This is a genomic window from Streptomyces sp. NPDC056161 (genome assembly GCF_042268025.1).
In the GTDB taxonomy this organism is placed as follows: domain Bacteria; phylum Actinomycetota; class Actinomycetes; order Streptomycetales; family Streptomycetaceae; genus Streptomyces.
In genome coordinates, this window is sequence record NZ_JBHJUV010000011.1 from 1 (window position 1) to 57671 (window position 57671).

Genomic DNA, 57671 nt, shown 5'->3' on the forward strand with positions numbered 1-57671 from the left:
AGGGTGGAATCCCTCCGGGGCCGCCGGCGCCGGTGCGCTTTGCCGGTCAGCGGATGGACATGCCGAACGCCTTGCCGGTGAGGGGCAGGCCGTTCAGGCCGGGCTGATAGGTGGTCACCGTCGCGCCGGTGCCGCCCATGGCGTTGGACCAGGGCAGGCCGTGGACGGCGCCACGATCGGCGGGGCCGTGCGGCATGCCGATCCACAGGTGGGTGGCGGTGGCGTTCAGGTACTTGCCGACGAGCTGGGAGGCGCCGGGGGTGCCGGGCAGGCCGCGTTCGTTGCCCGCCTCGATCCAGTGGTCGGAGTCGCCCGGGAGGCCCAGCAGGGAGAAGGTCTGCACGATGCCCGCGTCCGTGGCGGTACCGATGTCCTTGCCGGGTACGCCGACAGCGAGCAGCATGGTCGAAGCGGTACCGACCTGGTCGGGTGCGGTGTTGGCGGCGGCCACCTGGGTGCCGAATCCGTCACCGGCGGCGGAGGCGCCGTTCACACCGTCCACGCCCTGGTGGATGGTGGCCAGTTCACTGACGGCGCCGGCCGCGGTCACCCGCAGCGTGGTCACCTGACCGGCCTGCGGGAACGAGGTCGTGCCGACCCAGAGGGTCTCGCCCGGCGTGCCGACCGCGAGGACGGAGTCGGTCGCCGCGGTGGCGCCGGCGGGACGGTAGGGGACCAGCGCGAGGGACGCGCCGAACAGGTCGCCCGGCTCCGTCGCGTCGCTGATCCCGTCGGTGTCCTGGTTGACACTGGCCACCGGGGTGGGGATGCCGTCCGTGTTCACCGTGTGCTTGAAGATCGCCACCATGCCGGCGTCGGCGCTGGTGCCGACGGTCTCGCCCGGGGAGCCGATCGCCAGGTGCTGGGGGTCGCCCGCGACGGACGCGCCGAACTCGTCGCCCTCGCTGATGACGCCCACCACACCCGGCGAGTCCTGGTGGATGGAGACGCTGACGGAGCCGCGCAGGTAGTAGACCAGGCCCGCGTCCACGGAACCCTTCAGGTTCTTGCCGGGCGCGCCGATCACCAGGTACGGCTCACCGGCCGCGGTCTGTCCGGCGGCCAGCGCGGCACCCAGCCGGTCGTCCGCCTCGGAGGTCCGATCCTTCAGGGCGCCGGTGCCGGTGCCCTGCTGGAGGGCCAGCGCGGCCTTGCCGTGCCCCAGCCCGTCCGGGGATCCGTAGAGGACGGTCACCGTACCGGCGTCCGCGGCCGTGCCGACGTCCTCGTAGGGCGTGCCGACCACCAGGTCGGAGCAGCCGTCCTCGTCATGGTCGACCACGGCCAGGGCGGTGCCGAACTGGTCGCCCGCCTCCGCGTCGTCCGGGACGTTGTCGAGGCCCTGGTGGATCGTCTCGCTGCCCTTGCCGCCGCCGTAGACGGCCTTGACCAGGCCGGCCTCCGACAGCCCGCTCACGGACGCCTTGGGGTCGCCGACCGCCACGTCCTCGACGGCGTCGCAGTTGAAGTCGGTCACCCGGGGCGCGGTGGTCTTCGTGGCCACCCAGTCGGCGAGGTCGTCGACCCGGGTGGCCACGCCCCCGGTGCGCGTCTCGGTGGCGTCGGCGCCGAAGCAACCACCCTGCCACGAACGGCTGTTGACGGCGGCGAGGGTGGCCTTGCCGCTCACGGTACGCACCAGCGGGCCGCCCGCGTCGCCCGCGCAGACCGCGGCGCCGTTCCGGCCCGTGACCGTGGTGGTGAAGGTGTCGGCGGCGTCCACCGCGAACGCGCCGCTGTGCAGCTTCAGCGGGGCCCACTCGTCCTTGGTGCGGCCGTATCCGGCGGCGGTCAGCGTTTCGCCTGCGGTGGGCGCGGTGGTCGCCAGGGCCACGGGGGTGGCGGTGGTGATGGGCCGGGAGAGACGGGCGAGGACCAGGTCGCGGTCGGTGCGCGGGGCCAGTTCGACCACGTTGACGACCTGGCCGGCGGTGGTACTGAGGTCGGTGCGGCCGATCGTCGCGGTCGTCTTCAGCTTCGGGGCGCCGGCGGGCACGCCGAGCCCGGCGGCCGGGTCGTCGACGAAGCAACTGGCCGCCGTGAGCAGCCATTCGGCCTGCACGAGGGTGCCGGAACAGGCACGCGTGCCGTCGCCGATGTCCAGGCGTGCGGTGTAGCCGTAGGTGGTGTCCGACGCGGCGGTGCCGGAGACGGCGTGCGCGGGTACGGCGGTCAGGACGACAGGAGCCGTGAGCAGGGCCGCGGCCAGCGCGAGCCGGACCGGTCTGGAGTGTTGGATGTTCATGACCTTCCTGGGACGAGAACGAGAACGAGAACGAGGACGAGGACTAGAACGAGGTTGAGGTCGAGGACGTGGCGGGACGGGAGGGCACTTCCGCACCCCGGTGCGGCTTGGAGATCCGCGCGGTCCGGAGTTTTGGGGGAAAAGCGTCCGCGATGCCGTGCGGTGCCGGCTGAAAGCGCCAAGAAATCCCGTCGGCCGCCGATTCCCAGCAAAAAACTCAGGCGCGAAATTCTCGGTCTGCCGTACTAACCGGTGACACGGATCTCGACGAGGACGGACCGGGCGCCGCCCACGGTGCCCTCACCCACACTCTCGAAGCCGCCCTCGGCCACCGCGACGGTGGTGGTCTCGCCGTTCGCGGTCAGGTCGGCGCTGATGGGGTGTGCACCGGTCTCCAACGCGAAGACACGCGGCAGTTCGAGTGTCAGGAAGCCGCTCGATGCGGTGGCCCGGAAGCAGTAGTTGCCCTTCCGGCCGACCGTGTCGTCCTTGACCGTGTAGACCTTGATCTGGTCGGTCGTGGAGTCGCAGTCCACCAGCAGGACGTGCCCGTCGCCCCTTTTCAGCTGAATGCCGTCCGTCTGGAGGATGCGGTCGGCTCCGGGATAGTTGTAGTCCTCGACCGCGTAGGGCGGGGTCTCGGCAGCGGCGGAAACGTCGGGGGCGGAGTCCTGGGCGACAGCGAGGGGAATCCCGACGAGTGCCGCAACGGAACCTATGGCGCAGGAGACCAGGAGACTGCGCATGCGGAATGCCACCGCACACTCCTCTCAGGCGGCCGTCCGCGGAACGCGATAACGCCGCCAGAATTGACCAGCAGGGAAATGACGGCAATGGGGCAGGCCGCTGAAACGAGTCACACCGTAACTACAGATTCGATCATCGTCAACACATTGCTTTCGCTTCTCCGTTACGGCGGAAAAGGAGAAAGAATGGACATGGGAGATGGCCTCCCGGTGGTCCGGAAGTCCTGTTCGCCCGTGCGAATCCAGAGGTCGGGCCGACCCCTCCGCTGTCGCCGCGCGTCACATATGGTCGTCGTTCAACCGGGATGGGAAACCGGTGAAGAGGGAATATTGGGAGCCATATGGCGCTGTTTCTCCGCTAATCGCCGAGTCGGCGGTGCCGGCCGTGCCGGGCCGCTCGGCAGGAGGGGCGGCGCGGCGTGCACCGTACGCCGTGCCCCCCGCGGGCCTCTCCGCCTTCGATGCACTCCCCGATCCCCCTCCGCGTCGTACCTGTCGCAAGTACTCCGTTCCGGTGGCACTGTCCGGAATTGCCCGGCGCTCGGGAACGCGCCCCCCCACGAACAGCGAACCTTGATCGTGAACTTAATGCAAGAGTGAAGCGCGAGTAAAGGACCAGTTGTTGCGTACGGACCGAGCGGGCCGTGCGGCCCGTTCGGTGTTTCGTGGCAGGGCCGGACGCGTTCACCGTTTATTTACCTGACGATCATCGTCGGGCGTGGGCGGGTGAATTCACACTCCTGCCGTCGCGGCCCGTGTCCGTCTCCCGCCGCCGTGCTCAACGCCTCGTCGGCGCGCCGCTTGACCTTGTGCAGTGCGGACGGGTCATCGAAGTGCGTTCTCCTTCCTCCGGCACCGGGGCCGGGGCCGCTGTCCGAACGGGCCGGAGAACCCTCTGCGACGCCAACGCACCAGCTCCCGCGCATGGTTCAACGAGAGGTTGATTCTCTGCCGCCTCGTTGAACCTTTCCGGGGTGCCCGTGCGTGGACCCCCGGACAGCGACCCGGGACGGCCGGGTCAGGCGAGCGACCAGGAGGCGCGGTGCCCGACTTCTCCATCGACCGCACAGCGCTGCACACGGTGCGGCCAAGGCGCGTGAACTGGCCGACTCCGGGGCGCCGCACGCGGACCAGGACATCGCCGACAAAGCCAACAGCAGTGGCCAATAGCCCCCGCGGCTCAGCGTAGCCCCTACCAGCAGTCAGGAGACAACCACCGTGGCCCCCATACCCGACGTCCTGGTCGACTACGACGAGATCGCCCGCGTCGCCACCGCCATGGGCAGCAAACTCGTCGACATCTCAACGGAGTTGAGAAACCTGGAGACCACCGTCAGCGGACTCCTGCACGACGGCCTCGTCTTCGAGGGGGCCGGCCCCGCCCTCCGGGACGCGTACACCGACTTCAGCAGCCAGATCAAAACCTCGGCCGAGAACATCCAGGAGTACGCGAACACGTTCAACGACATCGCGCAGTCGCTGTCGGAATCGGACCAGGCGATCACCACCGACGTCACCGACGCGGCCAACCGGAACGGCTGACCGCCACGGCCCGCCGTGCCCCGCCACCCGCACCGGGCGACGGGGCACGGGCCGGTTCGGCCACCCGCCGGCACCGTCAGCGGGACCTGCGCCGTGATCGACGTACCGGCCGGCGGCATCGGCGGCACCCCTTCACGCGGCCCGGAACTCGCGGCGCAGGGCCTGAAGGGCGTAGTGATTGCGCGACTTGACCGTGCCGGGCGGCACACCGAGCACCCGGGCGGCCTCGGCGCGGGTGCGGTCGTCGAGATGGACGTGGAAGAGCACTTCACGGTGCTCGGGCGACAGCCGCGCCATGGCTCCGCGCACCAGGTGCCGTTCCACCACCAGGTCGGCGATGTCGACGGCGGTGTGCGGGACGTGCGTCGGGCGCGGCAGGTCGTCCGGGCTGACGCCCACGGGGATCGCACGGTCCCGGCGGTGGGCGTCGATCGCGAGGTTGCGCGCGACCCGGAACAGCCATGCCTGCAACCGCTGGTCGCCGTGCTGGTCCAGATCGTCGGTGGTGAGCCACGCGCGCAGCATGGTCTCCTGCACGATGTCCTCGGCGCGGTGCCGGTCGCCCGAGGCGTACCGCGTCACGTACCGCAGCAGAAGTGCCCGATGACGCTCGGCGACGGGGGCGGCTGGGCCGGTATCCGGTGGAACATGGGACATGCTCTGCTCCAAAACGGAATCGGGTGGGCAATGGGGGACTGACACAGTGCTGGGGGAAACTGTATTCACGTCATATCACTTTCGTCTGGGACCCCTTCTTCGGAAAGGTGGCAAATTGGGCAGGGAAACCTCAGGAAAAGCTCTGAATTCTTGCCGGTGGGTGGACGGGGCCCTCACCGGCCCGGCGTCCCTCGGGTGCGCAATTCCTCTGCGTGGTACGACGGCTGCCCGTTTCCCGCTTCCTGCTGCCCGTTTGGTTGGCCGCCCGTGCCCGTTTGCCCGGTTCCCCTTCCGTCCGGAAACGGTTGGCGATTGCAGAGCGGGAAATCGGCGCGATCACCGGCATCCGGTACGGGGGTGCCGAACGGACGGCGAATTGGAAGGGGCGGGCCCCGTCGGGAGCGGGCGGGCCGGCAGCCCGGACCCGGCCGGGTGAGTCGCCGACGTGCCCGGAGAATCGTCGTACCCTCCACCGCGCAGGCGCACTCGGCCCGCCGGCGCCGTCAGGAACGACCTCGACCGCATTGCCGTACCGGCCGACCCCCACGACCCGACCAGCAGACCGGCCGCGGCTCCCGACGGGCCGCGGCAGGGCGGAAGGACGAACGATGACCGACCGAAGCCAGGACAGCGGGCCGACGACACCCACCGCGGGCGGCCCGTTCACCGCGGAACGCTCCGCCGAGATCGTCGCCGCGAGCCTCGCCGGCACCACCGACGACCGCCTCCGCCGGATCCTCACCTCCCTCGTGCGGCACGCCCACGCCTTCGTCAAGGACGTCGGACTCACCTCCGACGAGTGGGCGGCCGGCATCCGCTTCCTCACCGAGACCGGCCAGAAGTGCGACGCCACCCGGCAGGAGTTCATCCTGCTCTCCGACGTGCTCGGCGTGTCCATGCTGGTCGAGACCTTGGACAACCCGGCCGAAGGACGGCTCACCGAGTCGACCGTGGAGGGCCCCTTCCACCTCGTCGACTCACCGCCGCGTGCGCTCGGCGACAGCCTCGACGAGGCCGCGCAGGGCGGCGAACCGTGCCTGGTCACCGGGCAGGTCACGGACGAGGGCGGCACACCGGTCGCGGGCGCGCGCGTCGACGTCTGGCAGGCCGACGCGACGGGCCACTACGACGTGCAGCGCCCCGGAGAGGTTCCGGACCGCAATCTGCGCGGCCTGTTCACCGCCGACGCCGACGGCCGGTTCTGGTTCCGCACCGTCGTACCGAGCAGCTATCCCGTCCCCGTGGACGGACCCGTCGGCAGACTGCTCGACGCCACCGGACGCCATCCCCACCGCGCCGCGCACCTCCACGTCCAGGTGTCCGCGCCCGGCGTCCGCACCCTGACCACCCACCTGTTCGTCGAGGGCACGCCCTACCTGGACTCCGACGTGGTGTTCGGCGTCAAGGAGAGCCTGGTCCGGACGTTCGCCCGGGTCGACGACCCGGCGGTGGCCGCCGAGCACGGGCTGCCCAGCCCCTACCGCCATGCCGACTTCCCCGTCACCGTCCGGCGTGAGGCGACCGGTGACTGATTCCGACCGGCTCGAATCGCTCTGTTTTCGTTCGACTTCACGTTCTTCGCAGGCTTATCGGGCTGTCGTACGACGCCTCATACCAGAGCGGGACTGTGGGCGGGAGACTTTGTCGACTGCCCACCACACGTGACACACAGGCGACTACTGTCAGTGCCCGTCGGCAGGACAGGGCCGGATGCCCCGCGTCATCGGCCCCCTCGACCGGCACCGCGATGGCGCATGCCCACGTCGTGCACCCCGCGCGAGGAAACAGGCCCGACGGACCCGTACGAGGACACCGATGTCTCACCTCCGTGCACCGGTCTCCCGTGCCGACCGCCGAGAGGGCGGCCGCCACGGCAGACCGGTGACCCATCCCGTTCCCGCACTGCCGGATGCGCACATACGGCCCCAACTCCTGCGCCTCGCCGTACTGCCGCCCCTCGCCGTCGCCCTCAGCGCGAGCGCGGCCGTCCTGTTCACCGTCCGTGCCACCGGCGCGCGGCCCGGCCTCGTCCTGTGGAGCGTGCTCGCCGGAGCGGTCTCGGTGACCGTCGCGGGGATCGCGGTCGCCGCCGTCGCCGCGGACCGTGCCGCCCGCGCGGTGAGCGAGCGCGTCGGCGCGCTGCGGCGCAGCACCGAGCGCGGCGAGGCCGACCTGCGGGCCCTCGTGGCGGCGCTGCGACGCGGTGAAGGGGCCCCGCAGCGCAAGCCGCGCGGCGGACCGCCCGCGGACGCCGACGACTTCGAACTGCTCGCCGCCGACCTGTCGCGCGCCCACGACGGCGCCATGCACGCCGTGGTCCAGGCCGCCCAGCTCTCCAGCCAGGCCGGCAGCGAACAGAAGCTCGAAGTCTTCGTCAACCTCGCCCGGCGGCTCCAGTCCCTCGTGCACCGGGAGATCTCCATCCTCGACGAGCTGGAGAACGAGATCGAGGACCCCGACCTGCTCAAGGGCCTCTTCCACGTCGACCACCTCGCCACCCGCATCCGGCGCCACGCCGAGAACCTCGCCGTCCTCGGCGGTGCAGTCTCCCGCCGCCAGTGGAGCAACCCGGTGTCCATGACCGAGGTACTGCGCTCCGCCATCGCCGAGGTCGAGCAGTACTCCCGGGTCAAACTCGTACCGCCGATCGACGGTGAACTGCGCGGCCATGCCGTCGCCGACGTGATCCATCTGCTCGCCGAACTCATCGAGAACGCCACCGTGTTCTCGGATCCGCAGACCCAGGTGCTGCTGCGCGCCGACCTCGTCACCTCCGGGCTCGCCGTCGAGGTGGAGGACCGCGGCCTCGGCCTGCCGGTGGGCGAGCAGCGGAAGATGAACGCCCTGCTCACCGACCCTGACCAGGTCAACGTCGCCCGGCTGCTCGCCGACGGCCGCATCGGCCTCTTCGTGGTCTCCCAGCTCGCCCGGCGCCACGGCATCGACGTGCGCCTGCAGACCAACATCTACGGTGGCGTCCAGGCCGTACTCGTCATCCCGCAGGCCCTGTTGGGCCCCACGTCACGGGCGTCGGCCGCCGCCCGGAGGGTGGTGCCCGCCGGACCGGGGACCGGGGCACCGACGGCAGCGGCAGCCCGGCCGACGGCAGCGGCAACGGCGGCGCAGGACCGGACGGACGTCAGCAGGTCCGTCGACGGCAGGTCGGTCGACGGCAGCGGTGACCGGGCCGTCGGCGGCCGTGACGGCCGGCCGACGGGCGGCGCCGGTGGCCCGTCCGCCGGCAGCGGTGGCAAAGGAGGGCGGACCGGCGGCGACCGGGCCGGAACGGGTGGCACCGGCGCTCGGCGCGGGGCGGCGGACGCGGTCCGCGCCCGCTCCGAGGGACCCCCGGACCGGGCCGCGCCGGGCCACCCGGCCGAGCGGTCGGACACTCCCGCCGCGCCCTCGGCCGAACGGCGCCGGCACGCGCAGCGCGACGCCACCGGAGCAACGGCCGCCACCCCCGCGCCGCTTCCGGTGCGCGGTGCCCGCGAGGAGCGGCCCAACCCCGCGGAGGCCGTACCCGGCATCCGGGCCGCCGACCGATGGGCCGTCGAACAGCAGGCCGGCCTTGCGCCGACCCCGCGCGCCGGCATCGTGCGCGGCACCATGGAACGGCCCCGACTGCCGCGCCGCCGCGCCCAGGAACACCTCGTACCCCAACTGCGGGGCGGCCCCACGGCACGTCCCGAGCCGGTGACCTTCGCCGGGCACGACCCCGGCCTGATGGCGGCCTTCCAGCGTGGCATCGGTCTCGCCGAGACGCAGCAGCGCATGGAGTCGACACAGACATACAGGGAGCCACCGCCCACGGACGCGCCCACCACGGACGCGCCCACCACAGACATGGCGCCCCCGGACCCGGCCCGCACGGACACCGCCGCCACGGCCGAGCCGTCTGCCCACGCGGTCGTCCCCGACCCGAGCGACCGGCGTGACAGGAGCGCACCCACCGGATGACCGCACCCACCCCCACCCCCACGACGATCCCCACCCCCACCCCCGCTCTCACCCCCAGCGCGACCCCAAGGAGTCGATCCACCATGGCGAGCGATGCGCCGACCGCCCAGGTATCCGACCTCGACTGGCTGATGAGCGGCCTCGTGCAACGCGTACCGCACACCACCAGCGCGGTACTGCTGTCCTGCGACGGCCTGGTGAAGTCCGTCCACGGCCTCGACCCCGACAGCGCCGACCACATGGCCGCGCTCGCCTCCGGCCTGTACTCCCTCGGCCGCAGCGCGGGCGTCCGGTTCGGCGACGGCGGCGACGTCCGGCAGGTGGTCGTCGAACTCGACTCGACCCTGCTGTTCGTCACCACCGCGGGCTCCGGCACCTGTCTCGCGGTGCTGGCCGGCCGCGAGGCCGACGCCGCGGTCCTCGGCTACGAGATGGCCATGCTGGTCAAGAGCGTCCGCCCCTACCTGGTCACCGCACCCCGGCAGCACGCCGTCGGATCCCCGGCGATGAGGTCTTGAGGGCGACAGCGGCCGGCGAGGGGCCGTGGCTCGACGACGCGGCCGGACGGCTCGTACGCCCGTTCACCGTCAGCAACGGCCGGACCCGGCCCACCATCGCGTTCGACCTGATGTCACAGGTGATGGCCACCGGCGTCGGCGACATCGCCCACCTCGGCCCCGAACACGCCCAGGCGCTCGACCTGTGCCGGGCGCCCGTGTCGGTGGCCGAGATCGCCGCGCACCTCAGGCTGCCGGCCGTGGTCACCAAGGTGCTGCTCGCGGACCTCGTCGACTGCGGGGCGCTGACCGCGAAGCCCCCCGCCTTCTACCACAACCCCACTGACCGGTCCCTGCTGGAGGCAGTGCTCGATGGACTACGACGACAGCTCTGACCCGTTCCCCACCGCGCTCAAGATCCTGGTGGCGGGCGGGTTCGGCGTGGGCAAGACGACCTTCGTCGGCGCGGTGAGCGAGATCGCGCCGCTCAGTACGGAGGAACTGCTCACCACGGTCAGCGCCGCGACCGACGACCTCGACGGCATCGAGAACAAGGTCGAGACGACGGTGGCGATGGACTTCGGCCGGATCACGCTCGGCCCGGAACACGTGCTGTACCTGTTCGGCACGCCCGGACAGGAACGGTTCTGGTTCATGTGGGACGAACTGTCCGCGGGCGCGCTCGGCGCGGTGATCCTCGCCGACACCCGCCGCCTGGAGGACTGCTTCGCCGCCGTCGACTTCTTCGAGGAGCGCGGCCTCGACTTCGTCGTCGCCGTCAACGAGTTCGACGGCGCCCACCGCTACGGGCCCGAGGAGGTGCGCGCCGCCATCGACCTCGATCCGGAGATCCCCGTCGTCCGCTGCGACGCGCGCATCTCCAGCTCCGGCGTCCAGACCCTGCTCACCCTCGTACGCCACCTGATCGCGCACGCCCCGGCGGCCGCGCCGAGCCGCGGCGCCCACAGGTGACTCCCGCACACCGTCCATGGAGCCCGCACATGAGGTACGCCCACCGGTCCGGAGCCCGGCCATGAGCTACGAGCCGTCACGGCCGACCAGGGGACTGCTGGTCACCCCCGAGGACCGTCAGGCCCCCGCCCGCGCCCGGCGACTGCGCCTGCTCGGCCTGGGGGAGCGGCCCGAGCCCGCGCTGGACGCCTTCGCGCACCGGTTCGCCGAGCTGACCGGCGCACCGTACGCCATGGTGAACTTCATCGATGAGGAGCGGCAGTTCTTCGCCGGCCTGAGCACCCCGGCCACCCGGCCGGCCACACTGACCGGCCCGACCGGACACAGCGGTCCCGAACTGGGCCGCCGACTGCCCCGTGAATACGGTTTCTGCCCCCATGTGGTGGTCCGGCGCAAGGCGCTCGTCCTGGAGGACGTCCGCGACTACCCGCGCTTCGCGGGCAATCCGGTGGTCGACGAGTACGGCATCCACGCCTATCTGGGCGCCCCGCTCATCGACAGCACGGGGACGGCCCTGGGCACGGTGAGCGCCGCCGACCTCGTGCCCCGGCACTGGGGACGGTCCGGCCTCGACACCATCAAGGCGACGGCCGCGGACCTCGCCGCCCGACTGGAGCGACGCGAGGCCGACGGCCTCCTGCTGTGACCACGACGCCCTGCTGTGGGCACGGCCTCCTGCTGTGACCACGACGCCCGGCTGTGGGCACGACGTCCTGCTGTGGGCACGGCCCGCCTCACGACGTAGACGATCACGGCCTCGGCCGCAAGCCGAATCGCCCGTTCGGCGGCGTGTGAAGCAAAGCTGAGGCGGCGCTTTAGAAATCCTCGATGGACCGGGCCCGACGTATGGGGAACATTGCTACGTGAATCCACCCTCGTCCCCGGTACCGGCTTTCGGCATGTCCGCGACCGGGACTCACCCACAGGAGCCGTAGCGTTGAAAGCGCTGGTCAAGGAGAAAGCGGAGCCCGGGCTCTGGCTCGTGGACGTCCCGGAGCCCGCCGTCGGGCCGGGTGACGTGCTGATCAAGGTCCAGCGGACCGGGATCTGCGGCACCGACCTGCACATCCGGTCCTGGGACGGCTGGGCGCGGCAGACGATCCGCACGCCGCTCGTCGTCGGCCACGAGTTCGTCGGCGAGGTCGTGGCGCTCGGCCGGGACGTCACCGACATCGCCGTCGGCGACCGGGTGAGCGGCGAGGGCCATCTGGTCTGCGGCAAGTGCCGCAACTGCCTGGCCGGGCGCCGCCACCTGTGCCGGGCCACGGTCGGCCTGGGCGTCGGCCGCGACGGCGCGTTCGCCGAGTACGTGGCCCTGCCCGCCACCAACGTCTGGGTGCACCGGGTCCCCGTCGACCTCGACGTCGCCGCGATCTTCGACCCGTTCGGCAACGCCGTGCACACCGCCCTGTCCTTCCCGCTGGTCGGCGAGGACGTGCTGATCACCGGTGCCGGGCCGATCGGGCTGATGGCCGCCGCGGTGGCCCGGCACGCCGGTGCCCGCAACGTAGTCGTCACCGACGTCAGCGAGGAGCGACTGGCCCTGGCCCGCAAGATCGGCGTGAGCCTCGCGCTGAACGTCTCCGGCGCGACGATCGCCGACGGGCAGCGGGAGCTGGGACTGCGGGAGGGCTTCGACGTCGGCCTGGAGATGTCCGGCCGCCCCGAGGCCATGCGGGACATGATCGCCAACATGACGCACGGCGGCCGGATCGCCGTCCTCGGCCTGCCGTCCGAGGAGTTCGCGGTCGACTGGTCCCGCGTCGTCACCTCCATGATCACCATCAAGGGGATCTACGGCCGGGAGATGTTCGAGACCTGGTACGCGATGTCGGTCCTGCTGGAGGGCGGCCTCGACCTCACACCGGTGATCACCGGCCGGTACGGCCACCGCGACTTCGAGGCGGCGTTCGCGGACGCGGCCGCGGGCAAGGGCGGCAAGGTCATCCTCGACTGGACTGTTTGACTTCCCGACCGGTTCGCCCCCGCACCCGATGGAGCCCCTCATGTTCACCTCTGTACGCGACGACCTGCGCACCACCCTCGACGAGATCCGCGCCGCCGGCCTGCACAAGCCCGAACGGGTCATCGGCACCCCGCAGTCCGCGACCGTCGGCGTCACCGCCGGCGGCCGTCCCGGCGAGGTCCTCAACTTCTGCGCGAACAACTACCTCGGCCTCGCCGACCACCCCGAGGTCGTCGCCGCCGCCCACGCCGCCCTGGACCGCTGGGGCTACGGCATGGCGTCCGTGCGTTTCATCTGCGGCACGCAGGAGGTCCACAAGGAACTGGAGGCGCGGCTGTCCGCGTTCCTCGGCCAGGAGGACACGATCCTCTACTCCTCCTGCTTCGACGCCAACGGAGGTGTCTTCGAGACCCTGCTCGGCGAGGAGGACGCGGTCATCTCCGACGCCCTCAACCACGCCTCCATCATCGACGGCATCCGCCTGTCCAAGGCCCGCCGCCTCCGCTACGCCAACCGCGACCTCGCCGATCTGGAGGCCAGGCTCAAGGAGGCCCAGGACGCGCGCCGGCGCCTGATCGTCACCGACGGCGTCTTCTCCATGGACGGCTATCTCGCCCCGCTCCGCGAGATCTGCGACCTCGCCGACCGCTACGACGCCATGGTCATGGTCGACGACTCGCACGCCGTGGGCTTCGTCGGCCCGACCGGGCGCGGCACGCCCGAACTGCACGGCGTCATGGACCGCGTCGACATCGTCACCGGCACCCTCGGCAAGGCCCTCGGCGGAGCCTCCGGCGGCTACGTGGCCGCCCGCGCCGAGATCGTCGCCCTGCTGCGCCAGCGCTCCCGCCCGTACCTGTTCTCGAACACCCTCGCCCCGGTGATCGCCGCGGCCTCGCTCAGGGTGCTCGACCTGCTGGAGTCGGCGGACGACCTGCGGGTCCGGCTCGCCGAGAACACGGCGCTGTTCCGCCGCCGGATGACCGAGGAGGGGTTCGACATCCTGCCCGGCGAGCACGCCATCGCCCCGGTGATGATCGGCGACGCGGCGCAGGCCGGCCGCATGGCCGAACTCCTGCTGGAACGGGGCGTGTACGTGATCGGCTTCTCCTACCCGGTGGTTCCGCAGGGCCAGGCCCGCATCCGGGTCCAGCTTTCCGCCGCGCACTCCACGGACGACGTGAACCGCGCGGTCGACGCGTTCGTCGCGGCACGGGCCGAGCTGGTGGCGTGAACGGCCCGGACATATTGCAATAATCTCTCGCATGATCGAAGCACGGCGGCTCCACATCCTCCGTGCGGTGGCCGACCACCGCACGGTGACGGCGGCGGCCGCCGCGCTGTACCTCACCCCCTCCGCGGTGTCCCAGCAGCTCGCGGCCCTGGAGCAGGAGACGGGCCACCGCCTGGTCGAGCGGAGCGCGAAGGGGGTCCGGCTCACCCCGGCCGGTGAGATCCTGCTCGACCACACCAACGCGGTCCTCGCCCAGCTGGAGCGGGCCGAGGCGGAACTCGCCGCCTACGGCTCCGGTGAGGCCGGCACGGTCACCGTCGCCGCCTTCGCGACCGGGATCGCCCAGGTCGTGGCGCCCGCGGTGGCCCGCCTCGCCCGGTCCGCGCCCGGCATCCGCATCCGCGTCCGGGACGCCGAGGGCGACGCCAGCCTGCCCATGGTCCTGGACCGGCAGGTGGATGTCGCGGTGGCGGTCGAGTACCGCGGCGCGCCGCCCGCCGACGACCCGCGCCTGACCCACGTCCCGCTGTACGCCGAGCCCTTCGACGCGGTCGTCCCGCTCGACCACCGGCTGGCCGGTGCCGCGGTCGTCCCGCTCGCCGAGCTGGCCAAGGACCCGTGGATCGGCCCGTACCCCGGCAACCCCTGCCACGACGTGGTCGTCCTGGCCTGCGAGAGCGCCGGGTTCCAGCCGCACCTCGAACACTCCTCGGACGACTTCCGCGCGGTCGTGGCGCTCGCCTCGGCGGATGCCGGCGTGGCGCTCGTCCCCCGCTCGGCGCTGCGCGGCACGGACCTGTCGGGCGTGGTCGTCCGTCCCGTCGACGGGGTGGCCCCGACCCGCCGGGTCTTCGCGGCGGTGCGGCGCGGCGCCGAAGGACACCCGTTGATCCGCCCGGTGCTGGACGCGCTGGGCGAGGCCGCCCGGGTGTGAGCGGCCCGCCCCCGGGAGCCCGACAGCAGGGCCGCTCGCACCCGGACGGGTCGGCCCGAGCCCCGGACTCCGTCCGACCGGGGGAGTGTCAGTGGGAGCGGTTACGGTGCCTTTCATGCCCGACGCCGAAGACGTACGCCGTATCGCCCTGTCCCTGCCGGACACCACCGAGAAGGTCGCCTGGAGCATGCCCACGTTCCGGGTGGCCGGGAAGATGTTCGCCACGCTGCCCGAGGACGAGACCTCCATCGCCGTGCGCTGTCCCAAGGAGGAGCGGGACGAACTGGTGCTGGCCGAGCCGGGGAAGTTCTGGATCGCCGGCCACGAGGCCCAGTTCGCCTGGGTCCGCGCCCGGCTCGCCGCGCTCGACGACGAGGCCGAACTTCGTGACATCCTCTCCGATTCCTGGCGCCAGGCGGCCCCGCCCCGGCTGCTGGACGGCCATCCTGAGGTGGGGCTGACGGACGGCCGCTGACCGGGCTGGGCGGCCGCGGCGCGCCGTGGCATGATCCGACGGCGGCAGCGGACGTCGTGACGGAGGACGCGGTGACAGAGGACGTCGTGGCGCCGATGGCGGACGGCGACGGGGGAGCGGGCAGGGGATGACGACCGGGAAGTCGACACGGCGGGACATCGCGGTCGAAGCCGGACCCGATGGCGCGGGCGGCGAGCGCGACCGTCCGGTCTGGTCACGGGACTTCGCGCTGTTCTTCGTGGCTCGCGCCGTCGCGCGGCTGGGCGACACCATGCTGCCGGTGGCCCTCGCCGCGGGACTGCTGGAGCACGGTTACGGCGCGGGCGCGGTCGGCCTCGCGATGGCCTCGACGGCCGCCGCGTTCGCCGGGCTCGTCGTCTTCGGCGGAGTCATCGCCGACCGTTTCAGCACCCGCCGGCTGATGATCGGCGCCGACCTGGTCCGGCTCGGCACCCAGTCGCTGGCCGCCGCGCTGTTCTTCGCCGGGCACGTGGTCCTCTGGCAGGTCTGCGTGATCGGCTTCGTCAACGGCGTGGCGGGCGCGGTCTTCCAGCCCGGCGTGGCGAGCACCATCCCCCGGCTCGCCACCGACATCCAGGGCGCGAACGGCGCCATCCGGATCGCCGAGTCCGCGGCCCAGCTGGCGGGCCCGGCCGTGGCCGGCCTGCTGGTCGGCTTCGCCTCGCCCGGCGGCGTGTTCGCGGCCCACGCCACCACCTACGCGGTGAGCGCCCTGTGCCTGCTGCTGCTCCGCCTGCCCCCGCTCCCCGAGGCGATGCGCGGCACGACGACGGGCGGTATGCGCGCCTTCAAGGCCGATCTGGTCGACGGCTGGCGGGAGTTCAGGTCGAGAACCTGGCTCTGGGGCGTGATCGCCATCTGGTGCGTCTACATGATCGCCGTATCGGGGCCGACCGTTCCGCTGGTCGCGACGGAGGTGGTGCGGCAGCACGGCCCACGCGCCTACGGCCTGATCAACTCGGCCCTCGGCGCGGGTACGGTGGCCGGCGGGCTGCTCGCCCTGCGGCTGCGCCCCCGCCGCATGCTGCGGGCCGGCGCCGTCGCCCTGTTCGCGTACGCCTGCTTCCCCGCGGCCGTCGGCGCCGGTCTCGGTGTGCCGGCCATGGCGGCCGGGGCGGCCGTCGCCGGGGCCGGGATGTCCTTCTGGGGCGTGATGTGGGCGACCAGCGTGCAGACCCAGGTCCCTCCCGACGCCCTGAACCGCATCCACGCGTACGACGTCGCCGGCTCGCTGGCGATGATGCCGGTCGGCCAGGCCCTCGCCGGTCCGGCGGCCGGCGTCGTCGGCGCCGGTCAGGTGCTGCTGGTCGCCGGGGTGATGAGCCTGGTCGTCGCCGTGGCCCTGCTCTCGGTCCCCCCGATACGCAACCTGATCCGCGTCGACGCGACGGCACCGTCGGCGCACTGATCCGACGGCGCCGTCGTCGACCCGCTGATCACCGCGACGACCGGCGCGCGGAGCGCCGTACGCCCCTCAACCCCGGGCGGGCACGGCGACGAACGCCGAGATCCGTTCCCGCAGACTCGCCGCGTCGAGCCCGTGCGCGGCGGTGTGCTCCTCCACGGTCCCGTACCGCCGCAGCTCGCGCCGCCCGACCCCGAGGCCGAGCACCCGGTGCGGCAGCTCGGCCAGTGCCTCGTTCACCGCCGCCGTCGAGGTCCCGGCCAGACAGGGCTCGACGAGGACCACGTCCGTGCCCGCCGTCCCTGTGGCGCGGCGCAGCGCCACCGCGTCGAAGGGCCGTACGGTCGTCGCGTACAGGACGGTGACGTCGAGGCCCTCGGCGGCGGCGAGTACCGCGTCCAGCGCCGGACCGACGGCCACGACCACGCCGGCGCGGCCCTCCCGGACCGTTGTGAACCGCTGCCCGTCGACCTCGTGCGCCTGCCGGTTGGCGAGCGCGGAGAGCCGCACGTACACCTTGTCGTCACCGGCCGCGACCGCGCGCCGCAGCAGGGCCTCGGCCTCGTCCGGGTGGCCCGGCACGTGCACGGTCCAGCCGTCCAGGGTGTCGAGCAGCGCCACGTCGCCGGGCGCCATGTGGGTCTGGCCGTCGGTCGGCCGGTCGAACGAGGCGCCGGCGCTGACCAGCACCGCGCCCACGTCCTGGTGCCCGAGGTCGAGCTTGAGCTGCTCGAACGGCCGCTCCACCAGGAAGGGGGCGAAGCTGTGCACCACCGGACGCAGTCCGGTCAGCGCCAGCCCGGCCGCGGCCCCGACGAGCAGTTGCTCGCGGATGCCGACATTGATCACCCGGTCGGGATGCCGGTGCTGTGCCTCGGTGAAGGCGTCCTTGCCGATCTCGGCGAGGACGACCGCGACCCGTGGATCCTCGTCGAGCAACTGCGTCAGCACGGGGGCGAATCGGTCACGCATGGTCTCCATGGGGATGCTCCTGGGGCGAGTACCGGCGTTTCAGGCGGACTTGGGCTCGACCCGGGCCACCACGACATGCGGGCGGCCCGGGTGCGCGGCGGTGAAGGCGGCGTACAACGCCTCGTGGTCCCGGCCGGGAACGGTGACGGTGGACCAACCCGCCGCCTCGAAGCGCGCCGCGATCCCGCCGGGCCGGGCGTGACTGGCGGAGGCGTTGTCGACGACGACGGCATGCAGCCGCTCCAGCCCGGCGGGTCCGGCGAAGGCGATGGCCTCGTGGTTGCTGCCCTCGTCCAGTTCGGCGTCCCCGACCAGTACCCACACCCGTGCCCCTCTCCGCCCCTGGGCCCTGAGCCCGAGCGCCGTGCCCACGGCGATGGGCAGCCCGTGCCCGAGTGATCCGCTGCCGATCTCGGCGCCCGGCACCAGCACCCGGTCCGGATGGTGCCCGAGGGGCGAGTCGTAGGATCCGAAGCCGGGCAGCCACTCCACCGGGACGAAGCCCTTCGCGGCCAGCACCGCGTAGTAGGCCATCGGCCCGTGTCCCTTGCTCAGCAGGAACCGGTCCCGGTCCGGATCCGCCGTCCGCTCCGGCCCGGCCCGCAGCACCCGGTCATAGAGCACCCACAGCACGTCCAGCGTGGAGGTCGCCGCCGGTCCGTGCTTCTCGTCGCCGGTCATCAACCCCATCAGCCGGGGCAGATCCTCGTAGGCGTACCCGCGTCCGCGGTTCTCGGTGAGCGTCACACGACGACCATGCGACCTCAACCGCGGTTCAGGTCAAGCACCGGCCTGAGGGCGTGGCCCGCGCCGAACGAGCGCGCGACCACCGACCCGAGTGCGGTATGGTTCCTCTACGCGTTTACCTGGGGAAACCCCAGGCCGAACGGGACCGGGACGTGGCGCAGCTTGGTAGCGCACTTGACTGGGGGTCAAGGGGTCGCAGGTTCAAATCCTGTCGTCCCGACGGTTAGCACATCGATGGTGAAGGGTCGTTCTCGAACGGCCCTTCACCTCTTTCCGGCCGAAATCCCCGGCGGGCGGCCCGGGGAGTCCTGTCCTGACGGGGCGTCCGGTCAGGCCGGACCCGACGGACCGCCGTCGGCGTCACGCACGGGAATCAACAGGCAGAACCCGGCGACGATGAACAGCCTCAGGCCGGCGCTTCTCCTGACACCTCACCCCCGACCGCTTCCAGACACCGGCGACACCCGTCCACGGGCCGGTGCGACACGGCCACGGGAGGGGCATCGGCTCCGCCGCCCGCATGGCGCATTGGGTACGGTCCGGCAGAAAACGCTTGGACTTCGCCGCCGCACCCGCGGGACACTGCCGGTCCTCCTGGTCCGCTCCTTACGCACCCGGCCGCCGTGGCGCGCCGCGTGGGGGTGCGGGCTTTCCTACGACATCACAGGGTTGGGATGGGACCGCCTGATTCAGAGGTGACACAACCGCGCAGGGGCTCGGTGCTCCTCGCGCTCCGGTACTACGGGCGGGAGCTGGCGCGGCTGCGACGGCTCACGGTGCCCGCGATGCTGCTGCCGGCGCTCGGCAACATCGGCATCGCCTACGTCGGGCCGCTGATCGTCGCCAAACTAGTCGCCGACATCGCCGAAAACGGCCACCTCGGCATCCGCGCGGCGCTGCCGTACGTCCTCGGCTTCGCCGGCATCCTGCTGTTCGCTGAGGCGCTGTGGCGGATCGGACTGCACTGCCTGAACCGCATCGACGCCCTCGGCATCGAGCACCTGTACGTGATCGGCATGGACGAGCTGTTCGCCCAGGACGCCGCGTTCTTCCACGACAACTTCGCCGGGTCGCTGACCAAACGGGTGCTGAGCTTCGCCACCCGCTTCGAGGAGTTCGTCGACACGCTGACGTTCAACGTGGCGGGCAGCTTCGTGCCGCTGATCTTCGGCTCGGTCGTGCTGTGGCGGTACGAACCGCTGCTCGTGGTCGGCCTGTTGACGATGATCGTGGTGACCGCGGTGTGCGTGGTGCCGCTGATCCGCCGCCGCCAGGCCCTGGTCAGCCGGCGCGAGGAGGCGATCGCCCGGGTGTCCGGCCATGTCGCCGACAGCCTGATGAACATGGACACGGTCCGGGCGTTCGCCGCCGAGGAACGCGAGGCCGCCGAGCACCGCTCCCGCGTCGCGGCGTCGCGCCGGCTCACCCTGCGGTCCTGGGACTACGGCAATCTGCGCATCGACACCCTCGTCGCGCCCATGTCCGTGCTGACCAACGTGCTCGGTCTGCTGATCGCGGTCGCGTTCGCCGGGCGCGGGCACGGTGTGGAGGCCGTCGTGGTCGCCTTCACCTACTACACCAACGCGACACGGATCATGTTCGAGTTCAACCAGATCTACCGCCGGCTGGAGAGCTCGATGACGGAGGCCGCGCAGTTCACCGAACTCCTGCACGGTACGCCGACCGTCCTCGACCCGGCGGCGCCCGAGCCACTGGCGTCCCGTCCCGCCGAGGTCCGGTTCGAGCGGGTGACCTTCGCCCACGGGGGCGCCGCGCCGCTGTTCGAGGGCCTGGACCTGGCCGTGCCCAGCGGGGCGAGACTCGGGCTCGTCGGCCGGTCCGGCGGTGGCAAGACCACGCTCACCCGGCTGCTGCTGCGGATGACGGACATCGACTCCGGCCGGATCCTGATCGGCGGTCAGGAGATCAACCGGCTGCGCCAGGCCGACCTGCGTAGCCTGATCGCCTATGTGCCCCAGGACCCGGCGATGTTCCACCGCACGCTGCGGGACAACATCGCCTTCGCGCGGCCCGACGCCACCGACGCGGAGATCCGCCGCGCGGCCGAGGCGGCGCACGTCACGGAGTTCGCGGACGCACTGCCGGACGGCTTCGGGACCATGGTGGGCGAGCGCGGCGTGAAACTGTCCGGCGGACAGCGCCAGCGGGTCGCCCTCGCGCGGGCGATCCTGCGGGACGCGCCGATCCTGCTGCTCGACGAGGCGACCAGCGCCCTCGACTCGGAGAGCGAGACCCTGGTCCAGAAGGCGCTGTGGCGGCTCATGGAAGGACGGACGGCACTGGTGGTGGCGCACCGGCTGAGCACGGTGGCCGCCATGGACCGGCTCGTCGTGCTCGACCGCGGGCGGATCGTCGAGCAGGGCACCCACCACGAACTGCTCGCGGCTCAGGGCGCCTACGCGAAACTGTGGCAGCACCAGTCGGGTGGCTTCCTCGACGGCACCCCGCCGCGGGCCGACCTGCACTGAACGACCCGGCGTACGTCGGTCAGGACACCTGGCCGACGTACGCGAGGGCCTGCTTGAGCAGCACCCCGTGCCCGCCCGGCATCTCGCTGTGCACCGCCTCCGACGCGGCCTCCTGCGGGGTGAACCACACGAGGTCCAGCGCGTCCTGGCGGGGGCGGCAGTCCCCGGTCACCGGGACGACATAGGCGAGGGACACCGCGTGCTGGCGCGGATCGTGGTACGGAGTGATCCCCACGGTCGGGAAGTACTCGGCGACCGTGAACGGCTGGAGCGAGGCCGGGACCCGTGGCAGCGCCACCGGACCCAGGTCCTTCTCCAGGTGCCGCAACAGGGCGTCGCGGACCCGTTCGTGGTGCAGGACCCGGCCGGAGACCAGGGTCCGGCTGACCGTGCCGTCCGGCCCTATGCGCAGCAGCAGACCGATGCTGGTGACCTCGCCGCTGTCGTCCACGCGCACCGGTACGGCCTCGACGTACAGGATCGGCATGCGGGCGCGCGCCATCTCCAGTTCGTCGGAGGTCAGCCAACCGGGTGTGGTTTCGGTCATGTCAGACATTGCTCGATCATACTTTCCGGGTGTGGTGGGCGCTCAGTCGCGGGCGGGATCGGATGCGGGCAGTCCGTACAGGCGGCGGGCGTTGTCCCGGCCGGCCCAGGCGGCGATCCGCAGGGCGTCGGGCAGGCTCAGCTCGTCCGCGTCCACCCGGTCCTGCAGCAGCGCGGCGAGCCCTTGCCTGAAGCACAGTGCGCCGAGGTGGTGGAACTCGGCCACACCGTACGCGTCGGAGCTGTACAGCAGTTTGCGGAACGGGGTGATCTCCAGTGCCTCCGCCAGGATCGGCCCGGCCCGGACCGGTCCCGCGTGGTGCAGGGCCAGCCCGACGTCGAGGTACACCTGCTCGAACACCGAGGCCAGATAGGCGGCGTTGCGCTGGTACGGCCAGCAGTGCAGCAGCAGGACCGGCACGGTGCCCCGGATCAGGTGCAGCCAGTCCGTCAGCAGGGCGGGGTCGGCACGGTGCAGCCGGATGTCGTCGTCACCGAACCCGGTGTGCAACTGGAGCGGCAGCCCCAGGTCGACGGCGGTCCACAGCAGATGCCGCACCAGCACCGGGTCGGCCAGCCGGCCGCCGGCCGCGAGCCAGCGCCGGGCCGCGCCGGTCACCTCGTGGTCCGCGGGCCGCACCGGGTCCAGGGCGAAACCGGTGCGGTAGGCGGCCACCGACTTCACCGCGACCACGCCCGGGCGGCGTACGGCTTTTTCGGCGGCGGTCCGGAACACGCGCGCGTACTCGCCCGCCTCGACGCCCCGGCCGGCCACCGACTCGGCGATCCCCTCCAGCCGTACCACCTCGTACGCCGTCGCGCCCGCCGTCCTGGCCAGTTCGGCGGGGGAGGTGAGGGGGAGCGGGGTGTACCCGGTGTCGACGCAGAACGCCTCGGCCGCCGCGGCCGACAGGAGGCGCCGGTTGACCTCCGCCCAGCCCAGGGCGGTGCGCCGGGCCAGGTAGTCGGCGGCGGGCGCGTGCCGGGGCAGGTCGAGCAGGGGCGCGCAGTGCCGGCGCACGGCCACCCCGACGGGCGTGTCGAAGGCCGAGATGCCGCTGCCGGGCCAGGTCTCGCCCTCGGTGAGCAGGGACTCGAACGCGGCCGGCGCGAGGTCGGCGGTGACGGCGCCGTGGCAGTGGTGGTCCACCAACGGCAGCGCGTCGAGCGCCTCCCGGACCGCGCCCACGTCAGTACTTCCAGCGGTAGGCCGCCGCCACCCGGGCGTCGTCGAAGCCGTCGACGGCCGCGGCCTCCCCGAGGCGTACCGCGGTGACCGCGTCGGCCAGGACCGGCCCCAGCGCGGCGCGCAGCACCTTGTCCGCGCGGAACGCCTCCACCGCAGCCGTGAGCGTGGCCGGCAGTCGGCGCACGCCCCGGGCCGCGGCCTCGTCGGCGCCGAACCGGGCCGGGTCCCCGGTGGTCTCCTCCGGCAGCGGGGCCCCGCCGGCGATGCCGTCGAGGCCGGCGGCGATGACGCAGCCGAGCGCGAGATACGGGTTGGCGGCCAGGTCGACGGGTTTGACCTCCAGGTTGGCGTCCCGTTCCCGGCGTCCGGTGGTGCCGGTGACGACCCGCAGCGCCGTCTCGCGGGTCTCCCGGCCCCAGGCGGTGAACACGCCCGCCCACTGCGAGGGCCGCAGCCGCAGATAGCTGGCGGGGCTCGGCGCGGTCACCGCGGTCAGCGCGGGCAGCCGGGCGAGCACCCCGGCCGTGAACGACTCCGCGTCGGCCGTCATGCCGTACCGGCCCTCGCCCCCGGAGTGCAGGTTCGCCCCGCCGCGCCAGCAGGAGAGGTGCAGATGGCCGCCGTTGCCGACGCCCGAGGCGAGCACGGCCGGGGCGAAGGACACGCGCAGGCCGTGCCGTTGCGCGACCGCCCGGACGGTCTGCCGTACCAGGACGCTCCGGTCGGCCGCCGCCACCGGGTCCAGCGCGCCCACCGACACCTCGAACTGCCCGGCCGCGTACTCGGGGTGGATCTGGTCGACGTCGACGCCCTGCGCGGCGAGGGCGGTGAGCAGTTCGGCGGTGCAGTCGCTCAGCTCGACCTGCCGGGCGGCACCGTAGGCCGGGCCGGACACCGCGGGCACGAAGGTCCCGTCGGGCGCGGTGTCACGGCCGACGGACCATTCGATCTCGACCGCCGCCCGGAAGGTGATCCCGAGCCGTGCCTCGGCGTCCGCGACGACCCGGCGCAGGAAGGTCCGGCTGCACCCGGGGTGCGGCTCGCCCTCCTGCGTGATCCGGTCGACCGGGGCCCAGGCCCAGCCCGGCTGACCGGCGAGTTCCACCAGCCGGTCCAGGTCCGGGTAGAGCCGCAGGTCGCCGTCGGGCGAGCCCAGGACGTCCGTGGTGACGATCGAGTCGTCGGCCAGGAACGTGTCGAAGACCGGCGACATGCCGACACCCCAGGCCGCGGCGTCGGCGAGCCGCGTGGTCGGGACCGTCTTCACCCGGCTGACGCCCGCCGTGTCGACGTAGGCCAGGACGATCCCGCACACGCCCCGTCCGGTCAGTTCGGCGGCGCGCTCCACGGCCCGCTCCACATCGCCGGGACGCCCTCCGGGCACGGGGTCGGCCAGAGTGGTCATACGTCCTCCACAACGGGGCTCGGCTGCTCGGTCCGGGGGTCAGGGTTTCACGGCCACCACACCGAACTGCGGGACCGCCGCGGGGGAATCGGGTCCCGCGCGCCACTGCGAGCACGGCACCAGACCCGGTTCGAGCAGGTCCAGGCCGTCGAGGAAGCCGGCCACCTCGTCCTTGCCGCGGGCGGTGATCGGCGGCGTGGCGTTCTCGTTCCAGAACTCCATGGCGGCCACGTTGCCCGCACCGCCGAACTCGGGGTCGTGGGTGGGGTGCGTGAGCACGAGGTGGCTGCCGGAGGGCACCGCCGCCATGACCCGGCGCACGATGTCCCGCGCCTTGTCCGTGTCGAGCACGAAGTTGAGGATGCCCAGCATCATCACCGCGACCGGCCGCGACAGGTCGAGGGTCTCGGCGGCCCGTCGCACGATCGCGTCCGGGTCGTGCACATCGGCGTCGATGTAGTCGGTGACTCCCTCGGAACTACTGGTGAGCAGCGTACGGGCGTGCGCCAGCACGATCGGGTCGTTGTCGACGTACACGATCCGTGACTCGGGTGCGATCCGCTGCGCTATCTCATGGGTGTTGTTCACCGTCGGCAGTCCGGTGCCGATGTCGAGGTACTGCCGCACCCCGCGCTCGGCGGCCAGGCACCGCACCGCCCGCCCCAGGAACTCGCGGTCCGCGCGCGCGACCGCCCTGATCACCGGGAACAGCCCGGCGACATGCTCGCCGACCTGCTGGTCGACCTCGTAGTTGTCCTTGCCGCCGATCCAGTAGTTCCAGACCCGCGCGTTGTGCGCCACGGAGGTGTTCAGCTTCACCGGCCCGTCCGCAGGGGGGTGCCCCTCGCTCACGTCTTAGCCCTTCTCATCCGCGGTTGTCCGCCGACATTCTGCCGTCCGGTGATCGCGGCTGTCCCGGGAATCGGACACCGGGTGGCCCGGACCGGTCGGGCGGCGCCGCCGGACGCACGGTGCGGGGAGATCTTCCCAGTGGTTCGCCGGACGGTCTATAGTCATAAAACTAGCATCGCTAATTAAGCTGGCCCCTCGCGCCGCAGTCAGGAGCCCCGCCATGCGCCCCGTCCACTTCGCGGCCGCCCGCCGCACCCCCATCGGCAAGCTGCGCGGAGCGCTGTCCGCCGTGCGCCCCGACGACCTCGCGGCGGCCGTGATCCGCCGCCTGGTGGCCGACGCGCCCACGCTCGACCCGGCCAGGATCGACGACGTGTACTGGGGCGCCGCCAACCAGGCCGGCGAGGACAACCGCAACGTCGCCCGGATGGCCGCGCTCCTCGCGGGCCTGCCCGAGACCGTGCCCGGCGCCACCGTCAACCGGCTCTGCGCCTCCGGCCTGGAGGCCGTCACCACCGCCGCCCGGACCGTCGCCGCGGGCGAGGCGGACATCGTCGTCGCGGGCGGCTCCGAGTCCATGAGTCGCGCCCCCTTCGTGCTGCCCCGCCCCGACGAGGCGCTGCCGCACCGGATCGAGACCGCCGACACCCGCCTCGGCTGGCGCCTGGTCAACCCCGCGATGAAGGACCTCCACGGGCTGCTGTCCATGGGGGAGACCGCCGAGGAGGTCGCCGACCGCTACGGCGTGCCGCGCGAGCGCCAGGACGAGTTCGCGCTGCGCAGCCACCGCCTCGCCGCCGCGGCCCGCCGGGACGGCCACTTCGACGACGAGATCCTGCCCGTGCGGCGTCCGGACGGCGTCGTCGTCGACAGCGACGAGTGCATCCGCGAGGACACCTCGCTGGAGAAGCTGGCCGGGCTGCGGCCGGTGTTCCGCCAGGGCGGCACCGTCACCGCGGGCAACGCCTCACCGATGAACGACGGCGCGGCCGGACTGCTGCTGGTCGGCGAGGAGGCCCTGGAGGAACTGGGGCTGGAGTCGCTCGGCCGGTACGTGGCCGGCGCCTCGGCCGGTGTCCACCCCGATGTGATGGGCATCGGACCCGTGTCCGCCACCCGCAAGGCGCTGGCCAGGGTCGGCTGGAAGACCGGCGACGTCCAGGAGGCCGAGCTCAACGAGGCGTTCGCCGCGCAGGCCCTGGCCTGCGTCGATCAGCTCGGCATCGACCCCGACCTGGTCAACCCGAGCGGCGGGGCCATCGCCCTCGGCCATCCGCTGGGCTGCTCGGGCGCCCGCATCCTCACCACCTTGTTGCACCGCATGCGCCGCACCGGGGCCCGGCGGGGGCTTGCGACCATGTGTGTGGGAGTGGGGCAGGGAAGTGCGGTGTTGGTGGAGCGGTAGCGCTCCACCGGGCGCCCCGCGGCGGGGCGTCGCCCGCCGGTTCTCGGCCTCGCTCGAACAGGGTGCCCTCCGGGCGGCGGCGTCGTGGCTGGTCGTGCGGATTCCCGTGGCCGCTTCCCGCGACGCCCCCCGGCACCGCCGTCCCGGTGCCCGCCCGGCACGGGTGCCACGGCCGACAGATGAGACGTCCTTACGCAGGCCAGATGCGTGGGCATAGCATCGGTCACCGCATGAACACGATGACGCTCTGGCACATTTCAGGATGGGAGTACGCCGCGCTCGCCTTCGCGGCGCTCCTCGTCGGCTTCTCCAAGACCGCGGTGAGCGGCGCCAACACGGTCAGCCTCGCCGTTTTCGCGGCGGTCCTGCCCGCCCGCGCCTCCACCGGTGTGCTGCTCCCGGTCCTGATCGCGGGCGATCTGCTCGCCGTCGCCACCTACCGGCGGCACGCCCACTGGCCCACCCTGTGGCGGCTGTTCCCCGCCGTCGCGGTCGGCGTGGTGACCGGCACGCTGTTCCTGCTGTGGGCCGACGACGGGATCGTACGGATCTCGATCGGTGCGATCCTGCTGCTGATGGCCGCGGTCACGCTCTGGCGGCGCCGCCGCGCCGGCACCGAGGAGGCACCGGACTCGATCGCCACCCGGGCGGGCCGCGTCAAGGCCCGCTCGTACGGCGTCCTCGGCGGCTTCACCACCATGGTCGCCAACGCCGGCGGACCGGTGATGTCGATGTACCTGCTGTCGGCGGGCTTCCGGAAGCTGGGCTTCCTGGGCACGTCGGCGTTCTTCTTCCTGATCGTGAACGTGTCCAAGGTGCCCTTCAGCGTCGGTCTCGGCCTGATCGACGGACGTTCGCTGCTCCTCGACGCCACACTCGTCGTGTGCGTCGTGCCGGGCGCCGTCATCGGCAGATGGGCCGTGGACCGGATCAACCAGCGGCTGTTCGAACAACTGGTGATCGCGGCGACGGTGGTGGGCGGCGTCCAGCTGCTGCTGCGCTGACGGCCCACGGCCGCCGCCCGGGGCCGCGGACAGGCCCGCGAACGAGTCCCGTGCGTGACGAGGGGCCGCTCGCCTCCGCCGTTCGTCTCCGCCGTTCGTCTCCGCTGTTCGTCTCCGCTGTTCCTCCGGCCTCTCGCCCCTCCGTCGCTCGGCTCCACCGCGCACCCGGACGGCACCGGCCACCGGCTCCCCGTACCCTCACTCCCATGCCCACGCACGTCCTGATCCTCGGCGGCACCACCGAGGCCCGGCTGCTGGCAGCCGAACTGGCGGCCCGCCCCGGGGTCCTGGTGACCACCTCGCTGGCCGGGCGGGTGACCCGGCCGGCGGCGGTCGCGGGGGAGGCGCGCACCGGCGGGTTCGGCGGGGCCGAGGGGCTCGCCGCCTGGCTCGCCGAGCGGCGGGTGGACGCCCTCGTGGACGCCACGCACCCTTTCGCCGCCCGGATCACCGCCCACGCGGCGCGGGCCGCGGCGACGGCCGCAGTGCCGCTGGTGGTGGTGCGCCGGCCGGGCTGGCGGCCCGTCGAAGGCGACCGCTGGCACCCGGTGCCGTCCCTGGCCGCCGCCGCGGGCGCGCTGCCCGGGCTCGGCCGCCGGGCCTTCCTGACCACCGGCCGCCTCGGCCTCGCCGCCTTCGCCCACCTGAGGGGAGTGCACTTCGTCGTACGGTCCGTGGAGCCGCCCGAGCCGCCGCTGCCGCCGCACACCGAAGTGCTGCTGGCGCGCGGCCCGTTCACGGTGCCCGACGAGTCGGCCCTGCTGCGCCGGCACCGGATCGACGTCCTCGTCACCAAGGACAGCGGGGGAGCGGCCACGGCCGCCAAACTGACGGCCGCCCGCGCACTGGGGCTGCCCGTGGTCGTCGTGCGCAGGCCCCCGTTGCCCGCCGGGGTGACGGCGGTGCCCGACGTACCGGCCGCGCTGGCGCGGCTCGGCCTCACCCCGCCGCCGGCGACGGCCTGAGCCGGTCGTCCGCGGTGCCTCGTCCCGGGGCTCGGCCCGGCGCCGTCAGCGGTCCCGCGGGTTCCGGCGCAGCAGATACGTGTCCATGATCCAGCCCTTGCGCTCCCGGGCCCTGGCACGCAGCCGCTCGATGCGCGGTCCGGCCTCCGCGACCGGACCGGAGTCCAGGATCTCGTCCGGGGTGCCCAGATAGGCGCCCCAGTAGATGTCGACGTCGTCGTCCGCGTACCGCTTGAACGCCTGTTGGGAGTCGAGCATCACGACCACGTCGTCCACGTCCTCGGGGAAGCCCTCGGCCAGGCGCCGCCCGGTGGTGATCTGCACGGGCCGGCCCACCCGGTTCAGACCCGTGCGGTGCCGGGCGGCGAGCGCCGAGACACTGCTGATGCCCGGCACCACCTCGTACGTGAAGCGCACCGCACCCCGGGCCAGCACCTCCTCCAGGATCCCGAGCGTGCTGTCGTACAGCGCGGGATCCCCCCACACCAGGAACGCGCCGGTCTCCTCCTCGCCCAGTTCCCCGGCGATCAGCCGCTCGTAGATGCCGGCGCGCGCACCGCGCCACTCCCCGACGGCCGGCGCGTACGCCGTGCCGCCCGCGCCCCGGTCCCGTTCCGGGTCGCGGGCCTCCACCAGCCGGTACGTCCCGGCCGGCAGGTGCGCGTCCAGCAGTTCCCGGCGCAGCCGGCTCAGGTCGCTTTTCACCTCGCCCTTGTCGAGCAGGAAGAACACGTCCGTCCCGCGCAGCGCCCGGAGCGCCTGGAGGGTGAGCTGCTCGGGGTCGCCCGCGCCGATGCCGATGACATGAATGCGTCGCACACCCCGAGTCTGCCCCATGCCCGCGACCGTCCGTGCACGGCCGTCCGATCCGGCGCTACGCCGACCGCCGCCCGCGCAGCCGAGGAGCGAGCGCGGCGGCCTCGACGGCCTCCCGGTCCCGCTCCACCACGCCGGCCAGCTCCCGCGCCCAGGCCGCGAGCCCGGCGACGTCGATCCCGTAGGGCCGGACCCGCCCGCCGCGGGCGGCATACTCCTCGACCGCCGCCGCCCCGCGCCCGAGCAGCCGCGCCCCGCCGGTGGCGTTGCCCCGGGCCGCGTGCGTGAGCCCGACGGCCAGCTGGGCCAGCCCCCGCCACAAGGCGCGCTCGTCGTCGGGCCCGGACTTCCAGGCGTCCTCGAACACCTCGTGCGCATGGAACGGTCTGCCCGCGTCCAGCAGCGCCTGTGCCTCCGCGACGGTCTGCCACGGCGTGCGCACGATGCCCTCGGGCTGGCGTGCCACGCCGTCCGCGCCGTACGGCAGGGGTCGTCCCAGCCCGTCCCGGGGCCGTGCGTTGCGCGCCCGGCCCGCGTCGTCCCGGTCCCGGGCGCCGGCCGGCCGCCCCGGGGTCGCGCCCGTGGTTCCCATACGGCGATTGTGCCCCGGTCGCGCCCCGTTCCCCACCGGTGCGGGCGGCCCCGGCGCCGTTTTCGGCGCGCCCCGGCAGGTGGGGTAAAGTGCTCCGTGCGCGATCACGCGGATCACCGCGGGACGGCGCATCGGGACGTGGCGCAGCTTGGTAGCGCACTTGACTGGGGGTCAAGGGGTCGCAGGTTCAAATCCTGTCGTCCCGACTTTGTGAGGGAACAGGTCAAAGGCCGTATCGGTTCGCCGGTACGGCCTTCGGTCGTTCTTCCGGGTGCGTCAGGGGCCGATGGTCCGGGCGTTGCCGAGGGGCCAGCGGGTGGACCAGGAGGCGATGTCCTCGTCCGGGACCCCGGCCGTCCAGAGGACCGCCTGCCGCACCAACTGGCGGAACCAGGGGTTGCCCCAGGCCCGCGGGTCGTGTCCGAGGGCGGTGTAGCAGACCCGGCCCGCCCCGTGCGCGCGGGCGTAGGCGACGGGTTCGGGGCCGCGGGGGGTGTCCCGCTCGGCCAGCACGTCGAGGCCGGGCGCGCAGTCGACCAGGTAGTACTCGTCGTCGATGGCGAAGTCGTCGAGGTACCGGGTGACCGGGTGGCCGGGGCGGACCCGGACGTCGAAGCGGCCCTCGGACCCGGCGTCGCCGTGCGAGAGGTACCGGGAGCCGATCAGGTCGATCGCGGCCCGGTCGGCCTCGATGCCGCCGGGGCCGAAGCCGAAGAGGTTGCTGGCGTGTACCGCGACCACGCCCTTGCCGCCCGCCACCAGATCGGACAGCGCGCGCTGCTCTGCCGCGTCGAACCGGGGGCCCGAGAGGTACAGGACGTACACGTCGGCCTCGGCGGTGGCCGGCGGGGGATCGTTGAACCGGCTCATGCCCACGCCCCGCGCCGCCGGGAGGCCGGCCTCGACGGCGATCTCCTGGAGCGCCAGTGCTGCACCGATGAGGTCGTGGTGCACGTCCGTGCCGTCCACCAGGACCAGCACGGACGGGACGGCTCGTAGCTTCAACGCCCACCTCCGATGTCGCCGGACGCCTCGGGTGCCCGGCGGTGCGGATCTACAGACAGTGACACTACCAGGAGATACCAATCAATACATTCGGCAATACCACTTGTACCAGAGGTGGGCGGCGAGTAGCGTCCCGCCCATCCGCGCTACCCCTGGAGAGCAACTGTGCCGACCGTCCTCACCAGCCACCTCGGATACAACACGGCAGCGTCGAAGAAGGCGGTGGTCCGCAGCCACGAGCCCGTCGACGTACGCTCGGCGGCCCTCGTCGAGGCAGCCACCGGCACCCGCACCGAGCTGGCCCCAGGCCCCGAAGTGACGGTCGACCGCTGGTCGCTCGGCACCTTCCGGCGCATCGACTTCAGCCACGTGCGCACCGCGGGCGAGTACGTCGTCGAGATCACCACCCCGGAGGGCACCCACCGCTCCGAGCCGTTCCCGATCCGCGACGGCCGTCTCCAGGCCGCGACCCTCTCCGACTGCCTCAACTACTTCAAGGCCGTGCGCTCCAGCGGCGAGATCGACCGCAAGGACCGCGCCGCCCGCTTCTACGGCGACGATTCCGGCCGCACCGTGGACGCCCGCGGCGGCTGGCTCGACGCGTCCGGCGACTTCAGCAAGTTCCTCAGCCACCTCAACTACACGCGGATGATGAGCCCCCAGCAGACGCCCCTGTGCGCCTGGGCCTTCCTCGCCGCCCGCGACGAACTGCGCACCGCCCACCCCCGGCTGGCGGAGGCCCTGGGCGCCCGGCTGCGCGACGAGGCCCTCCACGGCGCCGACTTCCTGGTGCGATTCCAGTCCCCCGAGGGCTACTTCTACACCGGGATCTTCGACGCCCTCACCAAGGACCTGGACGAGCGTGTCATCAACGCCCCCCTCCAGGACAGCGTGCGCACCCAGCGCTGGCAGGCCGCCTACCGGATGGGCGGCGGCCTCGCCGTCGCCGCGCTGGCCCGCGCCTCGACGGCCGAGGACCACGGCGACTTCACCGCGCAGGAGTACCTGGCCGCCGCGCGCCGCGGCTTCGCGCACCTGGAGGAGCACAACACCGACTACCTGTACGACGGCACGGAGACCGTCCTCGACGACTACTGCGCGCTGCTCGCGGCGGCCGAACTGACCGCCGCCGTGCCCGAGGAGGAGCGCGCGCCCTTCCTCGCCGCGGCCGAGCGGCGCGCCGCGTCGCTCGCCGACCGGTACACCGACTCGGGCCGTGGCTTCGGCTACCTGCGCGGCGACGCCGAGGGCCGCCCGTTCTTCCACGCTGCGGAGCCGGGCCTTCCGGCGGTGGCGCTGCTGCGGTTCGCCGAGGTGTGCCCCGGCTCGCCGCTCGCCGACCGCGCCGTGGAGACGGCGCTCACGCTCGCGAAGGACGCCGTGTTCCTCGCCGACGAGGTCGCCAACCCCTTCGGTTACGCCAGGCAGTTCATGCAGCCGAAGGGCGAGGAACCGCGCACCGGGTTCTTCTTCCCGCACGAGAACGAGACCGGCTACTGGTGGCAGGGCGAGAACGCCGGCATCTGCTCCACCGCCTACGCGGCCCTGCGCGCCGCCGCCCTGCCCGCCTGCGACGAGCGGCTGCGCGCCCGGCTGCGGGTGCTCGCCGAGGACCAGCTCCAGTGGGTGGTCGGGCTCAACCCGTACGACAGCTCGATGATGCAGGGCCGGGGGCGCAACCAGGCCGAGTACTCGGCGGTGTACCAGAACGTACCGGGCGGCATCCTCAACGGGATCACCGGCGGGGTGGAGGACGAGCACGACATCGCTTTCATGCCCGAGGAGCAGGTGGCCGCGGGGGTCACCTGGCGGTGGGCCGAGCAGTGGATTCCGCATTCGGCGTGGTTTTTGCTGGCCGCCTCCGCGGGGCGCTGAGCGCTTGGCTTTGGCGGGTTGGGTTTGTTGGGCTGGGGTTTGTTGGGTGGGTGCGGGTGGGGTGTGGTTTTTTGCGCAGTTCCCCGCGCCCCTGTGGGGTGGTTGGGGGTGTGGGGGTTGTCTGCGGGTGGGGTGTGGTTTTTTGCGCAGTTCCCCGCGCCCCTGTGGGGTGGTTTGGGGGTGAGGTTCGTCTGCGGGTGGGGTGTGGCTGGTCGCGCAGTTCCTCGCGCCCCTTGGGGGTGGGGGTGGGGGTGTGGTTGGTCGCGCAGTTCCCCGCGCCCCTTGGGGGTGGGTGTGTGGTTCCCCGTGTCTCTAGGGGGTGAGGTTGAGTTTGTGGTGGGCGAGGGTTATTGCGCCGGTCACGGGGGGTGCGTCCAGGAGACGTAGGGTGAGGTCGGGGTGTGTGGTGGCCAGCCGTGCCCTCAGGCGGTTCGTCAGCCTTGGCTGGCGTACCAGGACGGTGCCCGCCGCCACCACCGTCCCGCCCACCGCGCCGCGCCGGGTCAGGCGGTCGACCAGGGTCTGGAGGTGGGCCGCGGCCTCGTCCACCACCCGGGCCGCCAGCGCGGAACCGGCGTCCGCGGCAAGGAACACGGCCGGTGCGCCGGGGCCCCAGTGACCGGGCTCCGGACGGTCGTTGACGATCCGGGCCAGCGCCGGCGGGTCCGCGGCGCCGAAGTGCCCGAGCAGCGCGGCCAGGAGGCCGTCGTCCGGCAGACCGGCGTCGTGGGCCGCGAGGACGGCCCGGGTCGCCTCCCGCACGATCGCCGGTGCGCTCGCCTCGTCGCCGAGCACCCAGCCCCAGCCGCCCGCGAACAGCACGTTCCCGGCGGCGTCCGCGCCCACCCCGATGGAGCCGGTGCCCGCGATGAGGCCGATGCCCCGGTCGAGCCCGGCGGCGGGCACCAGCAGGGCGGCGTCGTTGACGACCGCCGCGGGCACCCCGGCGACCGCCGTCACGGCCTCGGCCAGCCGCGCACAGTGCTCCTGGGTGTCGCAGCCCTGCGCGCCGACGCCGACGGCGGCGAGTTCGTCGCCGTCGGGCACCGTGGCGGTCAGCTCCCGCAGCAGGCGGTCGGCCGCGGCATCCACCGGGGACGCGTCCCAGCCGTCGGAGGCGCACCGGCGCTCCGCGCGCAGGGTGCCGTCCAGCGCCACCACCCGGATGTCGATCTTCGTGCCGCCCACGTCGGCACCCGCGACCACCTTCACTGCCGCGGCTCCCCGCTCGTCACCTTGGTGTCGGCGTTGTGGAAGACGAACTCCTCGACGTCCACACCGCGCAGTCGGGCCACCGCCGCCACCAGGATCTGGGTGACGAGGACCTCGGCGACGGCGCGTTGGGCGGGCGGCAGCGCGGGCAGCCGGACCTGGTGGACACCCGGCGCGGCAGCGATCCGCTCGGCGGTGACGAGGACGGTGGGATGGCCGGAACCGGCCAGCGTCTCGGCGGCGGCGGCCTCCCGGGCCCCGCCGAACAGGACGTGCACGCTGCCGCCGGCCGACTCCATCGAGCCGTGCAGGTACTGCCGGGTGCTCATACCCGTCGACTGGATCCGGGCGATCTCCCGGAACAGCAGGGCGCTCTCCTCGGCGGAGCCGACCGACGGTCCGGCGCCGACGAAATCGGCCGAGGTGACCGTGGCGAACAGGGGCGCGAGCGCGTGGACCTGCTCCGTCACCTCCCGTTCGGTGGCCGCGAAGACGTCGCCGAGTTCCGCCCAGCCGGGATGGATCCGGCCGCCGTCCCAGGCTTCCGCGAGCAGGCCGGCCGCCGCGATGGTCGCGGTGAAACCGATGGTGGAGGCGTAGCTGTCCGGTATGTCACCGAGGCCCACCAGGACCGTGGCGGTGTCGGCGACGGGCGAGGGGACGGCGTTGACGACGGCGTACCGCTGGGCCGGGTCGACGGATTCGAGGACGGCGATCGTCTCGGCGCTGCGGCCGCTCTGGGAGACGCCGAAGACCGGGTGGTCGCTGCGGGGGAACGGCAGCGGATGGTCGCCCGCGCTCAGCCGCCAGGAATGGATGCCGCGGCTGCGCAGCTGCCAGACGGGCGCGCAGACGGCGGCGAGGCTGGCCCCGATGCCGACGAAGACCGGGCCGGGACCGGACAGCCTGCCTTCCTCCGCCAGGTCGGTCACCCGCGCGGTCAGCCTGCCCACGGCTGCGGTCAGCTCCGCCGCCTGCGTCGCGCGGGCCGCCGCGTAGGTGATGTAGCCGTCGGTCATGTCTGCTCCGTTCTGAGCACGGTGGGGGCGGGCGTCGCCGCAGGCGCGGCTCCGGCCCGCACTGCGGGGGTCCGGTCGCGCCCCGGCCGTGCGTCGGCCGGGGCGGTCGGGTCGGGCGACGAGGTCGCCCGGGCGGCTTCGGCCGCCTGCGGGGGCGGGCGGAGCCGCCCCGGCACGGTCAGGGGTGCCGGAGCGGCTCCGGACCAGGGTGGGACCGGCGGGGCGCGGCGGCGCGCCGCGGCCGTCCGGCGGGCCGAAGCGGGGCCGGCCCTCTCATGCCTCGGCGCTCCGGCTGAAGGAGGTGCGCAGCCGGTAGCGGTCGCCGGCGTAGCGGATGGCGGAGGACAGCAGCGGACGGTGCGCGGGGTCGCGGACGATCTGACGCATCTCCAGGACAGGGGTCCCGGCCGCGATGTCGAGGTGTGCGGCGAGGTCCGCGTCGGCGGCACGGGCCTCCACGGTGGTCTCCGCCTGCGCCGGCCGCCGCCCGCGGGCGGTGAGCACGTCGTAGAGCGAGGCGGTGGTGAAGTCGATGTCGTCGAAGCCCTCGGCCACGTCGGCGGGCAGCAGCGACTGGTCCACGGCGATGGGGACCTGGTCGAGCATGCGCACCCGGTCGAGCCGGTAGACCCGGGTGCCGGGGGCGATCTGGAACGCGCCGGCCTCGTCGTAGGTGCACGGGCCGAGACCGCGGCGCAGTACGCGCGAGGTGGCGGTCAGGCCCATCCGGTGCGCGGTCTCGGAGAAGGACTCCAGGGTGTTGGGCCAGTCGCCGCGCTCGGCGCGGGTGACGTACCAGCCGCGGCCGTGCGCGGGCCGCAGCACTCCTTCGTCGACCAGCGCGGTCAGCGCCTTGCGCAGCGTCACCCGGGAGATGGCGAGCATCTGGCACAGCTCGCGCTCCGGGGGCAGCCGGGAGCCGGGCTTGACCTCGCCGTTCCTGATGCGGGTGAGCAGGGCGGCCTTGGCCTGCGCCCACAGCGGCTCGGGGTACTCGGCGGGCAGCGCCCCGGTGCCGGCTCCGGTGGTCATGCGTCCACCCCGGGTCCGGGCCGGGCACCCGCCCGGGTTGCGCGGGGCGCGGGGAGGCGGGTGCCGTGCGTACGGGGGAGCGAGCCGCCCCGCGAGTCGTGGAGACCGACGCCGATCACTTTCTCTGCTTCCCTTTCGCCTTCTTGGCCTTCCCCCGTGGACCGCCCGTGGTTGTCGGCGCGGATCGACCGAGTCCTTGATACCAAGTGGTGTTGCTGTGGTCTTATACAGGTTAGCGCAATGTACGTCATGGTGGTGAGGTTTCCGTCCCGTCATGCCTCGCCCAGCAGCCGGTCCATGGCCCGGTCCAGGGCGGGGTCGACGACCTGGAGTTCCGGATGGGCGTCGTAGTGGGCGAGCACCTCGCGGGCGCCCTCGGCGAACGGCACCTCGGGCGCGAAGCCGGGCACCAGCCTGCGCAGCTTGGCGGTGTCGAACAGCATCGAATGCCGGAAGTCGTGCTCCAGCACCTCCCGCCAGCCCGGCACCTGCTCGCCGAACGCCTCGCTGGCCGCGTGCCGCAGCACCGGCCGGCGCACCCCGGCCGCGGCGGCCAGCGCCAGGTGGATCTGGTCCCAGGTCAGCACGTCACCGCTGACCACGTTGACGCTCTCGCCGAGCGCGTGGCCGTTGCCGAGCAGCGGCACGAAGGCACGGGCGAAGTCCCGGGAGTGGGTCAGCGACCACAGCGAGGTCCCGTCGCCGTGCACCACCACCGGCCTGCCCCGGCGCATCCGGTCGATCGCGGTCCAGCCCGCGAGGCTCGGGATCACCGTGCGGTCGTACGTGTGGAAGGGCCGCACGATCGTCAGGGGGAAGCCGTGGCTGCGGTACGCCTCCTCCAGGAGCAGTTCGCAGGCGATCTTGTCCCGCGGATAGCCGAACTCCGGTTGGCTGCGCGGGCTGGACTCGGTGATCGGCAGCTGCGGCACCGGCCGGGCGAAGACGGAACAGGTGCTGATGAAGACGTACTGGCCGGCCGAGCCGTCGAACAGCGCCGGATGACCACGCACGTCGTCGGGGGTGAAGCCGACCCAGTTGACGACGGCGTCGAACTCCGCGCCGCGCAGCACACCGGCGAGCGCCGCCGTGTCCCGCACGTCGGCCCGCAGCGCCCGGACCCCGGGGGCCGGCCGTCGGCGTGGCTCGCTCCGCGTGACGACCGTGACGTCCGCGCCGCGCCGGACGGCCTCCGCGGCCGCGGCCGAGCCGATCATGCCCGCGCCGCCCAGGAAGAGGACCCTCATGCCGGTGTCTCCGTCCCCGTCGCGCGGGCGGCGGACAGACCGCGCCCCACCAGGTGGTCGCGGCTGCGGCGCAGCGCCTCGAAGGTGTCGATGTGCAGTCGCTCCAGTTCGACGATGTGCCAGCGGACGCCGGACGGCACACTCAGCACCCGGGCCCAGTCGATCCGGCCCTCGCCGATGGGCACCATGACGTCCTCCTCGTAGCTGACGGCCGGCCCGTCCTTGACGTGGACGAAGCGCACCCGCTCGCCGAGACGGGCGATCACCTCGGCGGGGTCGGCGCCGCCCAGCACGGCCCAGTAGGCGTCCAGTTCCAGGAGCACCCGTGGATCCAGTTCGTCCAGCAGCAGGTCGTACGCGGGCCGTCCGGCGAAGACCTGGGAGAACTCCGCGAAATGGTTGTGGTAGGCGATCCGCATGCCGCGGGCGGCGGCACGCTCGGCCGCCTCGTTCACCCGCTGGACGCCGCGGCGGACCGCGTCGGGCGAGGCGAACTCCTCGCGCTCCATGCTCCACACCAGGACCTCGGCGCCCAGCTCCGCGTTCTGGTCCAGTACGGCCTCGGCCGCCGGGCCCGCGGGGAACGGCGCGTGGGCGCTGGTGAGCGTCAGGCCGGCGGCCGCGACGGCGGCCCGCACCCGGGCCGGACCGAAGTGCTCCACCAGGCCGTAGGTCTCGATGCCCGTGTAGCCGAGGGCGGCGAGCCGGGCGAGGGTGCCCTCCAGGTCGGCGCGGGCCTGCCGGAGGACGGTGTACATCATGACACCGAGGTCTGCGGGCATCGTTCCTCCTTGGACGGTCGCTCGGGCTGCGCGGGCCGGCGGGGCCGCGGCGGGTGTGCCGCGGCCCGTGCGGGCGCTCATCGGGGCTTCAGCCGCAGCGCCACCACCGGGTTCGGCACCGGGCTGAAGTAGGGGTCGTCCGCCGACGGGAAGCCGCTGACCTTGGCGGTGCTCCAGTCGCCGTAGGAACCCCAGTAGAACAGCGGTATCCACGGCAGGTTCTCCACGAAGATCCGCTGGATCCTGTCGAGGATGTCCTGCCGTTCCTTGTCCGTGCTCGCCTCGGGGTACCGCTTGAACAGCGCCGCGGCCTCCGCGTTGCGAAACCGCTCGATGTTCTGGTAGGTCGGTGTGGCCTTGCCGACCGGATAGTAGAAGTTCGGGTTCATCGTGTCGTTGTAGAACGAGAACGCGCGGGGCGCGGAACCCACCGGATAGCCCATGGTGGAGTCGAAGTCGCCCCTGGCGGTCAGGCCGTTGATGTCGTTGACCGATGTGGTGTCGACCGTGAGCTTGATGCCGATGTCCTTCAACTGGGAGACCAGCACCTGCACGCGCGAGGCTATGTCGGTGTAGGAGGACGGGAAGCTGATGGAGAACTCCACCCGCTTGCCGTTCTTCTGGTAGTAGCCGTCACCGCCCTTCGCGTAGCCGGCGTCCGTCAGCGTCTGCTCCGCCTTCGCCTTGTCCTGCACGAAGTCCACGCCCTTGTACTGGGCGGCGACCGCGCTCTCGTAGGCGGGCATCGGCAGGCCGGTGACACTGGTGGCCGGCGAGTCGTGCGTGGCCGCGGCGATCTGCTTGCGGTCCACGCCGAGGCTGATGGCCTGACGCACCGCGAGATCGCTGAGCGGCCAGCGCTCCAGGTTCGGGATCAGACCGTCGGTGCCGGCCAGCGGCGTCCAGTAGTGGTTGTCCTTGCTGCGCGCGAGATACGTCTTGTCCGCGTTGGCGATGTAGGAACCGCCCCAGTCCACCTGGCCCTGGACCAGCGCGTTGGTCATGCTCTGGTTGTCCTTGTAGGCGACGAAGCGAATGCTGGTGACCTCGGGTCTGGTCTGCCAGTAGCCCTCGTTGCGGTCGAGGACGAAACTCTGCGTGGAGAACGAGGCCAGCTTGTAGGGGCCGGTGCCGACCGGGTTCTTGTCGGTGTACTTCGTCGGATCGCCGACGGTGGACCAGATGTGCCGGGAGACGATCGGCGCGGACACGATGTTGGTGAAGAACTGCTCGGAGGGTTTGGCGAAGGTCATGACGACCTCGTCGGCGCCGTTCGCCTTGACCGAGTCGAAGGCGATGCCCAGCACGTTGAGCCCCGGGTACTTCTTCAGCATCTCGAAGGTGAACACCACGTCGTCGGCGGAGAACGGCTTGCCGTCCGTCCACTTCACTCCGGTCCGCACGGTCAGGGTCAGCGTCCTGTTGTCGCCCGACCACTTCCAGCTCCGGGCGAGCCAGGGGATGTCCTTGCCGATGTCGACGGTGTTGATCTGCACGAGTGGCTCGTAGATGAAGCCGCCCTGGCCCTGGTTGGTGTAGGCGAGGGTGTTCGCCGACTGGGCGAGGAACGGGTTGAAGACCTGGGTGAGGTTGTCGGCCTGTCCGGAGACGGTCAGCGTCGACGAGCCGCCGGAGGCGGACGGCGAACAGGAGGCCAGCGCGAAGCCGGCGGAGACCGCCAGGGTTCCGGCGAGGACGCCGCGTCTCGTCGGGCGCGCGGCGTGCGTCAGGCCCGTCGACAGCGACGAGGGTGAGATGGTCACGGTGTGTCTGCTCCTCAAGTGTGCTGGTACGGAGGGTGCTTGACGTTCAGCGGGCGGCGGGGCCCGGGTCGTCGGCCGGTGCGGGGCCGCCCGCCGGCGCGGCGGGGCCCGCGACGGGACCGGCCGGGACGCCCGCTCCGTGCTGCCCGGCGGACGCGGTGAGCCCGGCGACGGCCGTGGCGTTCTCGGCCCGCCGCGCGGCGGCCTCGGAGTCGTCCGCGTACAGCCAGCAGCGCGCCGAATGGCCGCCCGGCAGGGCGAAGGAGGGCGGTGCCTGACGTGCGCAGCGCTCCATCGCGAACGGGCAGCGCGGGTGGAACCGGCAGCCCGGGGGCGGGTCGATGAGGCTGGGCGGCCGGCCGATGTCGCGCACCCGGGCCGTCCCGGCGCGCGAGGGGTCGGGCGCGGAGGAGATCAGCAACTGCGTGTAGGGGTGCGCGGCCTGCTGGGTCACCGCCTCCGACGGGCCGGACTCCACGAGCTGCCCGGCGTACATCACCGCGGTGTCGGCGGCGAAGTACCGGGCGGAGGCGATGTCGTGGGTGACGTACAGCATCGCCGCGTCGCGTTCCTCGGTGAGGCGGCGCAGCAGGTTGAGGATGCCGAGGCGGATGGAGACGTCGAGGCTGGAGACGGGCTCGTCGGCGAGGAACACCGCCGGGCTCGCGGTCAGGGCGCGGGCGATCGACAGCCGCTGGAGCTGGCCGCCGGACAGTTCGTGCGGGTACTTCTCGGTGAACTGGTTCGCCGGTACGAGGTTGATCTGCGCCATCAGGTCGTCGATGACCGCGGCCTGCTCCCGCCGGCCGGTGCCCGGGTGGTGCAGCGCGACCGCCCTCCTGAGCGTGCTCGCGATGGTCGCCACCGGGTTGAAGGAGGCGAAGGGGTCCTGGAGGATCAGCTGCACCTCGCTGGTGTACGTGCGAAACGCCCGCCCCCTGGTGGACCGCACCGGGCTTCCGTGCAGCCGGATCTCACCACTGGTCAGTGGATGCAGCTGCGCCAGGAGCCGGGCCAGGGTGGACTTGCCGGACCCCGACTCGCCGACCAGGGCGGTGATCCGTCCCGCGTACAGGCTCAGCGACACACCCTCCACGGCGTGCACCGTCCGCCCGCGCGCGGCACCCCGGGGCAGCACGCTGCGCACCGGGAACCGCTTGGTGACCTCCACGGCCTCCAGCACCGGCCGGTCCGCCGGCCGTTCCGTTCCGTCGGGGCCGGCCGGCCGCGGAGCCGTGCCGCCACCCGTCTCGTCGGCGCTCACTGCTTCTCACCCATCGCGAATCGGTCCTCGCTGTCCTCGGTGTCGTCGCCGGCGGCGCCGGGGCCGGGCCCGGCGTCCGCGTATCGCAGGCAGGCCGCCCTGGTGGCGCCCCGGCCCGGTTGCCCGATGTCGTACAGCACGGGCGCGCGCACCGAGCAGTCCTCGAACGCGACCGGGCAGCGCGGGTGGAAGGCGCACCCGGAGGGCATCCGGCGCAGGTCGGGCGGCGAGCCGGTGATGCCGGTGAGTTCGCGCTTGGGGCCGCCGAGGGTCGGGAACGAGGCGAGCAGGCCGCGGCTGTAGGGGTGCCGGGGCTGCCGGTAGAAGTCGTCGGCCGCGGCCGTCTCGACGATCCGGCCGCCGTACATCACGGCGATGGTGTCGGAGAGTTCGATCAGCAGCGACAGGTCGTGCGTGATGAACACGACCGAGAAGCCCAGGGTGTCCTTCAACTCCATGATCTTCTCGATGATCTGACGCTGGATGACCACGTCGAGTGCGGTGGTGGGCTCGTCCATCACGATGATCTCGGGGTCCAGGGCGAGCCCGATCGCGATCATCGCGCGCTGCCGCATGCCGCCGGACAACTCGTGCGGGTAGGCGCTCGCGCGGTCGGCCGGGATGCCCACGACGCCGAGCAGTTCGACGATCCTGGCGGCCCGCTCCTGGCGGGTCATGTGCGGCCGGTGGGCGGCGAGCACGTCCTCGATCTGCTCGCCGATCCGCATGATCGGGTTGAGCGCGTGCATGGCCGACTGGAAGACGATCGACAGCTCCTCCCAGCGGAACGCGCGCAGTTCGCCGTCGGCCATCGACAGCACGTCCACGCTGGTGCCGTCGGGCGAGGTGTAGCGGATCTCGCCCCGGGACATCTCCGCGGGCGGCTTGTGCAGCCGGGTGATGGCGTACGCGAGCGTGGACTTGCCGGATCCCGACTCGCCCGCGATGCCCAGCACTTCGCCGCGGCGCAGGGTGAACGACACGTCGTCGACGGCCCGCACCCGGCCGCCGTCCCCGCCGTACTCCACGCACAGCCCGCGTACGTCGAGCACGACGTCGGTGCTGTCCCGGGTGAACGGGGCGGGCTTCGGCCGCGCGGCCGGGCCGGCGGGACGGTGGGGCCTGCGGGTGCGCGGCCGGGCGGCCTGGGCGCGCTGGGCCTTCTTGGTGCCGATGCCGGCCTGCCGCAGGCGGGGGTTGATGAACTCGTCGATGCCGAAGTTCACCAGTGACAGGGCGGTGCCGAGCAGCGCGATCGCGAGGCCCGCGGGGACGAACCACCACCAGGCGCCGGTGAGCAGCGCGCTGTTGACCTGCGCCCAGTACAGGATGGTGCCCCAGGACCACTGGGTCACGTCGGTCAGGCCGAGGAAGGCGAGGCTGGCCTGGGTGAGGATGGCGGCGGTGACGGTGCCGAGGAACGAGGCGGCGATGACGGCCACCTGGTTCGGCAGGATGTCCCTGAGGATGATCCGGGAGGTCCGCTCGCCGGTGGCGCGTGCCGCCTCCACGAAGTCCCGTTTGCGCAGCGACAGGGTCTGGGCGCGCAGGACGCGGGCGCCCCACGCCCAGCCGGTGACGGAGATGACCAGGATGATGCCGAGCGAGCCGCTGTGCGGCAGGTACGCGGCGAGGATGATCGTCAGCGGCAGGGCGGGCAGCACCAGGAAGACGTTGGCCAGCAGGGAGAGGAGTTCGTCGCCCAGGCCGCCCACGTAGCCGGCCGTGACGCCGACGAGGACGGACAGCACCGTCGTCACGATCGCGGCGCCGAAGCCGACCGCGAGCGAGGCGCGCGCTCCGTACAGCATCTGGGAGAGCACGTCCTGCCCGTTCTGGGTGGTGCCGAGCAGATGGGCGGCGGAGGGCGCGGCGGTGGCGGTGTCGCTGACGGCCGACGGGTCGTACGGCGCGATCCACGGGCCGATCACGGCCAGCACCGCGAAGACCACGGTGACGACCAGGCCGGTGCAGGTCAGGGGCGAGCGGAGCAGACGCCGCCAGAGCCGGGCGGGACCCGCCGCGGATTCGGTCGGCGCCGACGCCTCGGCGACGGCGGCGGCAGTTACGGCCATGGATCAGCTCTCCCTCGTCCTCGGGTCGAGGAACACGTAGGCGATGTCGGCGAGCAGGTTGGCGACCAGCACCAGGACGGTGATCAGCAGGAAGATGGCCGACATCAGCGGATAGTCGGCGGCCTGGGCGGCCTTGAAGAGGACCGTGCCGATCCCGGGGTAGTTGAAGACGACCTCGGTCACGATGGAGCCGCCGACCACGAAACCGAGCGACATGGCGAACCCGGAGAGCGACGGCAGCATCGCGTTGCGGGCGGCGTAGCGGTACATCACCCGCCGCCGCGACAGGCCCTTCGCCTCGGCCAGCCGGACGTAGTCCTCGCTCAGCGTGGTCACCATCATGTTGCGCATGCCGATCAGCCAGCCGCCGACGGACGCGACGACGATGGTCAGCGCGGGCAGCACCGCGTAGTAGAGCGCGCTGGAGATGAACCCGCCGCTCAGCCCGACGGTCTCGGTCACCGCGTAACCGCCGGAGAGCGGGAACCACTTGAGGGTGATCGCGAAGACCAGCACCACGATGATGGCGAACCAGAAGTACGGGATCGAGGAGAGGAACGTGGTGACCGGCACCAGGGAGTCGAGCCAGGTGCCGCGCTTCCACCCGGCGAGCATGCCGAGCGCGGTGCCGATGACGAAGCTGAGCACGGTGCAGACGCTGATCAGGATGAGCGTCCAGTACATGCTCTGGCCCAGCACGGAACCCACCGTGGACGGGTAGTACGCGTACGAGATCCCGAAGTCCCCGGTGAACACGCTGTGCCAGTAGCTCAGGTACTGGTGCCACAGACTGGCGTCCTGCTGGCCGAAAAGCACCCGGAGCGCCTTGACGGCCGACGGGCTCAGCTTGCCGTGGAACTGGTTGATCAGGTTGTCGGCCGGGTCGCCCGGCATGATCCGCGGGATGACGAAGTTGAGGCTGATGGCCGCCCACGCGGTCAGCACGTAGAAGCAGAGTTTCCGCAGCACGGTGCGCATCGGTCAGTGCCCTCCCGGACGGCGGGCCGCGCGAACGGCTCGACGGGTCCTGTGGCGGTCCCGGTCGCCGAGGTCTGCGCCCGGTCGTCCGCCGGGCTTTCCGTCCCCTGGCGCGTTCCCGGCCGCGACAGGGTCGCCGCGGCCGATCGCTGCCGAAAGTGGCCCCATGTGCGCGTCTCCTCATCGAGCTGTGCCTGTCTGTACCAAACAGATACCACTTGCGGCCAAGCTAGAGACGAATACTTGCCCTGTCTAGATGCGCGTCAGAATTGTCGTGGCAATGTGCGGGGCATCTGTGCGTAAGGTGACCAGATGTGATCATTTGATGCCGCTGATAGATCAGAACGGTGGTAGACAGGTCGGCACTCCACCGTGTACCACATAGAACCACGTGACGTCGGACGGTGCCGATGCGGCGGCGCTGTCGCGCCCGCGCTCGGACAGGAGACACCCATGAAGATCAGCCAGGTGGTCGGGCCGTGCACCTCCGAGGTCGTCGAGGTCCCCGATCCCGTGCCACGTGCCGACCAGGTGCTGGTGGAAGTGGCCGGCAGCGGTGTGTGCACCTCGGACCTCGGGCCCTGGCTCGGGCACGACCCCGCCGCGGCACCGGTGCGGCTGGGCCACGAGATGGTGGGCCGGGTGGTCGCCGCGGGCCGGGACGCGGGCCGGTGGGCGCCGGGCGACCTGGTGACCGGGCTGGGCGGCGAGGGCTTCGCGACGCTCGCGGTGATGGACGCCGACGCGGTCCTGCCCGTCCCCGCAGGGATCGAACCCGCTCACGCGCTCGGCGAACCGGTCGCCTGCCTGGAGGAGGCGCTGTCGCGCACCACGGTGCGCGCGGGTGACCGCGTCGCGGTCGTGGGGCTCGGCTTCATGGGCCTCGGCCTCGTCCAACTCGTCCGGCGGCACGCACCGGGCCTGCTCGTCGGCGTCGACCCGCTGCCGGCCCGCCGGGAGCGGGCCCTACGGCTCGGCTGCGACCTTGCGTTCGCGCCCGACGAGGTACCGGAGGAGTTCCGCACCGCGACCGGACGGGTGGGCGAAGCCCGGTTCGACGTGGTGCTCGAAGCCACCGGCGTGACCCCGGGCCTGACGACGGCGGGCAGCCTGGTGCGGCCGTTCGGCACGCTCTGTGTGGTCGGCTACCACCACACCGGCGACGCCATGATGGACATGGAGCTGTGGTACAAGGCGGTCACCGTCGTCAACGGCTTCTGCCCCGACCGCACCCGGACGATGGCCGCCATGCGGGAGGCGCTCGGCCTCGTCGGGGAACGCCGTTTCAGCTACCAACCGCTGGTCACGCACCGCTTCGGACTCGATGAGGTCGACGCGGCGTTCACCGCGATGCACGCCGCCGGCCCCGACTTCGTCAAGGCCGTGGTGGTGCCCTGAACTCAGCCGCGGCCCCAGTGGCGGGCCCAGGCCCCGCGGCCGGGCCCCGACACCCGCGCGGCCGACCGCCGGTGCGGGGCCTCAGCCGAAGGAGCGCGCGAAGGAGGTCCGCAGCCGGTAGCGGTCGCCCGCGTACCGGATGGTGGAGAGGAACAACGGCTCCTGACCGGAGCCGAGCGCGAGCTGGTGCAGCACCAGCAGCGGGTCACCCGGCGCCAGGCCGAGATGCTCCGCCGCGTGCTCGTCGGCCTTCGTCGCCTCGATCGTGGTGTCGGCCCGCACCGGCTCCACACCGGCCCGAGCCAGCGTCGCGTAGAAGGAGCCGGTGGTGAAGTCGGCGTTCTCCACCTCGGGTACGAGGGCCAGCGGGATCCGGTTGAGGTCGAGCGCGATGGGCACGTCGTCGAGCAGGCGCACCCGCTCCAGACAGAACAGCGCGGTGCCCGGCGCCACACCGAGCCGTTCCGCCTCGTCGAAGCTCGCGGGTGTGGTCCGGGCGCGCAGTACCGTCGAGTGCGGGCGCAGCCCCATCCGGGCCGCCGTCTCGCTGAAGGACTCCAGGTTGCTCGGCCATTCCTTCTTCCGCGCGGTCCGCGCGACGTACCACCCGCGGCCGTGCGAGGCGCTCAGCTCGCCCCGTTCGACGAGATGGGTGAGCGCCTTGCGCAACGTGACGCGGCTGATGCCGAGTTGACCGCACAGCTCGCGCTCGGGAGCGAGCCGGGCGCCCGGCTTGAGGACGCCCTTCTCGATCTCGCCGTGGATGAGATTGACGGCCTGGACCCACAGAGGTTCGGAGTAATCCGGCAGAATCGCGCCCGTGACCTCGCGAAATTCTTTCATGTGTGTCAGTTGACCTCGTCGTCGTCCGCTGGGGCCGTCGCACACCGGTGGCCGCGCGCCCCGCGGGCGACCGGAACCGGGGCCCTTGCCCCGGGGCGCGGACGGCGGTGGTGGGCGTAGGCGTCAGGATAGCTTTCCCGGCGGCGCCCGGCCCACCGGTCGGCATCCGTCACCGCCCCCTTCGGTCCGGGCCCCGCAGCCGCTCCGCGGCCGTCAGCGCCTCCAGCGCGCTCGCCTGGGTGCGCCAGTCCGCCGCGTCGGGGCTCGTTCCGGACCAGCGCTGGCCGAGGCGGTTGAGCGGGTCGCGGTCCGTGGCCCAGATCGATTCGGCCTGCTTCAGGACGTACGCCCGGTAGCCGGCCGACCCGGTGGCGTCCGCCAGGTCGGCGAGGTGGCGTACGAAGATGCCCTTGAACTGCTTCTGGTTGTCGTCGCAGGAGTTGGTGCCGAGGTCGCAGGACTCGGTCAGCACACCGTCGCGGGTCAGCACGGGCGAGGAGATCGCGGCGTCGGCCAGGCGTTCGGCCGTCTCCAGGTACCGGTCCTCGCCGGTGGACCGCCACAGCTGGGTGAAGGCGCCGATGGCCAGGCCCTGGTTGTAACTCCACACGGTCTGACCGTTGTTGGCGCAGCCCGCGGTCAGACCGTCGTTGACCAGACCGGAGGGGTTGATCAGCCCGCTGCCGAGGTACCAGTCCGCCGCCGTCGCCGCGCGGGCACCCCATACGGTGTCGCCGCCGATCCGCTGGTGCAGTGCGGTGGCCAGCCACAGGTACAGGCCGCTCGTCACGGCGTTCTTGTAGGTGCGTTCCCGGTCCCACCACACACCGCCGCCGCAGGTACCGGTGTCCCAGAACCGGTGGACGTAGTCGGTGATCGTGACGGCCTCGTCCAGATAGCGCCGCTCGCCCGTGTGGTCGTACGCCGTCAGCCAGGCCACCGCCCACCAGGCCGCGTCGTCGACGGCGCGGCTGATGAAGTGGCCCTCGACCGGGTCGGAGCTGCGCGCGCCGGCGGGGAAGACACCGCGGTTCTGCTCGAAGGTACGGGCGATCACCCAGTCGTAGTCGTGCCGTCCGGTGCGCTCGGCGAAGTCGACGACCGCGGTGAGCGCGACCGCCGAGTTCCACCAACTGCTGCGCCACCAGCCCTCGTCGGTGCGGTACGAGGCCAGCAGCGCGTCCGCCGCCGCCCGCGTCCGGGTCGGCGCGGGCCTGACCCAGGCCGTGCAACTGCCCTCCTGGTGCGCGGCCTCGCGGCCGCAGGCACGGACCGCCCCGCCGTACAGCAGGCCGCGCGGATCCCGGGTGGCGAACATGACCGTACGGGCCGAGACCGCGCCGGCCGGCACGCTCGTCCGGCCGAGGGAGGAGCCCTCGGGCCAGTCGGCCCCCTCGTCCCAGGAGCGGTCGAGCCAGATCTCGTCGCCCGTGCCGCCGCCCGAGAGGACACCCCACGCCATGCCGCGCGCCTGGTCGACGTGCAGGCCGATGGTGCGTCCGAAGAGGGTGGCCGGCGGTACGGGGGTGTCGTCGCCCGCCGCGCCCGCCGGGTCGGCGCCGTCGCAGGACGCGCCGTCGCACACCGTCGGATACGCCCAGTCGGTGCAGGTGACGGCGGCCGCGTCGGCGCAGGCGCGGATCCAGCCGCGCCGGTGCCCGACCGGGTCGGTGATGTTGTACATCAGCGTACGGGTACCGGTCCGGGCGTCCGGGACGCTCGCCTTGCCGAGCAGGGGCTCCCAGGTGGCTCCCCGGTCCCAGGACCGGTCCAGCCAGACCGAGTCGCCCCGCACTCCGTCGTCGATGCTCGCCCAGGCCATGTCGTCCGGGTCGGAGACGTGCAGCCGCAGGGTCCGGCCGTTGATGTTCCGGTTCGGCACCGGGAAGGTGTCCTGCCGGGCCCGCGAGGGGTCCAGCGTGTCGCACGCCAGGGCACAGACCGGCGCCGCGGCACGGGCCGGGGCGGGCAGCGCGACGAGACCGGTCAACGCCAGGAACAGGGCCAGCAGCCCGCCGAGTACGGGACGGGTCCGCGCCGCCGCCGGGTACCGCCGGTCGGAACGGGCCGCGCGCCGGCGGGCCGATGACGTCGCCGGGCGTTCGGCGACCGCGCCGCGCGACCCGAATGCCCGGCTCACGGCGCGGCGTCGAGCAGATCGAGGGCGCTGTGCTGACGCGCCGCGTCCACCGTGTCGACCGGCCCGGCCCAGCGCAGTCCGTACTGGTCGAGGGCGTTGCGATCGCTCGTGTGGGCGCGGTCGGCCTGGCGTCGCAGATACGCGGTGTACGGATGGTCCGGCAGCGCCGCGTTCAGCTCGCCCAGACCGCGCACGTGCGCCCCCTTGAAGGACGGGCCGTCGGCGCCGCAGTCGCCGCCCTCGCACGGCTCGCGCAGGATGCCGTCGGCGGTGTGCAGGGAGGCGTCCGTGGTCGCGGCGTCCGCGATCTGCCGGGCGCGGGTGAGCAGCGCGCCGTCGCCGGTCGCCCGGTGCAGTTCGGTGAGGGCGCCGAGCAGGACGCCCTGGTTGTAGGACCAGACGGGTTGGCCGTTGTTGCGGCAGGTGGACAGGTCGATCCCGTCGTTCACCAGGTTCGAGCCGTTGATCATCCCGGTGCCCTGGAACCAGGACCAGCCGGTCCGGGCCCGGTGAAGATACGTCGTGTCGCCCGGGACGCGGTTGTGCAGCGCCGCGCTCAGCTCGATGTAGAGGGAGTTGGCGATGGCGTTCTTGTACGTCCGCGCCGTGCTCCACCACACACCGCCGCCGCAGGTGCCGTCCCAGTAGGCGGCCATGTGGTCGGCGTCGGCCCGTGCGGTGTCCAGGTAGCGGCGGTCGCCGGTCAGGTCGTAGGCGGCGATCCAGGCGAGCCCCCACCAGCCCGTGTCGTCGATGTACTCGTTGCGGAACTGCCCGTCCCGCGCGTTCACGTTCAGCTCGTACGTGCGGGAGATCGCGTACGTGTAACTGCGCAGGCCCGACACCCGGATGGTGTCGATGAGCGCGGTCAGGGCGTTGGCCGAGTTCCACCAGCCGGTGGTGTCGAACAGGCCGGTTCCGTAGTTGTAGAAGGTCATCAGCCCGGTGGCCGCCGCCTTGCGCCGGTCGCCGGCGTTCCAGGTGGTACGGGCCCACGGGGTGCATGCGATCTCGGTCCGGTTCCCGGCCTTGCCGCAGGCGCGCAGGGCGCCGACGCCGTGGTTCTTCCAGTCGTCCACGTTGTACATGAGCGTGCGCCGGTCGCGCCGGCCCGTGGGGACGGCGGTGTTGCCGAGTCTGCTGCCCGCACTCCAGGTGCGGCCGCCGTCGAAGGAGCGGTCGAGCCAGACCTCGTCGCCCGGGTAGCCGCTCGCCACGGACGCCCAGCCCATCGCGTCGGCGTCGTCGAAGTGGAGCACGATCGACCGCCCGTACAGGCTTGTCGTGACCGGGGTCCGGTCGCCGGGGGAGAGAGCGGGATCACGGGTGTCGCAGTACTTGTTGCAGATGGCGGCCGACACGGCCGGGGCGGCGGACGCCGGCTGCGGGACGAGGGCCGCGAGCAGCGCCAGGGCGAGTGCCGCGGCCGGCCGGCCGAGGGCACGCAGTACCGGAGTGCGCGGTCTTGGTACGGGAGTCATCGGGGCCTCCCTGTCAGGACATGCTGCGGGCATGGAGGAGAGAGCGCTCTCGGACGGTAGTGAGGGGCGGCCGAAGCGTCAACGGGAATGACCGTACGCGTGATGAACGTGCGTCAGGCGCACCGGACCGCTCGGCGTCTCCTGACCTCAGGCGGGAACTTCATCGACACGTCCGACAACCGCGCGTTGCGGGCGGACGGCGGCCAGGTCGGGCGGGGCGAGGAACTGCTCGGCCGCTGCCGCCCGACCACGACCACCCCGGCGCCCCGGCTCGCCGCCCCGTACGACGTGGCCCGGGAGACCGGCGCGCCCCCAACCAGGCGGTGCTCGCCCGGCAGTCGGGCGGGTCGCTGCCGGTCGTCCCCGGTCGCCGGGGCGTCCCGGTGGCCCAACTGGAGGGATCGTCGCCGCCGTGGACCCGGAGCTGACACCGGAGCAGCGGGCCCGCCCGGACGGGGCCCACCAAGTCTGTGTCCCCGTACGAGCGCGCCGCTCGGTGCGGGGATCAGCCCTTGTTGGAGCCCAGCGTGAGGCCGTTGACGAACTGGCGCTGGAGCAGGAAGTACACGACCAGCGTGGGGATCGCGGTGAGCAGGGCGCCGGCGGCGACCAGGTTGGGATCGGTGAAGTACTGGCCGGAGAGGTTGTTCAGGGCCGAGGTGATCGGCATGTTCTCCCCGGTCGAGATCAGGACGATCGCCCAGAAGAAGTCGTTGTAGATCCAGATCGACAGCAGGGTGGCGAGCGCCGCCATCGCCGGCTTGCACAGCGGCAGCGTGATCTGCCAGTACAGCCGCCACACCGAGGCGCCGTCCACGAGCGCGGCCTCGGTCAGCTCGTGCGGCAGCGAGCGCATGTAGTTGCTCAGTACGAACGCGCAGAACCCGGACTGGAACGCCACGTGGATGAGGACCAGGCCGAGCGCCGAGTCGTACAGCTTGCCGCTGACCGTGATGCCGGGCAGGTCGATCAGGAGGTACAGCCGGTACAGCGGGGTGATGATGACCTGCTGCGGCAGCAGGTTGCCCGCGGTGAAGACCAGCAGCAGCGCCAGGTTGAGCCGGAAGTCGAAACGGGCGACGTAGAAGGCGACGCAGGAGGACAGGAACAGCGTCAGCAGCACGGCCGGCACCGCGATCAGCAGCGTGTTGCCGAAGTAGTGCATCATGTCCGACTGCTGGAACGCGTTGGTGAAGTTGTCCAGGCTCAGCTTGTCCGGCCAGGACACGTAGCCCTTCTCGCTGGTCTCGCTGTACGGACGCAGGGCGGAGAAGACCGCCCAGAGCAGCGGGGCGAGCCAGGCCAGGGCGGCGCCCGCGAGGAAGACGTGCAGCAGGACGCGGGCCGGACGCACGGGCGCGCGCCGCCGGGCGGCGCCGGCCGCGAGGGTGGGGGCGCTCATGACCGCCGCTCCTTCCGGGTGGTGGCCACCAGATACGGGATGATCACGGCGAGCGAGATGACCAGCAGGACCACCGCGATCGCCGACCCGTAGCCGATGCGGCTCGACTCCCCGATGATGTTGTTGGTCACCAGGATCGACAGCAACTCGGTGCCCTGCGCGCCCTTGTTGAAGACGAAGACCAGGTCGAAGGCGCGCAGCGCCTCGATGATGGTGACGACCAGGACGATCGTGTTGGTCGGGCGCAGCGTCGGGAAGACGACGTGCCGGAACGTCTGCCATTCGCCCGCGCCGTCCAGCGCGGAGGCTTCCCGCAGCGACGGGTCGACGCCCTTCAGCCCGGCGAGGTACAGGATCATCATGTAGCCGGTGTGCCGCCAGGAGGCGGCGATCAGGACCGCCCACAGGTTCAGCTTGGGATCGCCGATCCAGTCGATGTAGTGGCCGGGCTTGTTGGCCCCGATCAGGCTGTTGATGAGGCCCGTGTCCGGGTTGTAGACGAGTTGCCAGACGAAGCCGATGCAGGCCATGGAGATGACCACCGGCAGGAAGAACGCCGTCTGGTAGACCCGGGAGAAACGGATCTTCTTGTCCAACTGGGTGGCGAGGAAGAGGCCGAGCGGCGTCGGGATGACGATGAGCACCACGAACCAGATGACGTTGTGCTCGACGGCCGGCCAGAACTGCGGGTTGTTCTCGAACAGTTCCTTGAAGTTGTCCAGCCCGACCCACTTGATCGAGCCGAAGCCGATGCCGTCCCAAGTGGTGAAGGCGAGTGCGATCGAGGCGAGGGCGGTGACCCAGACGAGGGCCACGTGCAGGACCGTGGGCACGCCGGCCATCAGGCCGAGCGTGATCCGGTCACGGCGGGTCAGCAGCCGCAGATGGCTGCGCGTGGCCCGCTTGGCGTCGGATGCGGCCCCCGGAGCCGGCGCGGCGGCCGCCTCCGGGGTCTTCGTGGTCATGTCGGTGCTCATTCGGAGGCGAAGATCGTCTTCTTCTGGCGTTCGATGGAGGACAGCACGCTGTCGACGCCCTTGGGGTTCTGGATGAACTTCTGCAGCGAGGGCTGCATCACCGTGGAGGTGAAGTCCGGGCGGCTGTCGCGGTCCATGAACTGCGTGAGGCTCTTGGCACTGCCGATCATGTCGAACGCCTTCTTCTGCAGCGCGCCGTATGAGGAGGTGTCGGCCTTGCTGGAGGCGGCGACCACGCTGGGGTCGGTCTTGAGGTAGGTCTCCTCGGCCTGAGGAGTGCCCAGGTACTCCAGCAGCTTCAGGACACCCGCGTGGTTCTTCGGGGACTTGCTGACCATGTAGCCGTCGGTCGGTGCCTCGACGGTGTCCTGGCCGAACGCGGAGTTGATCTCCGGGAAGGCGAAGAAGTCGAGGTCGTCCAGGTCGGCCTTGTTCGTGAACTGCTGCGCCACGAAGCTGCCCAGCAGATACATGCCGGACTTCTTCGCCACCAGCGACTGCGCGGCGTCCTGCCAGGTGCGGCCCATGGCGCCGTCCTGGTGGTAGGGGAGGATCTCCGTCCAGTGGTCGAAGACGGCCCGCACCTTGGCGTCGGTCCAGGACGCCTTGCCCGCCATCAGCTCGACGTGGAAGTCGTAGCCGTTGAGCCGGAAGTTGATCTGGTCGAAGGTGCCCATCGCGGGCCACGCGTCCTTGTCGCCGAACGCGATCGGGACCAGGCCGTCCTTCTGCATCTGCTTGCACAGCGCGACGAACGTGTCCCAGGTGGTGGGGATCTCGTAGCCGTGCTGCTGGAAGACGCTCTTGCGGTAGAAGACCGCCCACGGATACGACGTCATCGGCAGGAAGTAGTACTTGCCGTCCTCGCCCTTGCTGAGCTTCTGCATGGCCTCGGGGAAGTTGTCCCCGATCTTCTGCCACACGTCGTCGATCGGGGTGGCCAGCTTCTTGGCGGCGAAGAACTGCATGCGGTAGCCGGCGAACCAGTTGAACACGTCGTCAGGAGTGCCCTGAAGGTAGGAGTTGATCTGCTCCTGGAAGGTGTTGTGGTCCTTCGTGTTCACATCGACCGTCAGCCCTGACTGCTTCTTGAAGGCCGCGTAGACCTGCTCGAACGCCTTCTTCGGCACCGCGTCCGACGCGTTGGACCCCACGGTGACGGTCTTCGGGTCGGAGGACGTGCCGCTGCCGCCGCAGGCGCTCAGCAGGGGTATGCCGGCGCCGGCGAGAACGGCTGTGCCGCCGACTCCGCGCAACAGGGAGCGACGGCTGGGACCCTGGGCGGGCAGACCTGACGGGGAGTGACGCATGGCGGCTCCTGGAAGCAGGGGTTCGGCCAAGGGGAGAGTCAGCCCCGAAAGGTCTTCGAAACCGATCAGAAACCAACTCGACCGAACATCGTGGGCGTAATCACAGTCGTATGTACAGCCAGCGTCAATAGGTCGGGTGTCTCTTGCCCGAAACGTAACCGACACGAGCGGGGCCCGCGGGGGCGCGGTCCAAGGATCATGGATTGACCAGCAGTTGGCGGTCGACGGGGGCGGGCAGGCCCGGTGGGCGTGCGCGCGGTGCCCGGCGGAGCGGGCCGCGCGGTCGTACGTTCCGCGCCGCGCGGCCGGGCGGGACGGCCGCCCACGGCTCGTCGAGCCGGGCCGGGCGCTTCGGTGGCGGCACGGCGACCGCCCGCCGCGCCTGGGGCCCGGCGCGGGGCGACTCCCGCGTTCCGGACGGGTGTGCCATCCGGCGCAGATCGGTCGACTCCCTTTGTTTTGCGGTGAGTTCGGACGGACCGCTGGGCTTCGCCGTGGGACGGGGCGTCGGCGGCCATGGACCTGCCCGGCCGGTCTGCCGCACTCTCTCCGGGCCCCGACCGGGGAGGGCGCGGGTGGAGGCGTCGGCGACCACCGCGCCGGAGCCGTCCGACACCTCCGATGTCCTGCGGCCGGGTCCCGGCGTGGCGAGCCCTCGCCGGCCTGGGGGGACGGCGGCGGGAATGCTGACCGTCTTCGCCGGAGAGCGCAGGAAATGGGGCGAGTCGGCAGGTCCTGCGCGGCCGATTCTGATCGGGAATGCGGCCCATCGTGATCAGATCGTAGGGCGTGAGTGACTCGGCCCTGCGCGTCGATCCTTAGGCTGTCCCTCGGACGGGGGCCGGCGCCTTTCAGGCGTGGGTTCGTACGGCCACGCTGTCGATGGTTTGTATTTACATTCTGACCTTGTTGTGAATTGATGTCTTGACAAAGTATTGACAGCGGCCGCTCCACGGACTTGGATCCCGTCCCAGCGCACAGAAAACGACCCGGACCGTCCCGGGCGGGGATGTGGATCTTCGCGATCCGTCCCTTTCCCGGCAGCACAGTGAGGTGCAGGAAAGATGGACCGCTCTACTCGCTCCCGCTCCGGCCGACTGGCCCCCATGGTCGCCGTCGCCGCCGCGGCCGCACTGGCCCTCGCCGGCTGTTCGAGCAGCTCCGGCGGGAAGAAGGCCGAAGATGCGGGGACGAACGCCGCCGCGGGCAAGGCCACGACTCCCCGGATGACGGTCGCCCTGGTGACCCACCAGGCCCCGGGCGACACCTTCTGGGACATCGTGCGCAAGGGCGCCGAGGCAGCGGCCGCCAAGGACAACATCAAACTGGTGTACTCCGCCGATCCGAATGCCGGGAATCAGGCCAACCTGGTCCAGAACGCCATTGACCAGAAGGTTGACGGCATTGCCGTCACCCTCGCCAAGCCCGACGCGATGAAGGCCGTCCTCGGCAAGGCGAAGACCGCGGACATTCCCGTCGTCGGCCTCAATTCCGGCCTGAACGACTGGAAGAACCTGGGCCTTCTGGAATTCTTCGGCCAGGACGAGAACGTGGCCGGTGAAGCGCTCGGCAAGCGGCTGAACGAAGAGGGCGCCAAGAAGGCCGTATGCGTGATCCACGAGCAGGGGAATGTCGGCCTCACCCAGCGCTGCGACGGTGTGAAGAAGACGTTCTCCGGCACCACGGAGACGCTCTACGTGAACGGCACCGACATGCCGTCCGTGAAGTCGACGATCACCGCCAAGCTCAAGACGGACAGCGCCATCGACTACGTCGTCGCCCTCGGCGCCCCCTATGCCCTGACCGCGGTCCAGTCGGTCTCGGACGCGGGCAGCAAGGCGAAGATCGCCACCTTCGACCTGAACAAGGACCTGACCACGGCGGTCTCCAAGGGCACGATCCAGTTCGCGGTGGACCAGCAGCCGTATCTCCAGGGCTACCTCGCCGTCGACGCCCTGTGGCTGTACAAGAACAACGGCAACTACAGCGGCGGCGGGGAGCAGCCCGTGCTGACCGGGCCGGCCTTCGTCGACAAGTCCAACGTCGACAGCGTCGCCGAGTTCGCCGCGAAGGGCACCCGGTGATGAGCATGGCCCAACAGGCTGAACCGGCGGTGGGCACACCACCGGCCCCCGGCCCCGGCGGGCGGGACGGCCGTACCGCCGAACGCCCCCTGGCGCTGCGGATCCTGGCCCGCCCCGAGGTCGGTGTCTTCCTCGGGGCGGTGGCCGTCCTCGTCTTCTTCCTGGTCGCCGCGCCCGCGGTCCGCCAGGGCGGATCGATGGCCACCGTGCTCTACCAGTCCTCGACCATCGGCATCATGGCCCTGCCCGTGGCCCTGCTGATGATCGGCGGCGAGTTCGACCTCTCCTCCGGCGTCGCCGTGGTCTCCTCGGCCCTGACCGCGAGCATGCTCAGCTACCAGCTGACGCTGAACGTCTGGGCGGGCGTGATCGTCGCCTTGGTCGTCTCCCTCGGGATCGGCGCGTTCAACGGCTGGATGGTGGTCAGGACCGGACTGCCCAGTTTCCTGGTCACCCTGGGCACCTTCCTGATCCTGCAAGGCGTCAACCTCGCGGTGACCAAACTGGTCACCGGCAACGTGGCCACCGACGACATCAGCGACATGGACGGCTTCGACCAGGCGAGGAAGGTCTTCGCTTCCTCCTTCGACATCGGCGGCGTCCAGGTGAAGATCACCGTGGTGTGGTGGCTGGCCTTCGCCGCCCTGGCCACCTGGGCGCTGCTGCGCACCAAGTACGGCAACTGGATCTTCGCCGTGGGCGGCAACAAGGACAGCGCCCGCGCGGTCGGTGTCCCGGTGGACTTCACCAAGATCACGCTGTTCATGGCCGTGGGCTTCGGCGCCTGGTTCGTCGGCATGCACCAACTGTTCTCCTTCAACACCGTGCAGTCCGGCGAGGGCGTCGGCCAGGAGCTGATCTTCATCGCCGCGGCGGTGATCGGCGGCTGCCTGCTCACCGGCGGTTACGGCTCCGCGATCGGCCCGGTCTTCGGCGCCTTCATGTTCGGCATGGTGAACCAGGGCATCGTCTACGCCGGCTGGAACCCCGACTGGTTCAAGGCATTCCTCGGTGTGATGCTGCTCGGCGCCGTCCTCATCAATCTGTGGGTCCAGCGCACGGCGACCCGGAGGTGACCCGATGACAAGCAACACGACCGGAACCCATGGCGCCGTCCTCCAGGACACCGCGCCGGCCGAGCACGGGCCGCTCGTCGAACTCCGCGCGGCGGGCAAGTCCTACGGGAACGTCCGCGCCCTGCACGGGGTCGACCTCCAGGTGTTCGCGAACCGGGTGACCTGTGTGCTCGGCGACAACGGCGCCGGCAAGTCCACCCTGATCAAGATCATCTCGGGGCTGCACCAGCACACCGAGGGCGACTTCCTGGTGGACGGCGCGCCGGTGCGCTTCAGCACCCCGCGCGAGGCCCTGGACAAGGGCATCGCCGCCGTCTACCAGGACCTGGCGACCGTCCCGCTGATGCCGGTGTGGCGCAACTTCTTCCTCGGCTCCGAGCTGACCAAGGGGCCCTGGCCCGTCCGCCGCCTGGACATCGCCCGCATGAAGGCGACCGCCGACCGGGAACTGCGCAACATGGGTATCGTCCTGGACGACCTGGAGCAGCCCATCGGCACCCTCTCCGGCGGCCAGCGCCAGTGTGTCGCCATCGCCCGCGCCGTCCACTTCGGCGCCCGCGTGCTGATCCTGGACGAGCCGACCGCCGCCCTCGGCGTGAAGCAGTCCGGCGTCGTCCTGAAGTACATCGCGGCCGCCCGGGACCGCGGCCTCGGCGTCATCTTCATCACCCACAACCCGCACCACGCCTACCTGGTCGGCGACCACTTCAGCGTGCTGCGCCTCGGCACCCTCGAACTGAGCGCCGAGCGCTCCGGGATCACCCTGGAGGAGCTGACCAACCACATGGCGGGCGGTGCGGAACTCACCGCGCTCAAGCACGAGTTGGCCCAGGTACGCGGCGTGGACGTGGCGGAGCTGCCCGAGGCGGACGACCGCACCACACCGGACGCGAGGCCGGCCGACGAGACCTCCTGACCACGGCGGACCGTGCCGGCCGTACCCACCGGGCACGGCCGGCACCGTCGCGCCCGGTGGGCTTGGCCGGTGGCTCACGGGGCGTCCGGTTCACATGCGTCGCCCGGGAACCCGCGAGGCGGTGAACACGTCAGAGAGGCGAAGAGTGCACCCGCC

48 protein-coding genes, 2 tRNA genes and 1 pseudogene are annotated in these 57671 nt (G+C 71.9%); 23 read left to right on the plus strand and 28 right to left on the minus strand.

Features of this window, described 5'->3' with window-relative positions:
• Window positions 1-46: 46 nt before the first annotated feature.
• A complete protein-coding gene (locus tag ACFC09_RS12380; protein WP_376526346.1) occupies window positions 47-2245 on the minus strand; it encodes a trypsin-like serine protease in 2199 nt (732 codons plus the stop codon).
• A 245-nt stretch (window positions 2246-2490) separates the two neighbouring features.
• On the minus strand, window positions 2491-3003 hold the full coding sequence (locus tag ACFC09_RS12385; RefSeq protein WP_376526349.1) for a hypothetical protein: 513 nt from the start codon (window positions 3001-3003) through the stop codon (window positions 2491-2493).
• A 1206-nt stretch (window positions 3004-4209) separates the two neighbouring features.
• On the opposite strand from ACFC09_RS12385, the gene ACFC09_RS12390 reads away from it, so the two are divergent.
• Window positions 4210-4533 carry a WXG100 family type VII secretion target gene (locus tag ACFC09_RS12390; protein WP_376526352.1) on the plus strand — a complete coding sequence of 108 codons (324 nt, stop codon included), beginning with the start codon at window positions 4210-4212 and terminating at the stop codon, window positions 4531-4533.
• A gap of 132 nt (window positions 4534-4665) precedes the next feature.
• Here ACFC09_RS12390 and ACFC09_RS12395 read toward each other — a convergent pair whose 3' ends face one another.
• Window positions 4666-5190, minus strand: a complete 525-nt coding sequence (locus ACFC09_RS12395; protein ID WP_376526355.1) for a sigma-70 family RNA polymerase sigma factor — start codon at window positions 5188-5190, stop codon at window positions 4666-4668.
• 608 nt (window positions 5191-5798) lie between these two features.
• Here ACFC09_RS12395 and ACFC09_RS12400 point away from each other — a divergent pair.
• The 11 genes from ACFC09_RS12400 to ACFC09_RS12450 all read left to right on the plus strand — a co-directional run bounded on the left by ACFC09_RS12400 (window position 5799) and on the right by ACFC09_RS12450 (window position 16657).
• The gene (locus ACFC09_RS12400) at window positions 5799-6722 is read left to right on the plus strand and encodes a dioxygenase (protein WP_376526358.1); all 924 of its coding nucleotides are present in this window, start codon (window positions 5799-5801) and stop codon (window positions 6720-6722) included.
• A 283-nt stretch (window positions 6723-7005) separates the two neighbouring features.
• On the plus strand, window positions 7006-9150 hold the full coding sequence (locus ACFC09_RS12405; protein WP_376526360.1) for an ATP-binding protein: 2145 nt from the start codon (window positions 7006-7008) through the stop codon (window positions 9148-9150).
• Between the two features lie 83 nt (window positions 9151-9233).
• Window positions 9234-9668, plus strand: coding sequence for a roadblock/LC7 domain-containing protein (locus ACFC09_RS12410; protein WP_376526778.1), 435 nt, complete (start codon window positions 9234-9236; stop codon window positions 9666-9668).
• Window positions 9665-10042 (plus strand): DUF742 domain-containing protein, encoded by a 378-nt coding sequence (locus ACFC09_RS12415; RefSeq protein ID WP_376526363.1) that lies wholly within the window; start codon window positions 9665-9667, stop codon window positions 10040-10042. The genes ACFC09_RS12410 and ACFC09_RS12415 overlap by 4 nt, the downstream gene beginning before the upstream one ends.
• Entirely contained in the window at window positions 10020-10619 is a 600-nt protein-coding gene (locus ACFC09_RS12420) for an ATP/GTP-binding protein (RefSeq protein ID WP_376526366.1), read from the plus strand. Before ACFC09_RS12415 ends, ACFC09_RS12420 begins: the two co-directional genes overlap by 23 nt.
• 61 nt (window positions 10620-10680) lie before the next feature.
• Window positions 10681-11265: a GAF domain-containing protein gene (locus tag ACFC09_RS12425; protein ID WP_376526368.1), complete on the plus strand. Its 585-nt coding sequence runs from the start codon at window positions 10681-10683 to the stop codon at window positions 11263-11265.
• A 291-nt stretch (window positions 11266-11556) separates the two neighbouring features.
• A complete protein-coding gene (tdh, locus tag ACFC09_RS12430; protein WP_376526371.1) occupies window positions 11557-12585 on the plus strand; it encodes an L-threonine 3-dehydrogenase in 1029 nt (342 codons plus the stop codon).
• Between the two features lie 40 nt (window positions 12586-12625).
• The gene (locus ACFC09_RS12435; protein WP_376526374.1) at window positions 12626-13819 is read left to right on the plus strand and encodes a glycine C-acetyltransferase; all 1194 of its coding nucleotides are present in this window, start codon (window positions 12626-12628) and stop codon (window positions 13817-13819) included.
• Window positions 13820-13850: 31 nt separating this feature from the next.
• Window positions 13851-14753, plus strand: a complete 903-nt coding sequence (locus ACFC09_RS12440) for a LysR family transcriptional regulator (RefSeq protein WP_376526377.1) — start codon at window positions 13851-13853, stop codon at window positions 14751-14753.
• A 115-nt stretch (window positions 14754-14868) separates the two neighbouring features.
• Window positions 14869-15228: an MmcQ/YjbR family DNA-binding protein gene (locus ACFC09_RS12445; RefSeq protein WP_376526379.1), complete on the plus strand. Its 360-nt coding sequence runs from the start codon at window positions 14869-14871 to the stop codon at window positions 15226-15228.
• Window positions 15229-15355: 127 nt separating this feature from the next.
• Window positions 15356-16657: an MFS transporter gene (locus tag ACFC09_RS12450; protein ID WP_376526382.1), complete on the plus strand. Its 1302-nt coding sequence runs from the start codon at window positions 15356-15358 to the stop codon at window positions 16655-16657.
• A 66-nt stretch (window positions 16658-16723) separates the two neighbouring features.
• Here ACFC09_RS12450 and ACFC09_RS12455 read toward each other — a convergent pair whose 3' ends face one another.
• Window positions 16724-17635 carry a transketolase family protein gene (locus ACFC09_RS12455; protein ID WP_376526384.1) on the minus strand — a complete coding sequence of 304 codons (912 nt, stop codon included), beginning with the start codon at window positions 17633-17635 and terminating at the stop codon, window positions 16724-16726.
• A 30-nt stretch (window positions 17636-17665) separates the two neighbouring features.
• Window positions 17666-18316, minus strand: a complete 651-nt coding sequence (locus ACFC09_RS12460; protein ID WP_376526781.1) for a transketolase — start codon at window positions 18314-18316, stop codon at window positions 17666-17668.
• Between the two features lie 203 nt (window positions 18317-18519).
• On the opposite strand from ACFC09_RS12460, the gene ACFC09_RS12465 reads away from it, so the two are divergent.
• Window positions 18520-18593, plus strand: a tRNA-Pro gene (locus ACFC09_RS12465).
• Between the two features lie 454 nt (window positions 18594-19047).
• Window positions 19048-20862 carry an ABC transporter ATP-binding protein gene (locus ACFC09_RS12470; RefSeq protein WP_376526387.1) on the plus strand — a complete coding sequence of 605 codons (1815 nt, stop codon included), beginning with the start codon at window positions 19048-19050 and terminating at the stop codon, window positions 20860-20862.
• Window positions 20863-20881: 19 nt separating this feature from the next.
• Here ACFC09_RS12470 and ACFC09_RS12475 read toward each other — a convergent pair whose 3' ends face one another.
• The 4 genes from ACFC09_RS12475 to ACFC09_RS12490 are packed head-to-tail and all read right to left on the minus strand — an operon-like array spanning window position 20882 to window position 24854.
• Complete coding sequence (locus ACFC09_RS12475) at window positions 20882-21409, minus strand: NUDIX hydrolase family protein (RefSeq protein ID WP_376526783.1); 528 nt, start codon at window positions 21407-21409, stop codon at window positions 20882-20884.
• Between the two features lie 42 nt (window positions 21410-21451).
• Entirely contained in the window at window positions 21452-22597 is a 1146-nt protein-coding gene (locus tag ACFC09_RS12480; protein ID WP_376526391.1) for an amidohydrolase family protein, read from the minus strand.
• Between the two features lies 1 nt (window position 22598).
• The gene (locus ACFC09_RS12485; protein ID WP_376526393.1) at window positions 22599-24002 is read right to left on the minus strand and encodes a glutamine synthetase family protein; all 1404 of its coding nucleotides are present in this window, start codon (window positions 24000-24002) and stop codon (window positions 22599-22601) included.
• Window positions 24003-24041: 39 nt separating this feature from the next.
• Window positions 24042-24854, minus strand: a complete 813-nt coding sequence (locus ACFC09_RS12490; RefSeq protein ID WP_376526395.1) for an SAM-dependent methyltransferase — start codon at window positions 24852-24854, stop codon at window positions 24042-24044.
• Window positions 24855-25074: 220 nt separating this feature from the next.
• On the opposite strand from ACFC09_RS12490, the gene ACFC09_RS12495 reads away from it, so the two are divergent.
• From ACFC09_RS12495 to ACFC09_RS12505, 3 genes are all read left to right on the plus strand, one after another.
• Window positions 25075-26259 (plus strand): thiolase family protein, encoded by a 1185-nt coding sequence (locus tag ACFC09_RS12495; protein WP_376526398.1) that lies wholly within the window; start codon window positions 25075-25077, stop codon window positions 26257-26259.
• Window positions 26260-26489: 230 nt separating this feature from the next.
• Window positions 26490-27263, plus strand: coding sequence for a sulfite exporter TauE/SafE family protein (locus tag ACFC09_RS12500; protein WP_376526401.1), 774 nt, complete (start codon window positions 26490-26492; stop codon window positions 27261-27263).
• A 206-nt stretch (window positions 27264-27469) separates the two neighbouring features.
• Complete coding sequence (locus ACFC09_RS12505) at window positions 27470-28228, plus strand: cobalt-precorrin-6A reductase (RefSeq protein ID WP_376526403.1); 759 nt, start codon at window positions 27470-27472, stop codon at window positions 28226-28228.
• Between the two features lie 45 nt (window positions 28229-28273).
• Here ACFC09_RS12505 and cobF read toward each other — a convergent pair whose 3' ends face one another.
• Window positions 28274-29047, minus strand: coding sequence for a precorrin-6A synthase (deacetylating) (cobF, locus tag ACFC09_RS12510; protein WP_376526405.1), 774 nt, complete (start codon window positions 29045-29047; stop codon window positions 28274-28276).
• Window positions 29048-29102: 55 nt separating this feature from the next.
• Window positions 29103-29636 carry a DUF309 domain-containing protein gene (locus ACFC09_RS12515; RefSeq protein WP_376526407.1) on the minus strand — a complete coding sequence of 178 codons (534 nt, stop codon included), beginning with the start codon at window positions 29634-29636 and terminating at the stop codon, window positions 29103-29105.
• Between the two features lie 132 nt (window positions 29637-29768).
• Between ACFC09_RS12515 and ACFC09_RS12520 the strand changes: the two genes are divergently transcribed.
• A tRNA-Pro gene (locus ACFC09_RS12520) sits at window positions 29769-29842 on the plus strand.
• Window positions 29843-29912: 70 nt separating this feature from the next.
• On the opposite strand, the gene ACFC09_RS12525 is transcribed toward ACFC09_RS12520, so the two are convergent.
• Window positions 29913-30641, minus strand: coding sequence for a ThuA domain-containing protein (locus tag ACFC09_RS12525; protein ID WP_376526410.1), 729 nt, complete (start codon window positions 30639-30641; stop codon window positions 29913-29915).
• Window positions 30642-30806: 165 nt separating this feature from the next.
• On the opposite strand from ACFC09_RS12525, the gene ACFC09_RS12530 reads away from it, so the two are divergent.
• Window positions 30807-32516, plus strand: a complete 1710-nt coding sequence (locus ACFC09_RS12530; protein WP_376526413.1) for a glycoside hydrolase family 9 protein — start codon at window positions 30807-30809, stop codon at window positions 32514-32516.
• A gap of 312 nt (window positions 32517-32828) precedes the next feature.
• Here the strand turns inward: ACFC09_RS12530 and ACFC09_RS12535 are convergent, their stop codons facing one another.
• From ACFC09_RS12535 to ACFC09_RS12580, 10 genes and pseudogenes are all read right to left on the minus strand, one after another.
• The gene (locus ACFC09_RS12535) at window positions 32829-33728 is read right to left on the minus strand and encodes an N-acetylglucosamine kinase (protein WP_376526415.1); all 900 of its coding nucleotides are present in this window, start codon (window positions 33726-33728) and stop codon (window positions 32829-32831) included.
• On the minus strand, window positions 33725-34747 hold the full coding sequence (locus ACFC09_RS12540; protein ID WP_376526418.1) for an SIS domain-containing protein: 1023 nt from the start codon (window positions 34745-34747) through the stop codon (window positions 33725-33727). The genes ACFC09_RS12535 and ACFC09_RS12540 overlap by 4 nt, the downstream gene beginning before the upstream one ends.
• Window positions 34748-35020: 273 nt before the next feature.
• Window positions 35021-35779: a GntR family transcriptional regulator gene (locus ACFC09_RS12545; protein ID WP_376526421.1), complete on the minus strand. Its 759-nt coding sequence runs from the start codon at window positions 35777-35779 to the stop codon at window positions 35021-35023.
• 272 nt (window positions 35780-36051) lie between these two features.
• On the minus strand, window positions 36052-37026 hold the full coding sequence (locus ACFC09_RS12550; RefSeq protein ID WP_376526423.1) for an NAD-dependent epimerase/dehydratase family protein: 975 nt from the start codon (window positions 37024-37026) through the stop codon (window positions 36052-36054).
• Window positions 37023-37808: a sugar phosphate isomerase/epimerase family protein gene (locus ACFC09_RS12555; RefSeq protein ID WP_376526425.1), complete on the minus strand. Its 786-nt coding sequence runs from the start codon at window positions 37806-37808 to the stop codon at window positions 37023-37025. The genes ACFC09_RS12550 and ACFC09_RS12555 overlap by 4 nt, the downstream gene beginning before the upstream one ends.
• 77 nt (window positions 37809-37885) lie before the next feature.
• Window positions 37886-39571 carry an ABC transporter substrate-binding protein gene (locus tag ACFC09_RS12560; protein WP_376526427.1) on the minus strand — a complete coding sequence of 562 codons (1686 nt, stop codon included), beginning with the start codon at window positions 39569-39571 and terminating at the stop codon, window positions 37886-37888.
• A 46-nt stretch (window positions 39572-39617) separates the two neighbouring features.
• Window positions 39618-40835, minus strand: a complete 1218-nt coding sequence (locus ACFC09_RS12565; protein WP_376526429.1) for an ABC transporter ATP-binding protein — start codon at window positions 40833-40835, stop codon at window positions 39618-39620.
• Window positions 40832-41887 (minus strand): ABC transporter ATP-binding protein, encoded by a 1056-nt coding sequence (locus ACFC09_RS12570; RefSeq protein WP_376526786.1) that lies wholly within the window; start codon window positions 41885-41887, stop codon window positions 40832-40834. The genes ACFC09_RS12565 and ACFC09_RS12570 overlap by 4 nt, the downstream gene beginning before the upstream one ends.
• A 189-nt stretch (window positions 41888-42076) precedes the next feature.
• A pseudogene (locus tag ACFC09_RS12575) lies at window positions 42077-42910 on the minus strand (ABC transporter permease); the annotation flags it as partial.
• 3 nt (window positions 42911-42913) lie between these two features.
• Window positions 42914-43888, minus strand: coding sequence for an ABC transporter permease (locus ACFC09_RS12580; RefSeq protein WP_376526431.1), 975 nt, complete (start codon window positions 43886-43888; stop codon window positions 42914-42916).
• A gap of 453 nt (window positions 43889-44341) precedes the next feature.
• Between ACFC09_RS12580 and ACFC09_RS12585 the strand changes: the two genes are divergently transcribed.
• A complete protein-coding gene (locus ACFC09_RS12585; RefSeq protein ID WP_376526434.1) occupies window positions 44342-45286 on the plus strand; it encodes a zinc-binding dehydrogenase in 945 nt (314 codons plus the stop codon).
• An 81-nt stretch (window positions 45287-45367) separates the two neighbouring features.
• On the opposite strand, the gene ACFC09_RS12590 is transcribed toward ACFC09_RS12585, so the two are convergent.
• From ACFC09_RS12590 to ACFC09_RS12615, 6 genes are all read right to left on the minus strand, one after another.
• A complete protein-coding gene (locus tag ACFC09_RS12590; protein ID WP_376526437.1) occupies window positions 45368-46129 on the minus strand; it encodes a GntR family transcriptional regulator in 762 nt (253 codons plus the stop codon).
• Window positions 46130-46298: 169 nt separating this feature from the next.
• Entirely contained in the window at window positions 46299-47951 is a 1653-nt protein-coding gene (locus ACFC09_RS12595; RefSeq protein ID WP_376526789.1) for a glycoside hydrolase family 76 protein, read from the minus strand.
• 314 nt (window positions 47952-48265) lie between these two features.
• A complete protein-coding gene (locus ACFC09_RS12600; RefSeq protein WP_376526440.1) occupies window positions 48266-49750 on the minus strand; it encodes a glycoside hydrolase family 76 protein in 1485 nt (494 codons plus the stop codon).
• 505 nt (window positions 49751-50255) lie between these two features.
• Complete coding sequence (locus tag ACFC09_RS12605) at window positions 50256-51152, minus strand: carbohydrate ABC transporter permease (RefSeq protein ID WP_376526443.1); 897 nt, start codon at window positions 51150-51152, stop codon at window positions 50256-50258.
• Window positions 51149-52129 (minus strand): carbohydrate ABC transporter permease, encoded by a 981-nt coding sequence (locus tag ACFC09_RS12610; RefSeq protein WP_376526446.1) that lies wholly within the window; start codon window positions 52127-52129, stop codon window positions 51149-51151. Before ACFC09_RS12610 ends, ACFC09_RS12605 begins: the two co-directional genes overlap by 4 nt.
• Entirely contained in the window at window positions 52126-53439 is a 1314-nt protein-coding gene (locus ACFC09_RS12615) for an ABC transporter substrate-binding protein (protein WP_376526449.1), read from the minus strand. Before ACFC09_RS12615 ends, ACFC09_RS12610 begins: the two co-directional genes overlap by 4 nt.
• A 1064-nt stretch (window positions 53440-54503) precedes the next feature.
• On the opposite strand from ACFC09_RS12615, the gene ACFC09_RS12620 reads away from it, so the two are divergent.
• Genes ACFC09_RS12620 through ACFC09_RS12630 form a run of 3 tightly spaced genes read left to right on the plus strand, consistent with a single transcriptional unit; the run spans window position 54504 to window position 57515 of the window.
• Window positions 54504-55523 (plus strand): sugar ABC transporter substrate-binding protein, encoded by a 1020-nt coding sequence (locus tag ACFC09_RS12620; protein ID WP_376526452.1) that lies wholly within the window; start codon window positions 54504-54506, stop codon window positions 55521-55523.
• Window positions 55523-56599 (plus strand): ABC transporter permease, encoded by a 1077-nt coding sequence (locus ACFC09_RS12625; protein WP_376526455.1) that lies wholly within the window; start codon window positions 55523-55525, stop codon window positions 56597-56599. Before ACFC09_RS12620 ends, ACFC09_RS12625 begins: the two co-directional genes overlap by 1 nt.
• A 4-nt stretch (window positions 56600-56603) precedes the next feature.
• The gene (locus tag ACFC09_RS12630) at window positions 56604-57515 is read left to right on the plus strand and encodes an ATP-binding cassette domain-containing protein (protein WP_376526458.1); all 912 of its coding nucleotides are present in this window, start codon (window positions 56604-56606) and stop codon (window positions 57513-57515) included.
• The last annotated feature ends 156 nt before the right edge of the window (window positions 57516-57671 follow it).

Coding starts and splice junctions, on each gene's coding strand:
- ACFC09_RS12395 (WP_376526355.1), bottom strand. CDS start 5,190: ATGTCCCATGTTCCACCGGATACCGGCCCAGCCGCCCCCGTCGCCGAG.
- ACFC09_RS12615 (WP_376526449.1), bottom strand. CDS start 53,439: ATGCGTCACTCCCCGTCAGGTCTGCCCGCCCAGGGTCCCAGCCGTCGC.
- ACFC09_RS12445 (WP_376526379.1), top strand. CDS start 14,869: ATGCCCGACGCCGAAGACGTACGCCGTATCGCCCTGTCCCTGCCGGAC.
- ACFC09_RS12440 (WP_376526377.1), top strand. CDS start 13,851: ATGATCGAAGCACGGCGGCTCCACATCCTCCGTGCGGTGGCCGACCAC.
- ACFC09_RS12450 (WP_376526382.1), top strand. CDS start 15,356: ATGACGACCGGGAAGTCGACACGGCGGGACATCGCGGTCGAAGCCGGA.
- ACFC09_RS12405 (WP_376526360.1), top strand. CDS start 7,006: ATGTCTCACCTCCGTGCACCGGTCTCCCGTGCCGACCGCCGAGAGGGC.
- ACFC09_RS12595 (WP_376526789.1), bottom strand. CDS start 47,951: ATGGCCTGGGCGAGCATCGACGACGGAGTGCGGGGCGACTCGGTCTGG.
- ACFC09_RS12515 (WP_376526407.1), bottom strand. CDS start 29,636: ATGGGAACCACGGGCGCGACCCCGGGGCGGCCGGCCGGCGCCCGGGAC.
- ACFC09_RS12545 (WP_376526421.1), bottom strand. CDS start 35,779: ATGACCACCGGAGCCGGCACCGGGGCGCTGCCCGCCGAGTACCCCGAG.
- ACFC09_RS12425 (WP_376526368.1), top strand. CDS start 10,681: ATGAGCTACGAGCCGTCACGGCCGACCAGGGGACTGCTGGTCACCCCC.
- ACFC09_RS12540 (WP_376526418.1), bottom strand. CDS start 34,747: ATGACCGACGGCTACATCACCTACGCGGCGGCCCGCGCGACGCAGGCG.
- ACFC09_RS12455 (WP_376526384.1), bottom strand. CDS start 17,635: ATGGAGACCATGCGTGACCGATTCGCCCCCGTGCTGACGCAGTTGCTC.
- ACFC09_RS12485 (WP_376526393.1), bottom strand. CDS start 24,002: ATGACCACTCTGGCCGACCCCGTGCCCGGAGGGCGTCCCGGCGATGTG.
- ACFC09_RS12620 (WP_376526452.1), top strand. CDS start 54,504: ATGGACCGCTCTACTCGCTCCCGCTCCGGCCGACTGGCCCCCATGGTC.
- ACFC09_RS12460 (WP_376526781.1), bottom strand. CDS start 18,316: ATGGGGTTGATGACCGGCGACGAGAAGCACGGACCGGCGGCGACCTCC.
- ACFC09_RS12500 (WP_376526401.1), top strand. CDS start 26,490: ATGAACACGATGACGCTCTGGCACATTTCAGGATGGGAGTACGCCGCG.
- ACFC09_RS12470 (WP_376526387.1), top strand. CDS start 19,048: ATGGGACCGCCTGATTCAGAGGTGACACAACCGCGCAGGGGCTCGGTG.
- ACFC09_RS12625 (WP_376526455.1), top strand. CDS start 55,523: ATGAGCATGGCCCAACAGGCTGAACCGGCGGTGGGCACACCACCGGCC.
- ACFC09_RS12380 (WP_376526346.1), bottom strand. CDS start 2,245: ATGAACATCCAACACTCCAGACCGGTCCGGCTCGCGCTGGCCGCGGCC.
- ACFC09_RS12495 (WP_376526398.1), top strand. CDS start 25,075: ATGCGCCCCGTCCACTTCGCGGCCGCCCGCCGCACCCCCATCGGCAAG.
- ACFC09_RS12400 (WP_376526358.1), top strand. CDS start 5,799: ATGACCGACCGAAGCCAGGACAGCGGGCCGACGACACCCACCGCGGGC.
- ACFC09_RS12475 (WP_376526783.1), bottom strand. CDS start 21,409: ATGACCGAAACCACACCCGGTTGGCTGACCTCCGACGAACTGGAGATG.
- ACFC09_RS12610 (WP_376526446.1), bottom strand. CDS start 52,129: ATGAGCACCGACATGACCACGAAGACCCCGGAGGCGGCCGCCGCGCCG.
- ACFC09_RS12555 (WP_376526425.1), bottom strand. CDS start 37,808: ATGCCCGCAGACCTCGGTGTCATGATGTACACCGTCCTCCGGCAGGCC.
- ACFC09_RS12605 (WP_376526443.1), bottom strand. CDS start 51,152: ATGAGCGCCCCCACCCTCGCGGCCGGCGCCGCCCGGCGGCGCGCGCCC.
- ACFC09_RS12505 (WP_376526403.1), top strand. CDS start 27,470: ATGCCCACGCACGTCCTGATCCTCGGCGGCACCACCGAGGCCCGGCTG.
- ACFC09_RS12590 (WP_376526437.1), bottom strand. CDS start 46,129: ATGAAAGAATTTCGCGAGGTCACGGGCGCGATTCTGCCGGATTACTCC.
- ACFC09_RS12585 (WP_376526434.1), top strand. CDS start 44,342: ATGAAGATCAGCCAGGTGGTCGGGCCGTGCACCTCCGAGGTCGTCGAG.
- ACFC09_RS12550 (WP_376526423.1), bottom strand. CDS start 37,026: ATGAGGGTCCTCTTCCTGGGCGGCGCGGGCATGATCGGCTCGGCCGCG.
- ACFC09_RS12420 (WP_376526366.1), top strand. CDS start 10,020: ATGGACTACGACGACAGCTCTGACCCGTTCCCCACCGCGCTCAAGATC.
- ACFC09_RS12410 (WP_376526778.1), top strand. CDS start 9,234: ATGGCGAGCGATGCGCCGACCGCCCAGGTATCCGACCTCGACTGGCTG.
- ACFC09_RS12435 (WP_376526374.1), top strand. CDS start 12,626: ATGTTCACCTCTGTACGCGACGACCTGCGCACCACCCTCGACGAGATC.
- ACFC09_RS12580 (WP_376526431.1), bottom strand. CDS start 43,888: ATGCGCACCGTGCTGCGGAAACTCTGCTTCTACGTGCTGACCGCGTGG.
- ACFC09_RS12630 (WP_376526458.1), top strand. CDS start 56,604: ATGACAAGCAACACGACCGGAACCCATGGCGCCGTCCTCCAGGACACC.
- ACFC09_RS12600 (WP_376526440.1), bottom strand. CDS start 49,750: ATGACTCCCGTACCAAGACCGCGCACTCCGGTACTGCGTGCCCTCGGC.